The sequence below is a fragment of the Lysobacter sp. ISL-50 genome (assembly GCF_018612875.1).
GTDB lineage: Bacteria > Pseudomonadota > Gammaproteobacteria > Xanthomonadales > Xanthomonadaceae > Lysobacter.
In genome coordinates this window covers 58139-115603 of the sequence record NZ_JAGGRI010000013.1, presented here as the reverse complement: position 1 = coordinate 115603, position 57465 = coordinate 58139, and the positions used below count along the sequence as shown (strand labels likewise).

The 57465-nt window shown below is 67.7% G+C and carries 46 protein-coding genes and 1 pseudogene (2 of these 47 only partly in view); 19 read left to right on the top strand and 28 right to left on the bottom strand.

Annotation, left to right across the window (positions count from 1 at the left end; all coding sequences use genetic code 11):
* The 10 genes from accC to J7J50_RS08670 form a co-directional block, all read right to left on the bottom strand.
* Positions 1-1123 carry the 5' portion of an acetyl-CoA carboxylase biotin carboxylase subunit gene (gene accC, locus J7J50_RS08710; RefSeq protein WP_057941638.1) on the bottom strand. It extends 245 nt beyond the left edge of the window, so only the first 1123 of its 1368 coding nucleotides appear in the window; its start codon is at positions 1121-1123; its stop codon lies beyond the left edge, outside the window.
* A 63-nt stretch (positions 1124-1186) separates the two neighbouring features.
* Complete coding sequence (locus tag J7J50_RS08705; protein ID WP_215055699.1) at positions 1187-1570, bottom strand: four helix bundle protein; 384 nt, start codon at positions 1568-1570, stop codon at positions 1187-1189.
* 32 nt (positions 1571-1602) lie between these two features.
* Positions 1603-2082: an acetyl-CoA carboxylase biotin carboxyl carrier protein gene (gene accB, locus J7J50_RS08700; RefSeq protein WP_215055698.1), complete on the bottom strand. Its 480-nt coding sequence runs from the start codon at positions 2080-2082 to the stop codon at positions 1603-1605.
* A gap of 64 nt (positions 2083-2146) precedes the next feature.
* The gene (gene aroQ, locus J7J50_RS08695; RefSeq protein WP_057941641.1) at positions 2147-2587 is read right to left on the bottom strand and encodes a type II 3-dehydroquinate dehydratase; all 441 of its coding nucleotides are present in this window, start codon (positions 2585-2587) and stop codon (positions 2147-2149) included.
* 317 nt (positions 2588-2904) lie between these two features.
* Positions 2905-3504 (bottom strand): TlpA disulfide reductase family protein, encoded by a 600-nt coding sequence (locus J7J50_RS08690; RefSeq protein WP_343222460.1) that lies wholly within the window; start codon positions 3502-3504, stop codon positions 2905-2907.
* A 9-nt stretch (positions 3505-3513) separates the two neighbouring features.
* On the bottom strand, positions 3514-6087 hold the full coding sequence (dsbD, locus tag J7J50_RS08685; protein WP_215055697.1) for a protein-disulfide reductase DsbD: 2574 nt from the start codon (positions 6085-6087) through the stop codon (positions 3514-3516).
* Entirely contained in the window at positions 6084-6413 is a 330-nt protein-coding gene (gene cutA / locus J7J50_RS08680) for a divalent-cation tolerance protein CutA (RefSeq protein ID WP_215055696.1), read from the bottom strand. Before cutA ends, dsbD begins: the two co-directional genes overlap by 4 nt.
* 98 nt (positions 6414-6511) lie before the next feature.
* On the bottom strand, positions 6512-6634 hold the full coding sequence (locus J7J50_RS25110; RefSeq protein ID WP_285222269.1) for a hypothetical protein: 123 nt from the start codon (positions 6632-6634) through the stop codon (positions 6512-6514).
* Positions 6635-6667: 33 nt separating this feature from the next.
* Positions 6668-7333, bottom strand: coding sequence for an SH3 domain-containing protein (locus J7J50_RS08675; protein ID WP_215055695.1), 666 nt, complete (start codon positions 7331-7333; stop codon positions 6668-6670).
* A gap of 45 nt (positions 7334-7378) precedes the next feature.
* Complete coding sequence (locus tag J7J50_RS08670; protein WP_215055694.1) at positions 7379-7558, bottom strand: hypothetical protein; 180 nt, start codon at positions 7556-7558, stop codon at positions 7379-7381.
* A gap of 217 nt (positions 7559-7775) precedes the next feature.
* Here J7J50_RS08670 and J7J50_RS08665 point away from each other — a divergent pair, with 217 nt between their 5' ends.
* Positions 7776-9116 carry an AcvB/VirJ family lysyl-phosphatidylglycerol hydrolase gene (locus J7J50_RS08665; RefSeq protein WP_251043997.1) on the top strand — a complete coding sequence of 447 codons (1341 nt, stop codon included), beginning with the start codon at positions 7776-7778 and terminating at the stop codon, positions 9114-9116.
* A 50-nt stretch (positions 9117-9166) separates the two neighbouring features.
* On the opposite strand, the pseudogene mprF reads toward J7J50_RS08665, so the two are convergent.
* A pseudogene (gene mprF / locus J7J50_RS08660) lies at positions 9167-11746 on the bottom strand (bifunctional lysylphosphatidylglycerol flippase/synthetase MprF); the annotation flags it as partial.
* Positions 11747-12010: 264 nt separating this feature from the next.
* A complete protein-coding gene (locus tag J7J50_RS08655; RefSeq protein ID WP_215055691.1) occupies positions 12011-12952 on the bottom strand; it encodes a LysR family transcriptional regulator in 942 nt (313 codons plus the stop codon).
* Between the two features lie 103 nt (positions 12953-13055).
* On the opposite strand from J7J50_RS08655, the gene J7J50_RS08650 reads away from it, so the two are divergent.
* Positions 13056-14066 (top strand): NAD(P)-dependent alcohol dehydrogenase, encoded by a 1011-nt coding sequence (locus J7J50_RS08650; protein WP_215055690.1) that lies wholly within the window; start codon positions 13056-13058, stop codon positions 14064-14066.
* Positions 14067-14261: 195 nt separating this feature from the next.
* On the opposite strand, the gene J7J50_RS08645 is transcribed toward J7J50_RS08650, so the two are convergent.
* The 3 genes from J7J50_RS08645 to J7J50_RS08635 all read right to left on the bottom strand — a co-directional run bounded on the left by J7J50_RS08645 (position 14262) and on the right by J7J50_RS08635 (position 17614).
* Positions 14262-16064, bottom strand: coding sequence for an endonuclease (locus tag J7J50_RS08645; protein ID WP_251043995.1), 1803 nt, complete (start codon positions 16062-16064; stop codon positions 14262-14264).
* Positions 16065-16437: 373 nt separating this feature from the next.
* Positions 16438-16851, bottom strand: coding sequence for a helix-turn-helix domain-containing protein (locus J7J50_RS08640; protein WP_057941649.1), 414 nt, complete (start codon positions 16849-16851; stop codon positions 16438-16440).
* A 388-nt stretch (positions 16852-17239) separates the two neighbouring features.
* Positions 17240-17614, bottom strand: coding sequence for a cupin domain-containing protein (locus J7J50_RS08635; protein ID WP_057941650.1), 375 nt, complete (start codon positions 17612-17614; stop codon positions 17240-17242).
* 110 nt (positions 17615-17724) lie between these two features.
* Between J7J50_RS08635 and J7J50_RS08630 the strand changes: the two genes are divergently transcribed.
* From J7J50_RS08630 to J7J50_RS08610, 5 genes are all read left to right on the top strand, one after another.
* On the top strand, positions 17725-18222 hold the full coding sequence (locus tag J7J50_RS08630; RefSeq protein WP_215055689.1) for a GNAT family N-acetyltransferase: 498 nt from the start codon (positions 17725-17727) through the stop codon (positions 18220-18222).
* 16 nt (positions 18223-18238) lie between these two features.
* Complete coding sequence (locus J7J50_RS08625) at positions 18239-18709, top strand: helix-turn-helix transcriptional regulator (RefSeq protein ID WP_215055688.1); 471 nt, start codon at positions 18239-18241, stop codon at positions 18707-18709.
* A gap of 314 nt (positions 18710-19023) precedes the next feature.
* Positions 19024-19311 (top strand): co-chaperone GroES, encoded by a 288-nt coding sequence (locus J7J50_RS08620; RefSeq protein WP_057941652.1) that lies wholly within the window; start codon positions 19024-19026, stop codon positions 19309-19311.
* A 132-nt stretch (positions 19312-19443) separates the two neighbouring features.
* Positions 19444-21084 (top strand): chaperonin GroEL, encoded by a 1641-nt coding sequence (gene groL / locus J7J50_RS08615; protein WP_215055687.1) that lies wholly within the window; start codon positions 19444-19446, stop codon positions 21082-21084.
* Positions 21085-21368: 284 nt separating this feature from the next.
* Positions 21369-23366, top strand: a complete 1998-nt coding sequence (locus tag J7J50_RS08610) for an alpha/beta fold hydrolase (RefSeq protein ID WP_215055686.1) — start codon at positions 21369-21371, stop codon at positions 23364-23366.
* Between the two features lie 161 nt (positions 23367-23527).
* Here the strand turns inward: J7J50_RS08610 and J7J50_RS08605 are convergent, their stop codons facing one another.
* From J7J50_RS08605 to J7J50_RS08595, 3 genes are all read right to left on the bottom strand, one after another.
* Positions 23528-25564 (bottom strand): multicopper oxidase family protein, encoded by a 2037-nt coding sequence (locus tag J7J50_RS08605; protein ID WP_215055685.1) that lies wholly within the window; start codon positions 25562-25564, stop codon positions 23528-23530.
* A 425-nt stretch (positions 25565-25989) separates the two neighbouring features.
* The gene (locus J7J50_RS08600) at positions 25990-27363 is read right to left on the bottom strand and encodes an XVIPCD domain-containing protein (RefSeq protein WP_215055684.1); all 1374 of its coding nucleotides are present in this window, start codon (positions 27361-27363) and stop codon (positions 25990-25992) included.
* Positions 27364-27394: 31 nt separating this feature from the next.
* Positions 27395-27895: a hypothetical protein gene (locus J7J50_RS08595; protein ID WP_215055683.1), complete on the bottom strand. Its 501-nt coding sequence runs from the start codon at positions 27893-27895 to the stop codon at positions 27395-27397.
* Positions 27896-28911: 1016 nt separating this feature from the next.
* On the opposite strand from J7J50_RS08595, the gene glnE reads away from it, so the two are divergent.
* Positions 28912-31758, top strand: coding sequence for a bifunctional [glutamate--ammonia ligase]-adenylyl-L-tyrosine phosphorylase/[glutamate--ammonia-ligase] adenylyltransferase (gene glnE / locus J7J50_RS08590; RefSeq protein WP_215055682.1), 2847 nt, complete (start codon positions 28912-28914; stop codon positions 31756-31758).
* A gap of 813 nt (positions 31759-32571) precedes the next feature.
* Positions 32572-32982 (top strand): immunity 22 family protein, encoded by a 411-nt coding sequence (locus J7J50_RS08585; RefSeq protein ID WP_215055681.1) that lies wholly within the window; start codon positions 32572-32574, stop codon positions 32980-32982.
* A 44-nt stretch (positions 32983-33026) separates the two neighbouring features.
* Here the strand turns inward: J7J50_RS08585 and J7J50_RS08580 are convergent, their stop codons facing one another.
* Positions 33027-33974 (bottom strand): mitochondrial fission ELM1 family protein, encoded by a 948-nt coding sequence (locus tag J7J50_RS08580; RefSeq protein ID WP_215055755.1) that lies wholly within the window; start codon positions 33972-33974, stop codon positions 33027-33029.
* A gap of 144 nt (positions 33975-34118) precedes the next feature.
* Between J7J50_RS08580 and J7J50_RS08575 the strand changes: the two genes are divergently transcribed.
* The 6 genes from J7J50_RS08575 (at position 34119) to J7J50_RS08550 (ending at position 39178) form a co-directional block, all read left to right on the top strand.
* Positions 34119-34706 carry a malonic semialdehyde reductase gene (locus J7J50_RS08575; RefSeq protein ID WP_215055680.1) on the top strand — a complete coding sequence of 196 codons (588 nt, stop codon included), beginning with the start codon at positions 34119-34121 and terminating at the stop codon, positions 34704-34706.
* A 144-nt stretch (positions 34707-34850) separates the two neighbouring features.
* On the top strand, positions 34851-35429 hold the full coding sequence (locus J7J50_RS08570; protein ID WP_215055679.1) for a YceI family protein: 579 nt from the start codon (positions 34851-34853) through the stop codon (positions 35427-35429).
* A gap of 37 nt (positions 35430-35466) precedes the next feature.
* Positions 35467-36180, top strand: a complete 714-nt coding sequence (locus J7J50_RS08565; protein WP_215055678.1) for a pirin family protein — start codon at positions 35467-35469, stop codon at positions 36178-36180.
* A 263-nt stretch (positions 36181-36443) separates the two neighbouring features.
* Positions 36444-36647 (top strand): zinc-finger domain-containing protein, encoded by a 204-nt coding sequence (locus J7J50_RS08560; RefSeq protein WP_057941667.1) that lies wholly within the window; start codon positions 36444-36446, stop codon positions 36645-36647.
* 10 nt (positions 36648-36657) lie between these two features.
* Positions 36658-37800: a glycosyltransferase family 4 protein gene (locus J7J50_RS08555; RefSeq protein ID WP_215055677.1), complete on the top strand. Its 1143-nt coding sequence runs from the start codon at positions 36658-36660 to the stop codon at positions 37798-37800.
* A complete protein-coding gene (locus tag J7J50_RS08550) occupies positions 37766-39178 on the top strand; it encodes an O-antigen ligase (protein WP_251043993.1) in 1413 nt (470 codons plus the stop codon). The genes J7J50_RS08555 and J7J50_RS08550 overlap by 35 nt, the downstream gene beginning before the upstream one ends.
* A 36-nt stretch (positions 39179-39214) precedes the next feature.
* Here J7J50_RS08550 and lpxL read toward each other — a convergent pair whose 3' ends face one another.
* Entirely contained in the window at positions 39215-40141 is a 927-nt protein-coding gene (lpxL, locus tag J7J50_RS08545; protein ID WP_215055676.1) for an LpxL/LpxP family Kdo(2)-lipid IV(A) lauroyl/palmitoleoyl acyltransferase, read from the bottom strand.
* 142 nt (positions 40142-40283) lie between these two features.
* Here lpxL and waaA point away from each other — a divergent pair, with 142 nt between their 5' ends.
* A complete protein-coding gene (gene waaA / locus J7J50_RS08540) occupies positions 40284-41582 on the top strand; it encodes a lipid IV(A) 3-deoxy-D-manno-octulosonic acid transferase (protein ID WP_215055675.1) in 1299 nt (432 codons plus the stop codon).
* 297 nt (positions 41583-41879) lie between these two features.
* On the opposite strand, the gene J7J50_RS08535 is transcribed toward waaA, so the two are convergent.
* The 3 genes from J7J50_RS08535 to J7J50_RS08525 all read right to left on the bottom strand — a co-directional run bounded on the left by J7J50_RS08535 (position 41880) and on the right by J7J50_RS08525 (position 44887).
* Positions 41880-43298 carry a TolC family outer membrane protein gene (locus J7J50_RS08535; protein ID WP_215055674.1) on the bottom strand — a complete coding sequence of 473 codons (1419 nt, stop codon included), beginning with the start codon at positions 43296-43298 and terminating at the stop codon, positions 41880-41882.
* Positions 43299-43386: 88 nt separating this feature from the next.
* Positions 43387-44052, bottom strand: coding sequence for a protein-L-isoaspartate O-methyltransferase (locus J7J50_RS08530; protein WP_215055753.1), 666 nt, complete (start codon positions 44050-44052; stop codon positions 43387-43389).
* A gap of 172 nt (positions 44053-44224) precedes the next feature.
* Positions 44225-44887, bottom strand: a complete 663-nt coding sequence (locus J7J50_RS08525; protein ID WP_215055673.1) for a TetR/AcrR family transcriptional regulator — start codon at positions 44885-44887, stop codon at positions 44225-44227.
* 522 nt (positions 44888-45409) lie between these two features.
* On the opposite strand from J7J50_RS08525, the gene J7J50_RS08520 reads away from it, so the two are divergent.
* From J7J50_RS08520 to J7J50_RS08510, 3 genes are all read left to right on the top strand, one after another.
* A complete protein-coding gene (locus tag J7J50_RS08520; protein ID WP_343222458.1) occupies positions 45410-46477 on the top strand; it encodes an efflux RND transporter periplasmic adaptor subunit in 1068 nt (355 codons plus the stop codon).
* Between the two features lie 115 nt (positions 46478-46592).
* A complete protein-coding gene (locus J7J50_RS08515) occupies positions 46593-49769 on the top strand; it encodes an efflux RND transporter permease subunit (protein ID WP_285222268.1) in 3177 nt (1058 codons plus the stop codon).
* 225 nt (positions 49770-49994) lie between these two features.
* Positions 49995-51416, top strand: a complete 1422-nt coding sequence (locus J7J50_RS08510) for a sialate O-acetylesterase (protein WP_215055671.1) — start codon at positions 49995-49997, stop codon at positions 51414-51416.
* A gap of 84 nt (positions 51417-51500) precedes the next feature.
* Here the strand turns inward: J7J50_RS08510 and glpK are convergent, their stop codons facing one another.
* The 5 genes from glpK to leuD all read right to left on the bottom strand — a co-directional run.
* Positions 51501-53006 carry a glycerol kinase GlpK gene (glpK, locus tag J7J50_RS08505; RefSeq protein WP_215055670.1) on the bottom strand — a complete coding sequence of 502 codons (1506 nt, stop codon included), beginning with the start codon at positions 53004-53006 and terminating at the stop codon, positions 51501-51503.
* A 132-nt stretch (positions 53007-53138) separates the two neighbouring features.
* Positions 53139-53858: an MIP/aquaporin family protein gene (locus tag J7J50_RS08500; RefSeq protein WP_215055669.1), complete on the bottom strand. Its 720-nt coding sequence runs from the start codon at positions 53856-53858 to the stop codon at positions 53139-53141.
* A 257-nt stretch (positions 53859-54115) separates the two neighbouring features.
* Positions 54116-55639, bottom strand: coding sequence for a glycerol-3-phosphate dehydrogenase (gene glpD, locus J7J50_RS08495; RefSeq protein WP_215055668.1), 1524 nt, complete (start codon positions 55637-55639; stop codon positions 54116-54118).
* 472 nt (positions 55640-56111) lie between these two features.
* Complete coding sequence (leuB, locus tag J7J50_RS08490; protein ID WP_215055667.1) at positions 56112-57200, bottom strand: 3-isopropylmalate dehydrogenase; 1089 nt, start codon at positions 57198-57200, stop codon at positions 56112-56114.
* Positions 57190-57465, bottom strand: the final stretch of a protein-coding gene (gene leuD / locus J7J50_RS08485) for a 3-isopropylmalate dehydratase small subunit (RefSeq protein WP_215055666.1). Its footprint extends 369 nt past the window's final position; only the last 276 of its 645 coding nucleotides appear in the window; the start codon falls outside the window, past its right edge; it ends in the stop codon at positions 57190-57192. The genes leuB and leuD overlap by 11 nt, the downstream gene beginning before the upstream one ends.

Sequence of the window (57465 nt, the reverse complement as noted above, 5' to 3'; positions counted from 1 at the left end):
AGCCTTCGTAGATATGGCTGTCGACGCGCACGCCCGGGCCGCCGGGCGCGTGGAAATGATTGATCGGGCCCGGGCAGGGCATGAAGGTTTCCGGGTCTTCGGCGTTGATGCGGCACTCGATGGCGTGGCCATCGAGCACGATGTCGCTTTGCTTGATCGACAGCTTGCGGCCGGCGGCGATCATCAACTGTTCGCGCACCAGATCGATGCCGGTCACCAGTTCGGTCACCGGATGCTCCACCTGGATGCGGGTGTTCATCTCGATGAAGTAGAACCGTCCGTCCTCGTACAGGAACTCGAACGTGCCCGCGCCGCGATAACCGATGCGGATGCAGGCTTCCACGCAGACCCGGCCGATCTCGGCGCGCTGCTCGGGCGTGATGCCCGGCGCCGGCGCTTCCTCGACGACCTTCTGGTGACGACGCTGCATCGAGCAATCGCGTTCGCCCAGATGGATGGCGTTGCCCTGGCCGTCGGCGAGCACCTGGATTTCCACGTGACGCGGGTTTTCCAGGAATTTCTCCATGTACACCATGTCGTTGCCGAACGCGGCCTTGGCTTCGGACTTGGTGGTCTGGATCGCGGCGTTGAGATGCGCTTCGGTGTGCACCACGCGCATGCCGCGACCGCCGCCGCCGCCGGCGGCCTTGACGATGATCGGGTAGCCGATTTCGCGCGCGATCTTGATGTTCGCGGCGTTGTCGTCGCCGAGCGGACCGCCGCTGCCGGGCACGCAGGGCACGCCGGCTTCCTTCATCGCGCGGATCGCCTCGACCTTGTCGCCCATCAGGCGGATGGTCTCGGCGCGCGGGCCGATGAAGATGAAGCCCGATTGCTCCACGCGCTCGGCGAAGTCGGCGTTCTCGCTGAGAAAGCCGTAGCCTGGATGGATCGCCTGGGCGTCGGTGACCTCGGCCGCGGCGATGATCGAGGCCATGTTGAGGTAGCTCTCGGACGACGGCGCCGGGCCGATGCAGACCGACTCGTCGGCCATGGCCACGTGCTTGAGATTGCGGTCCACGGTGGAATGCACCGCGACCGTGCGGATGCCCAGCGCGTGGCACGCGCGCAGGATGCGCAGCGCGATTTCGCCGCGATTGGCGATGACGACTTTATCGAGCATTTGGGTGCCAAGTTCGGGAATGGGGAATGGGGAATCGGGAATCGTAAAAGCGCATACGGTTTTTCATGACGATGCCTCGCGCTTGCTGAGTACGTTCATCAAGCCGGTGAGCTTCGCGAATACTCGATCGATCAATTCGTTGAGCGGCGGCGATGGTTCGGCGAATCCAAGGCGCACGGCGATCTGCTGCTGCGTATCCAATTCCGAAAGCGAGCCTCGGGCGATCGAAAGGAAACGCAGATATTCCTTTGTAGAGCGCCGTGCCGCGCCTTCCGCCACGTTCGACGGAACGCTGATCGCCGCCCTGCGCAGTTGTGAGGTCAGGCCGAACCGCTCGCTGTCGGGAAATCGGGCCGAGAATCGGTAAATCGTCTCCACGAGATCCATGGCGTCGCGCCAGACCTCCAGGCCCTCGTGGGGCCGCTTCGACGATTCCCGATTCCCCATTCCCCATTCCCTATTCCCGTCGCGATCGGCGATCAGCCGATCACGAACAACGGCTGATCGAACTCGATCGGCTGGCCGCTTTCGGCCATGACCTTGAGCACCGTGCCGGATACGTCGGCTTCGATCGGGTTGAACATCTTCATCGCTTCGATGATGCCCAGCGTGTCGCCGGCCTTGACCGCCTGGCCGACGGCGACGAAGGACGGCTTGTCCGGCGCCGGCGAGGTGTAGAAGGTGCCGACCATCGGCGCGCGCACGACGTGGCCGTCGGGCAGGTCGCTGATGGGCTTGGCGCTGCCGCCGGTGGCCGCTTCGGTCGGCGACTGCATCGGCATCGGCTGCGACGCGCGCGGTTGCTCGGGCTGCGGCGCGTACATCGGCTGCGCCATCGCGTAGCCGCCCTTGGGCGTGCGGGCCAGGCGGACGGATTCCTCGCCTTCCTTGATCTCGATCTCGGCGAGGTTGGATTCCTCGAGCAGGTCGATCAGTTTCTTGATTTTGCGCAGGTCCATGAAGCGGGCCTCTGGTTTGGATCTTGGGTGCGGGCCGCGCGAGGCGGTCCGGGCGAATGGGGGATCAGGGTGCCAGCCGCTTGATTGCGGCTTCGAGTGCGTAGCGGTAACTATCGGCGCCGAAGCCGCAGACCACGCCGAGGGCCAGGTCGCTGAAGTAGCTGTGGCGGCGGAAGTCTTCGCGGGTATGCGGGTTGGACAGGTGGATCTCGATGAAGGGGATCGCCACCGCCGCCAGGGCGTCGCGGATGGCCACGCTGGTGTGGGTGAAGGCGGCCGGGTTGATCAGGATCAGGGCGGTGCCGTCGCCGCGCGCGGCCTGGATGCGGTCCACCAGGACGTGCTCGGCGTTGGACTGCAGGCTCTCCAGGGCGTGCCCGGCGGCCTGCGCGCGTTCGCCCAGGCCAGCGTCGATCTGCGCCAGGGTGGTGCGGCCGTAGACCTCGGGCTCGCGCGTGCCGAGCAGATTGAGGTTGGGGCCGTGCAGGACCAGGAGCTTGGCCATCGGGACCGGGCGGTTGCCTTCAAAGGGCGGCAGTTTGCGTGATGGCCGCTCAGCTGTCCAGGAGTTGCCCGCCAAATCGGCGAAGTTGCCGCGATTTAAGCGGTTGTTTGAGTGGTGGCTCTAAATGCCGGCAGGATCGGCGCGACAGGTGAATTTTCGGTGCCCGTTCGCCACCGTTGGCGGCATGCCGCCGCGTAACTGCGAAATTCCACCGAACTCCATTCGAACACGACCGGGGGGCGGCGGGCGGGCCTGGGGCTCGTTCATGTTGCGGCCGCGGTCGCAGATCGGTGCGCGGGCCCTGTCGCGCCGAGGGATCAGTTCGCCCAGCCTTCGATCTCGCCGTCCTCGAACGGCCCGATCCGCTGTTTGACCAGCTTGCCGTCGGCGCCGATCAGCACGCTGTAGGGCAGCACGCCCTTGAGGTTGCCCAACTGCACGCCGGCATCGCGCGGGCCCGGGGTGTCGAGCAGGATCGGGTAGCCGACCGGCACGCGTTGCAGGAACGCGGCGACGTCGGCGGCGTTGTCCAGGGCGATGCCGACCACTTGCGTGCCGTCCGCGCCCTGGCCCTTGGCGTAGCGGCTGAGCTCGGGCATTTCCTTGATGCACGGCCCGCACCAGCTGGCCCAGATGTTGATCAGGATCGGGCGCCCGGCATAGGCCTGCGGCAACTGCACCGGCTGCCTGTCCAGGCCCTGCAATCGCAGCGGCGGCATCGCCGCGCCGCGCGCGGCCACGGCGAGATCGGCCGGCGGCTTGGGCGAGTCGCGCTCCATGCGTTCCTGCATTACGCGCTGGCCCAGGTCGGTGCGCATCAGCCAGCCGTTGCCGCTGACCCACTGCCCGGCGAACACGCCCAGCGCGCCCGCGGCGGCGGCGATCAGCACGATCTTCAGCGCGGAGGGAATGGCCACCGCGCCGCCTCAGCGCGCCGCTTCGCGCGCACGCGCGGCGCGTTGGGCGAACTCGGGGGCTTTTTCGAAACCGACCAGGCGCAGGTCGCGGCGTTCGGCGCCGTGGGCGAAGTACAGCGTCATCGGCGGGCCGATGATGCCCAGCCGCTTCATCAGCGCCTGATCGAGATCGTCGTTGGCGGTGACGTCGGCCTTGAGCAGGACGAAGCCGTCCAATGCCTGATGCACCTGCGGTTCGGGGAAGGTGTACTTCTCCATCTCCTTGCAGGCCACGCACCAGTCGGCATAGAAGTCGAGCATCAGCGGCCGGCCGGCGCTCTGCGCGGCGGCGATTTCGCGGTCGAGGTCTTCGCTGGACTTGATCTTGCGGAACGGCAGTTCGGCCGGATGCGCGGCCGCGCCGCCGCGCAGGCCGGCGAGCGGGCGCAGCGGGTCGGTACTGCCGGCCAGCGCGCCGACGATCTGCACCGCGCCGGTCAGGCCCAGCAGCAGCGCCGCGATCCAGCCCAGTCCTCGCACGCCGTCGCCGAACGCGCCGCGGCTGAGCGGCAGCGCGATCATCACCGCCGCGCCGATCAGCAACGCGCCCCACAGCGCCAAGGTCGCCGGGCCGGGCAGGATGCGTCCGAGCATCCAGATCGCCATGCCGACGAACACCAGCCCGAACGCGCGCTGCACGCCGACCATCCACGGCCCGCTGGTCGGCAGGCCCTTGCCGGCGGCGACGCCGAAGGCGATCAGCGGCGCACCCATGCCCATCGCCAGCGCGAACAAGGCCGCGCCGCCGAATACCGGGTCGCGGGTCTGGCCGATGTAGAGCACCGCCGCGGCCAGCGGCGGCGCCACACACGGGCCGACGATCAGCGCCGACAGCGCGCCCATGATCGCCACACCCGCCCACGAGCCGCTGCGCTGGCGATTGCTGACTTCGCCGACCAGATTGCGCAGGCGGTGCGGCAACTGCAGTTCGTACAGGCCGAAGCTCGACAGCGACAACACCAGGAACAGCAGCGCGAACAGCACGATCACCCACGGCGTCTGGAAGGCGATCTGCAGATTGGCGCCGACCAGCCCGGCGATCACGCCGGCGATGGTGAACACCACCGCGCTGGCCAGCACGTACACCAGCGACAGCGCGAACGCGCGTTTCGCGCCCAGGCCCGGGCCCTGGCCGACGATCAGGCCGGACAGGATCGGCACCATCGGCAGCACGCACGGAGTGAAGGCGAGCAACAGGCCGAAGCCGAAGAAACTCAGCAGCGCCAGGTAGCGATTGGGCCCGGCCAGGGTGGCGGCGAGCAGGCTGTCTTCGGCCTGCGGCGCGGCGGCGCCGGTGGCGGGCGTGGCCTTGGCTTCGGCGGCCGCGGTCGCGGCGGCGAGCCTGGAATTCGCGTTGGCGCCGGTTTGATCGATCGCGTTCGCCGGCGCGGGCGCGACGGGGTCGGACGCGGCGCTGGCGGCGTTGGCGCCGGCCGCGGTGGAGGCGTTGTCGCCGCTGGCCGCTTCGGTCGCGGCGATGGCCGCGGCCAGGGTCGCGGTGCTGGCGCCGGTTTTCGCGGCGTCGGCGGGAGCCGCGGCGGTGACGGTGCCGGCCGGCAGATCGACGCTGATTTTGCGGGTCATCGGCGGATAGCAGATGCCGTCGGTCTGGCAGCCCTGGAAGCCGGCGGTCAGCACGATCGTCGCCGCGTCGGCGCTGCGGCGGATCAGCGGCAGCGGCACGTCGATCTGTTCGAAGAACACGGTGACCTCGCCGAAGTGTTCGTCGCGGTGCGCGGTGCCGCGCGGCCATTGCGGCTTGCCGGCGGCGATCGCGGCGTTGTCGGTCTTCAGCGAAGTCTTGTCGCGATACAGGTAATAGCCGCGCGCCGGGGTGAAGCGCAGCAGCAGGGTGTTGCCGTCCTGGGCGATGGCTTCGAAGCCGAAGGCCTGTTCCGGCGGCAGCGGCAGCGCTTCGGTCGCGCCGACGTTGGCGTTGCCCGGCGCGCTCAGCGGCGAGGCGGCGCCGAGCAGCGGACTGGAGGCGCCGGCGCGCGCGCCGAAATTCGCCAGCGGCGCGGCCGCGGGCACCGGATCGACTGCCGCCGCGTTCGCATTCGCCGCCGTCGCGGCGATCGCCGCCGCGCCGGGCAAGGCGACGGTCAGCGTGCGCGTCTGCGGCGGATAGCACACACCGGCTTCGGCGCAGCCCTGGTATTTGATCGTCAGCGTCGTGCTGGCGCCGCGGCCCTTGCCGGGCAGCACCGCGTTGAGGTCGCTGTGATAAGTCTCGACGTCGCCGAAGAACTGGTCCTTGTGCGCCTTGCCCTTGGGCAATTGCAGCGGCTGCGCGGCGAAGCCGGCGTCGGCCTTGACCGAGATGCGATGGCGATAGAGGTAATAGCCCTTGGCGATCTTCCACGAGATCGCGATGCGATCGGGCGCGGGCGCATCGGCCTTGAGCGCGAAGGCTTCGTCCACCGGCAACAGGTCGCGCTCGTCCACCGCCAGCGCGGGCGCGGACAGCAGCAGGGCGACACCGGCGAAGGCGAGGGCGGTCAGACCGGCGCGCAGGCGCCGGCCCGGAAACGGGTGGTTGGTCATCGGTCGGGAGTCTGTTCGTTGACCCATCGCATGTAAGGCTCGGAGACGTCGCGGGGTTCGACCACGACGACCTCCGGCAGTTCATACGGATGCAGTTCGGTGAGCCGCTTGATCAGGGCGCCGTGGACGGTGACGCGGGTCTTGATCAACAGCTGGACCTCGGTCGCATGTTCGATCCGGCCCTGCCAGCGGTAGGTCGAGCGCGCGCCGGGGATGCGGGTGACGCAGGCGGCCAGGCCTTCCTCGACCAGGGCCAGGGCGATCGCGTCGGCGCTGGTCTGGTCGGGGCAGGTGCTCAGCACCAGCAGGGGCAGGGTATCGGGCATGGGCCCAGTGTAAGGGGCCGGCACCGCCGGCGAGGAACCAGTTGCACCGTTTAACGCCGGCCAGTGCGCGCAGGCGGCGTGCGCGGGCGCCGGTTTGCTCAATCGGCCGGCTGGTGTTCGCGCAGAAATTCCACGAACGCCCGCAAAGGCGCCGGCATCTGCCGCCGGCCGGGGTAATACAGATAGACGCCGGGAAACGCCGGAGTCCATTGCGGCAGCAACTGCAGCAGCCGGCCTGCGACCGGCGGCTGCGCTCAGCCGCCGTCGCAGCTGGTTTCCTGCAGCGCGCACAGATGATCGACCCAGGCGCGCACCCGGCCCGCTTCGATTCCAGCGGTCGCGGCGGGTTTGATCTGCAAGTGGGCGCGCAACTTGCTGTCGGGCGCGTACTCGACCTGCGCCCATTGCCCGGCGCAGGCGATCAGGCGGCCGTGGTCGAGGAACCCGTCGCTGTCGAAGCTCATGCCGTCTTTTCCGATCAGCACCGCCGGCGACTTGGTGTCGGGCCGTTGCCGGCCGACGCTGGCTTGCGATTTCACCGTCAGCTTGCGTCCGCTGACCCAGCCGGCGCCCTTGAACATCGGCCGCGCCGCGGCGTCGAGCAAGGCTTCGTTGTCGTGCGCGCCGGCGATGCGGAACCAGCCGTCGGCGCCCGCGGTGACCCGCACTTCGACCCTGGCGCGCAGCGGCGGATCGTCGGCGCTGAGCTTGGTTGGCGGCAAGGTGCCGAGCACGCGATGGGCGGTGCCGGGCCCGGCGCGGACGTTGAGCCCGGCCGGATCGGTCTCGTTGACGAAGGCGCCGAACGCGCACGCGGTTTGCGCGGCCGGCGCTTGCGCGCGAACGGGCGCGGCGGCGGACAGCAGCGCCGCCGTCACAGACAGTGCGAGGCTCGCGGCGATGAAATCGGTACGTGGCATATCCGATGTCCTGTGGCGGGAACGTCGCGACGAAACCCGGTGCGATCAGATGACGAGCGGATCGGCGTGCGCATGCGAGCGCAGCCGCGCGGCGTAATCGGCATCGGCGAACGACTCGCCGCGGCGGTTCGGGATCGACCTGGGCTTTCTCATGACGACCGGTTCCTCCTGGATGCCCGCTGCGCGCGAACGACGGCGCCGCTCGATGGTGTTGCCGCGCGCCAAGGATCGGGCAATCCCGGGCGGGCGTCCACCGCTCGCGCGGATGCGAAGGCGGTGGATGCGTTTTCTCCACCGCGGCGCGGGTATAAGGTGACGCATCCAGGAGAACCCCATGCTCGCTTCGCCCCGACTTTTTTCTGCCGCTTTGGCGGCGTGCCTGTGCGCCGTTGGTCCGCCGGCGTTCGCGTCCGAGCCGGCCGCTGCCGCGGCATCGCCGCGGTTGAGCAGCGAAATCAGCCACGGCCGCTTCGTGCGCACGCCGGTGCGGTTGCCGGCGGGCGAGGTCAAGCGCTTCGTGCTGTGGTTCGCCGACGGCCTGGATCTGGCGCGGCGCAAGGCGCGCATCGAGGCGCTGGTCGCCGACGGCGCGATGGTCGCCACCGTCGATGTCGTCGCGCTCGAAACCTTGCTGCGCAAGGACGGCGGCGCGTGCAATTTCTCCTCCGGCGATGTCGAGAATTTCTCGCGCTACGTGCAGGCTTATTACCGTTTGTCGACCTATCACTTGCCGCTGTTGCTCGGCGACGGCGAAGGCGCGGCGCTGGCGTATGCGATCGCCGCGCAGGGCAACGCCAGCCTGTTCGCCGGCGCGGTGTCGGTCGATTTCTGCCCGGTCCTGCGCTTGCCGCGCGCGCTGTGCGCGAACGGCGCGCTGAAGCTGCGGGCCGAGGCCGGGCTCGCGCATCTGCAGGCCGCGCCCTTGCAGGTGCCGTGGCTGGCGGCGGCGCCGCGCGCGCGGGAAAAAAGCTGCAAGAGCGATGAGGTGAACGCCTTCGTCAAGGCGATCGCGCAGGCGCGCATGTTCGCGCGCGCCGGGCAGGACGACGCCACGCCCGGCCTGCGCGCTGCGCTGATCTCGCTGGGCGCGCAACGTCACGCCAGCCTGCCGCCGCCGCCGGCCGATCTGAAGGGCTTGCCGATCACCGAAGTCGCCGCGGCCCAGGGCGGCAACGCCGACACCTTCGCCATCTTCGTTTCCGGCGACGGCGGTTGGGCCGATTTCGACAAGAGCGTCGCCGCGCGCCTGAGCAAGGCCGGGGTGCCGGTGATCGGCCTGGATTCGCTGCGTTATTTCTGGACGCCGCGCACGCCGCAGAGTTTCGCCGTCGATATCGACCGCATCGCGCGCTACTACGGCGCGCAGTGGAAACGCGAGAACGTGCTGCTGATCGGCTTCTCGCAAGGCGCCGACGTGCTGCCGGGCGCGTACAACCAACTGCCGCCGGCGACGCGCGCGGTGGTGCGTTCGACCACGCTGATCTCGGCCGGACAGAACGCCGAGTACGAATTCCATCTGTCCAACTGGATCGGCAACAGCGGCAAGGGCCTGCCGATCGCGCCGCAGGTCGCGCGCATGCCGCCGAGCCGGGTGCTGTGCATCTACGGCAGCGACGACGGCGATGCGCTATGCCCGAAGTTGCCCAAGGGCGCGGCGCTGATCGAGAAAATGCCCGGCGACCACCACCTCGGCGGCGACTACGACGGCGTGGCGGCGCGCGTGCTGTCGGCGTCGGGGATTTCCACCGGCACGGCCGCGGCCGGCGCCACCGTCGCGCCCTGAGCCGGTGGTGCGCTGTCGGGGAAGCGCGCGGTGCCGCGTTCGTGTTCGTCGTGGCGGCGCGGGTCCAGCGAGATCAGCCGGGTCACGTCGAGCAAGGCCGACGGCAGATGCATGCCGCCGGGCGCGGCCAGATAACGCGGGCGCCAGACCGGATCGAACTTGGCCTTGAACCGGCGCAGGCCGACGAAGCCGTAGAAGCGTTCGCCGTGGCGCGCGATCAGATTGGCGAAGCGGTTCCAGCGTCCGGCCAAGCGATGCTGCGCCAGTCCGGATAAGGGCGCCATGCCCAGGCAGAAACGCTCATAGCCGTGTTCGCGTCCCCACATCAGCAGTTCGGCGAACATGAAATCCATCGCGCCCTTCGGCGCGTCGCTGGCGTGGCGCATCAGGTCCACCGACAGCTCGCGACCGTTGGTCGCGGTCCACAGATTGGCGAAGGCGACCACGCGGTTTTCGTGCTCGACCAGGGCGATCGGCAGGCGCTTGAGGTAATCGGGATCGAAACTGCCGAGCGAGAAGCCTTTTTCGTCGCCGGATTTTTGTTCGAGCCACTCGTCCGAAATTTCTTCCAGTGCCGGCAGCAGCGCTTCGACTTCCTCCACCGGGGCGATGCGGAAACTCAGGCCGGAGCGCTTGCCGCGATTCCAGGCCTGGCGCAGGTCGGCGCGGGTTGGCCCCTGCAGGCTGAAATCGGTCAGCGGCACCAGCGCTTCTTCGCCGAGTTTGACCAGGGTCAGGCCGAGGTCGAGGTAGGTCTGCCAATGCTGTTCGCCGACCTGGTAGAACACCGGGCGCACGCCAAGCCGGTCGGCTTCCTCGCGGAAACGCCAGATCAGCGCGCGCGCCGCGTCCGGCGGGCCGACCGGATCGCCCATCGAAATCAGCGAGCCGCCGTAGCGCTGCATCATCACGAAGCCGCGTTGTTCCGGATCGAGCAGCAGCGCCTTGTCGCCGGTCAGCGCCAGATGCGCCTGACTGTCGTCGGCGCCGGCCAGGATCGGCCGGATCAGCGCGAGCTGAGCTTCGTCCGCGTTCGGCAGCGGCGCGCGCGCGGCGTGCATCATGCGCGCCAGCCCGAAGGCGATCACGGTGACGCTGACCAGCAGCATCGCGCGCAAGGCCCGCGGCGCGTTGCCGGAGACCAGGAATTCCCACCACAACTCGTTGCGGTATTCGACGTGGCTGTAGGCGAAGAACATCAGCCACACCGCGGCGATCAGCACCAGGCCCAGATTGCGCAGCCAGCGCCACGACCAAGCTTCGTCGAGCAAGGCGCCCTGACGATAGAACTCGCGCCGCGCCGCCCACAACGCCACCGCCACCAACGGCGGCGCCAGCGCCAGCAGCCAGTGGCCGCCGCGCAGCCACGACGGCAGCGGCAGCAGCACGCACACGCCCAGGGCCAGCGCCCAGGCGGCGTGGCTGCGGCGCTGCAGGCCTTGCCCGATCAGCAGCAGGCCGACGCCGCCGAGACTGGCGAGCAATTGCGAGGTTTCGATCAGCGACAAGGGCGCGGCGGCCAGCCGATGCCGCGGCTTGGGCAGGGTGCCGTCGATGATCAGCGCGGCGCCGAGCACGAACGCGGCCAGCGCGATCACGTGCGGCAGCCAGGGCCGGATCGCCAGCCACGCGGTGCGCAAGGCGCTGGCGCGGCGCGCGACCGGTCCGCGCGCCGAGCCGAACAGACCCAGCAAAGTCGCCAGCGCCAGCGGCGCGGCGTAGTAGGTGATGCGGTACGCCACCGCCGCCGCCAGCAGGCTGGCCGGCGCCACGCCCGGCAGCAGCTTGAGCAGGCTCCATTCGAACACGCCGATGCCGGCCGGCACGCTCGACACCAACCCCGCCAGCACCGCCACCAGATACAGGCCGACGAAACCGATGAAGCCGGTGCCCGAGGCGGCCGGGATGTCCGGCGCCAGCAGCACGTACAAGGCGCCGCCGGCCAGGGCCAGTTCGACCACGCTCAGCGCGGTCACGCTGAGCACGGTGCGGCGGTCGGGCAGCCACAGCGCGTGTTCGCGCAATCGCAGCGTGCGGCCTTCGCGGCCGACCGCGAACAGCAGGCCGAGAAAGGCGATGGCGACGGCCGCGCCGATCGCGCGGATCGCGTCTTCGCTCAGCGGCAGCAGCAACGCCGCCGGCGCGGGTTCGAACATCAGCGCGCAGGCCAGCAGCACCCAGGCGCCGAACACGAAGCCCAGCGTGCTCATCAGCACCACTTGGCCGATGTCGGCCAGGGACAACCCGGCCGCGCCGTAGCCGCGCAGCCGCACCGCGCCGCCGGTGAGGGCGGCGAAGCCGAGGGTATGGCCGACCGCGTTGGCCAGGAACGCGGTGACGATCAGCCGCAGCGGTTTGACCTTGCTGGCGTTGCGGCGCAGGCCGACCGCGTCGAATCCGACCAGGCAGGCGTAGCTGGCCAGGCTCAGCGCGAACGCCAGGCCGATGCGGGCGGCGTCGATCTGCTGGAAGGCGTGGCGGATCGAGCGATAGCCCTGTTCGGTGAATTCGCCGGCGAGCGCGTGCAGGGCCAGCGCCAGGATCGCCAGGCTGGCGATCAACGACGCGACGCGGCGCCAGGGCGAGGCGGGGCGTTCGGTGGAGGAGCTTGAAGGGGGCTGGGTAGTCATCGTTGCGGGGGTGGGTATCGGTAAAGCTTTCAGCAAATGGTGCGAAAACGGAATGAGGGGGCAGTGTGAGGGGAACTGGGAGTTGCGGTACGCGGGTTAAGAGCAAATCCCCCCCTGGCCCCTTTTTCAAAGGGGAATCGATCTGGTGGGGGCGTCGGTTTGCCGGGTGGGTTAGCGCGCGAACCATTGCCCCCTTTGAAAAAGGGGGCGAGCGCCCGGTGCCGCCACGAAGTCGAAGCGAACCCACCGCGCGGGGGATTCGCTCTACCCGCCGCGACTCACCTCATCCCCCGCAATCACCCGATCCCACACCGCCGGCCGGCCAATCGTCTCTTCAAGAAAATCGATAAACGCCTCGACCTTCCGCGGCCGATACTCGCGCCCCGGATACACCGCATAGATCCCGATCGGCAGCAGACTCCAATCCGGCATCACCTCGACCAGTTCCCCCGACGCCAACTCATGCGCGACCGCGAACGTCGCCGTCTGCAGAATCCCGCCGCCGCGCACCGCCGCATCGACCAGCGGCACGCCGTAGTTGGCCTTCAGCCGCCCGCGCACCGGCACCCGCAGCGGTTCGCGATCGCGCTGGAATTCCCAGGTCGGGGTGTCGCGGAACAAGGTGTAGTGCAGGCAGTCGTGGTCGATCAGCTCGGCCGGCGCGGCCGGGGCGCCGCGCCGATGCAGATAGTCGGGCGAGGCGACCAGGATGCGCCGGGTCTCGGCGATCCGCCGCGCCACCAGGCGCGAATCGCTGAGCGCGCCGATCCGGATCGCGGCGTCGAAGCCGGCGCCGATCAGATCGACGAAACGGTCGTCGAACTGCACGTCCAGCGAGATCCCCGGATAGCGATCGAGAAACGCCGGCAGATGCGGGATCACGTACAGCCGGCCGAAATTCATCGGCACCGACACCCGCAGCTCGCCGCGCGGCTGCGCCGACAAGTCGTGGACGCGTTCGCCCGCGGCCAGGATCTGCGCCAGCGCCGGCGCGACCTCGGCGTAATAGTGGCGGCCCGATTCGGTCAGGCTCAGGCGCCGGGTCGAGCGATTGAGCAGCTTGGCGCCCAGGCGCGCTTCCAGGGTGTTGAGCCGGCGCGTGATCGCGCCCGGCGTCACCTGCAGCTGCCGGGCCGCGGCGGTGAAACTGCCGTGCTGGAGGATGGCCTCGAAGGCCTCGAGTTCGGAGTACAGGCCGCCGATCATTATTGAGACACTCTCAATGATGAGTTGTCTGGCTGATCCTATATCAACGGATGACTCAACAATAGCCTGTGCATCCCGACCCCACGCTCCCAGGAACCCCGTCATGGATGCCTTCCAACTCCAAGGCCACAGCCTCGACAGCCTGCGCCGCCTCGACCTGCCCGAACCCCAGCCCGGCCCCGGCCAGGTGCGGGTCCGGGTCGCCGCCGCCTCGATCAACTACCGCGACTACGCCCTGGCCACCGGCCGCTACCAACCTGAGCTGCCGCGCCCGTTCGTGCCGCTGTCCGACGGCGTCGGCCGGATCGACGCGCTCGGCGCGGGCGTGGCCGACTTCGCCGTCGGCGAACGGGTGATCGGCCACTACACCACCGCCTGGCGCGAAGGCCCGTTCAAGTCCGAGAACCACCTGAGCAAGCTCGGCGGCCCGCTCGACGGCTGGCTGGCGCGCTCGATCGTGCTGCCGGCCGACGCGATCGCGCGCGCGCCGCGGTTTCTCGACGACGCCGAGGCCTCGACCTTGCCGGTGTCCGGTCTCACCGCCTGGACCGCGCTGCGCAAACTGCAGTTGCAGCCCGGCGCGAAGCTGCTGGTGCAGGGCACCGGCAGCGTCTCGCTGATGGCGCTGCAACTGGCCGCCGCGCGCGGCGTGGAGGTGATCGCGACCACCGGCGATGCGGGCAAGGCCGAACTGTTGCGCTCGCTCGGCGCGCGCGCCGTCGTCGACTACAGGCAGCGCGCGGATTTGTCCGCGGCGGTGCGCGAACTCACCGGCGGACGCGGCGTGGACGGCATCGTCGATGTCGTGGGCGGGCAGCAATTCCTGCAGTTGTTGCAGGCCGCGGCCGACAACGCCCACATCGCGGTGATCGGGTTTCTGCAGAGCATGAACGTGGACGGCAATGTGATCGGCCCGATCATGGCGCGCCAGCTCAACATCCACGGCGTCAGCGTCGGCAGCTTGCAGGATTTGCGCGCGTACCTGGACGAGGTCGAAGCCCATCGCATCCGTCCGGTCGTGGGCGCGCGGTTTTCGTTCGAAGACGGGGCGCGGGCGATCGCGTCGATCGCGGAGGAGCGGCAGGTGGGCAAACCGGTGGTGATTTTCGATTGAGCGGAAGTCTTTCGAGGTCTCTTGTAGGAGGGGCTTCAGCCCCGATGCTCTTCGCTCAGACCTTGTCTAAGTTCACAGCGATCTGAAACAAAAGCATCGGGGCTGAAGCCCCTCCTACAAAGACCTCGAAGTCTCTGCAAAAAACGAAGGCCCGCGATCGCGGGCCTTCGTCGTATCGCAATGAACCGCGGGCGCTTACGGAATCAGCTGGCAGCTCGCCGGCTTGGCCGAGTTGAACAGCGAGGCCGTCGCCCATTCCGGATGATCGATGAACGGGTTGCGGTTGCCCTGGAAGCTGTAGATCACTTCGTTGCGCGCCTTCTCGGCGGCATCCGGCGGATCGGCCTGATGCCACGACAACAGCGTGGTCAGCAAACCCATGTACGCCGGCGACGAGGAGGTGATGACGATCTTGCTGCGGTCGTCGGTCAGTTCCAGATCCGGCTCGCTCTGGCCGTTGTTCGGATCGGTGCCGCCTTCGTAGCGGATCGCCATGTACAGCACCGCGCGCGCCATGTCGCCGCGGCGCTTGCCCCAGACCTGGAACGAGCCGCTGTTGCCGTCGGGCGTCTTGAACCAGTTGGAGTTGCCCGGATACACGCCGCTGCCGCCGCCGCTGCCGTTGTTGACTTCGGTGACGCGCTCGCCGCAGCCGCTGGACAGCGAGCAATCGGCGAAGGGCTTGTTGCCGCGATCGGCGTTGTAGCCGGCGTCGGTCAGATACAGCATGTGGGTATCGGTGTACGGCGCGTACGGCAGGCCGAGGTTGCCGGTCGCCGTGCCGAAGCCGAGCGAGTTCGGCCAGGTGTGTTCGCGGTTGTACTTCACCCCGCTGCCGCTGCCCGCGCGGTCGGTGATCTTGACGAAGCTGCGGTTCTTGTACGCATCGAGGATGCGGCCGGCGTTGTTCGGATCTTCGTCGGCGATTTCCAGGATCGACCAGGTGTTGGTGGTGCCGCCGCTGTACGGATAGACCGTGTGGCCCTTGATGGTCTCGTGCAGCGAGCAACGCAGCTGGCTGGCGCTGCTGGTGTTGACGTGCGAGTAGTAGCCCGTCGGCGCGCCGCCGCCGCTGGCGACGTTGAAGTTGACCACCGTGTTCGCGGCCGGCGTGGCGCCGCCGGCATCGGTGACCTTGCTCGCCACGACGGTGAAGGTGCAGGCCTCGCCGGCGTGCAGCGCGGTGCCGGTGGAGGCGGTGATGGCGGTGCCGCTGGACGGATAGGTCAGGGCGACCGCGCCGGAGGTCGCGCACTGCAGCGTCAGCGCGCCGCTGGCCAGCGTCACCGCTTCGCTGAAGTTCGCCGCCAGATCGCCGGCGGCCGGGAAGCTGGTCGAGCCGTTGGACGGCGTGGTCGAACTCACGCTCGGCGGCGTGTTCGGCGCGCTGCCGGTGAAGGTCTGGCCGTTGTTGCAGGCGCCGAAGGTCTGGGTCGCCGAGCTCTGCCAGGTGAACTGCGAATACGCGCTGCCGTTGCCGGACAACTGCAGCGAGGTGCCGGCCGCGGCCGAACCGGATTCCGACACCGGCAGATTGGTGCTGGTCTTGCCCGAGGCCGGGCCGTTGCTGGCGGTGATTCCGCCTTCGTAGCTCAGGAACTGCACCACCGCGCCGCTGCCATCGACCAGGGCGAAGCCGTCGTTGGAGCCATTCTGGATGCCGTTGGTGGGATAGCTCAGCGTGGCGATGCGCACGCTGCCGCCGCAGGTCACCACGCTGCCGGCCGGGACCAGATCGTTGTCGTAGCTGGTCGCCGACGACGGCGTGCTGCCGTTGTAGAGATAGACGCGGTAATTGCTGAGCGTTTCGCCGGCCGTGGCGACGACCTCGATGCGCTCGCCGACATCGCCCGATGAGGTGGCGTCGTCGTAATGGAATTCGTTGATGAACACGGCGGCCGGGGCCATCGTCGGCAACAGCGCGGCGATGGCGAGCGTGAGAGCGCCGGTGCGGCGCGCGGACATGAGAGTGGAACAGCCAGCAACGGACTTGGGCATCGATACGGCTCCTTTTGAGTGGCATCGCGCTCGGTCGCCGTGCGGCGAACCGCCGGCGCGATTCGGGCGCCCTCCCCAGGGCGCGTCGGTCGAGTCTAGTCGGGCTTTGTGACAGCGTCGGCCCGGGGAGCGGCGACGGCATCGCGAAACAGCGACGGGGGTCGCGCTTGGCCACATGGACTGTGCCAGCAGGGCGGCGCCTTTAAGCTTTTGTGGGAGGGAGCTTTAGCCCCGATGCTCTTCGTTGTGGGAGGGAGCTTTAGCCCCGATGCTCTTTTTTCAGATCGCTGCAAGCGGAACGAAGAGCATCGGGGCTAAAGCTCCCTCCCACAAAAGCTCTCCCACAAAAGCCCTTTTGCAAAAGCTTCTTCCCTCAAGCCGCCCCGCGCGCCTTGCCGCCGCTGCTGCGCGGCCGCCCGGTACGCAACTCCGCCAATTGCTCGGCGACCTCCACCAACGGCGCCCTCGACCGGGTCGGCGCCTCGCGGAACGCGGCGATCAGCCGCAGTTCCAAGGGATCGTCGATCAACAGCGCATCGGCGGCGGCGACCGAATCCATCGCCGTGTCCTGCGACAGGCTCATCTTGCCGCGGCCGGTGGCCAGCCACTCGAACTGGACGCCCGTCACCATCGCCACTTCGCGCAGATGGGAGACGCTGGGGAACTTGCCCTGGGCCGATTCCCAGTGCCCGACCGCGCTGCGCTGGACGCCGACCGCCGCGCCCAGCGCAGCTTGCGACAGACCGGCGTGGCGACGGGCGAGACGTATGCGCTGCTGCGGCGTCATGTGACAGTTTTGGGCAGTTTTTAGGGAGTTTTTCCGCTACTGCTACCGATATTCACCCGGTGAGCAATAGACACAAGACCTAGTGCGTTTTCGCTAGCGTTGCGTGCCGGTGCAATCAATAAATACAACAGCTTAGCCGTTCGAACAAGTGTAAGAGCCAGCAAAAGTAGCCAAAAACACGACCCGGTGGTGTAGCAACCGTGATGAGGACTTCGGAATATGGCACCTCGCCGATACGGACTTCGGCAAGACACGAGGTCGGTTCGGGGGACGGGCGCAGGATCGCGCCATGCGCAGGACGGCCATCTCCGCACCAAAGAGCGCGTTCCACGGGACGCGCTCTTTCTTTTTGTGGCGCCGAATCGCGGCCGCGGCCGATGCGCCGGGATCAGCCCAGCGGCCGCAACTGCTCCTGCAGCGATCGCGTCTTGTCGGTGACCACGTCGCCGGTGTGCTGCGTGGTCTTGCGCTCGATCAACAGCAGATGGCATTCCTCGTCGGCGATCGGGTTGTGCCGCACGCCCTTAGGCACGACGAACATCTCGCCCGCGCCCAGCTCGACGCTGCGCTCTTCCATCTCGATCACCAGCCGGCCCTTGAGCACGTAGAACAACTCGTCCTCGTCGGCGTGGCTGTGCCAGGCCAGGGTGCCGTGCACGCGCGCGACCTTGATGTAGGCCTCGTCCACCTCGGCCACCACCCGCGGCGACCACAGTTCGGTGAGCGATGCGGCGATTTCGGCGGGGGAGGTGACGGACGACATGGTCGGGTCCTGGCGAAGGCGGGGATCGGCAGTCTAGTACGCGCGCGGCCGGCATCGCGGTTGGCGCGGGCGTGGATTATCGTGAGGCCGGATCTCTACGGAACGCCCGCATGTCTTCGCCCCCCTCCAACGCGCGCGCCCTGCCGCCGCCGCGCCCGGCGCGCAGCGACGAAGCCGCGCGCCTGTGGGCGCTGCGCACGCGGGCGGTACGCGCGACCTGCATCAGCCATTACGACGCCGCGACCGTCGCGGCGTGGTCGGCTTCGCCGTTGCCGGATTCCTACGCGCGCATGATCGCCGCCGGCGGCGCGGTGCTGATCGAGGACGACGGCGAATTGCTCGGCTACGGCATCGTCGATCTGGACGGCGCCGAGGTCGAGGCGATGTTCGTCGATCCCGCGCACGGCGGCCGCGGCCTGGGCGCGCGGCTGATGGGCGAGATCGACGCGATCGCCCGCGCCCACGGCCTGCCGGCGTTGACGGTGGCGTCTTCGCTCAATGCCGTGGCGTTTTATCAGGCGATGGGATTCCAGGCGATCGGCGAAGACGCATACGCGCATCCCAGCGGAGTGAGTCTGGCCTGTGTGCGGATGCACAAACGCTTGTAGCTCGCCGGTGTCGGCGATGCGGCCAGCCTCACGCCATCGAATCGATCCACTCGCGCCACCGCGCATCGCGAATTTCCAGCACCTCGAACAAACCCACGGCGCGCAAGGCCGGCAAGGCGTCGCGGATGTGCTGTTCGGCTTGCGCGCGCAACGATGCGGCGGCGCGCGGATCGCTCAAGGTGCGCGCATTGGCCAGGGACTGATCGACGACCCGGCCGACCCGCGCGGCCTGGGCGAGTGGGCCGAGCACGCGCATCTGTCCGGGCGCAGCCTGAGCCGCCGCTTCAGCGCCGAAACCGGCTACAGCCTGCCGCAGTGGCGGCAACGCGCGCGGCTGATGCGCGCGCTGGAGCGGCTAGCCGCCGGCGAAGCGGTGACCGCGGTCGCGCTGGACCTGGGCTACGACAGCGTCAGCGCTTTCATCGCCATGTTCCGGCGCCATCTGGGCGCGACGCCGACTCAATACCTCAAGTCCCTGCACGACTGAGGCGAACCGGCCGGGGCGTGCGCCGCCCGAGGCCTGAACCCGATCCGCGGCGGCCGCCCTGTCATCCCGATTTCGCCTGGCGATGGGAGCCTGTCGGCGTCCGGCGCCGATCCTGGGGCCGGAACCGGTCCGGTCCCGGGCGGGCGGCGCGAAGGATTTATTCGCCCGCCCCCTTGAAAGCCCGCCGGCGCCCCTCATTAAGCGTGCAGTCCCGGCTTGCCGGGCGCTTTTGTCCCCGCCGTTGGCACTCGACGGGGGCGACTGCTAAAATTACCGTTCTTTCTCCACCCATTCAGTCACTTACAGAGGTCGCCATGAATCTCAAGCCGCTTTATGACCGCGTTGTGGTCAAGCCGATCGAAGCCGACGAAGTCTCCGCCGGCGGCATCATCATCCCCGACGCCGCCAAGGAAAAGTCCACCAAGGGCGAGATCGTCGCCGTTGGCGAAGGCAAGGCCCTGGACAACGGCAGCGTGCGCGCGCCGAAGCTCAAGGTCGGCGACAAGGTCATCTACGGCCAGTACTCGGGCAGCTCCTACAAGCAGGACGGCGTCGAATACAAGATCCTCAAGGAAGACGACGTTCTCGCGATCGTCGGCTGAGCGAGCCGGGAATCGGGAATGGGGAATCGGGAATCGTCAAAGCGCTTGCGCTGACGTTCCCGCCCATGCCGATTCCACCGCTTCTGCTCTTTCCATTCCCGATTCCCCATTCCCAATTCCCGGAGTTTCACCATGGCTGCCAAAGAAATTCGTTTCGGTGAGGACGCACGCGCCAAGATGGTGCGCGGCGTAAATATTCTCGCCAATGCCGTCAAGGCCACCCTCGGCCCGAAGGGCCGTAACGTCGTGCTCGAAAAGAGCTTCGGCGCGCCGACGATCACCAAGGACGGCGTGTCCGTCGCGAAGGAGATCGAACTGGCGGACAAGTTCGAGAACATGGGCGCGCAGATGGTCAAGGAAGTCGCTTCCAAGACCTCCGACAACGCCGGCGACGGCACCACCACCGCGACCGTGCTGGCCCAGGCGCTGATCCGCGAAGGCATGAAGGCGGTCGCCGCCGGCATGAACCCGATGGACCTCAAGCGCGGCATCGACAAGGCCGTGGTCGAAGCGGTGGCCGAGCTGAAGAAGCTGTCCAAGCCGTCGTCCACCAGCAAGGAAATCGCCCAGGTCGGCGCGATCTCCGCCAACTCCGACGCCGACATCGGCGACCTGATCGCCCAGGCGATGGACAAGGTCGGCAAGGAAGGCGTGATCACCGTTGAAGACGGTTCGGGCCTGGAGAACGAGCTCGACGTCGTCGAGGGCATGCAGTTCGACCGCGGCTACCTGTCGCCGTACTTCATCAACAACCAGCAGTCGATGTCGGCCGAACTGGACGACCCCTACGTGCTGCTGTACGACAAGAAGATCTCCAACGTCCGCGACCTGCTGCCCGTGCTGGAAGGCGTGGCCAAGGCCGGCAAGCCGCTGCTGATCGTCGCGGAAGAAGTCGAAGGCGAAGCGCTGGCGACCCTGGTGGTCAACACCATCCGCGGCATCGTCAAGGTCTGCGCCGTCAAGGCTCCGGGCTTCGGCGACCGTCGCAAGGCGATGCTGGAAGACATGGCCGTCCTCACCGGCGGCACCGTGATCTCGGAAGAAGTCGGTCTGCAGCTCGAGAAGGCTACGATCAAGGATCTGGGCCGCGCGAAGAAGGTGCAGGTCTCCAAGGAGAACACCACCATCATCGACGGCGCCGGCGACGGCGATTCGATCCAGGCCCGCATCAAGCAGATCAAGGCGCAGATCGAAGAGACCTCGTCGGACTACGATCGCGAGAAGCTGCAAGAGCGCGTGGCCAAGCTGGCCGGCGGCGTTGCGGTGATCAAGGTCGGCGCTTCGACCGAAATCGAAATGAAGGAAAAGAAGGCTCGCGTCGAAGACGCGCTGCACGCCACCCGCGCTGCCGTGGAAGAAGGCATCGTCCCGGGCGGCGGCGTCGCGCTGCTGCGCGCCAAGGCGGCCATCGCCGGCCTGAAGGGCGCCAACGAAGACCAGAACCACGGCATCCAGATCGCCCTGCGCGCGATGGAAGCCCCGCTGCGCGAAATCGTCACCAACGCCGGCGAAGAGCCGTCGGTCATCCTGAACAAGGTCCAGGAAGGCGCCGGCGCGTTCGGTTACAACGCCGCCAACGGCGAATACGGCGACATGCTCGAGTTCGGCATCCTGGACCCGACCAAGGTCACCCGCACCGCGCTGCAGAACGCGGCTTCGATCGCCGGCCTGATGATCACGACCGAAGCGATGGTCGCCGAGCTGCCGAAGAAGGACGAGCCGGCGATGCCGGGCGGCGGCGGCATGGGCGGCATGGGCGGTATGGATTTCTGATCCACCGATCGCCGTGAAGCAACACCAGGAACCCCGCCGAAAGGCGGGGTTCTTTTTTGCCCGGACCCTCGTGAGGGGGCTTTTGCAGGAAAGGCTTTTTGCAGAAGGGGGTTTATGGGAGGGCTTTTGTGGGAGGGGCTTCAGCCCCGACGCTTTTCCTTCAGATCGCCGCATCGGATCGGAAAGCACCGGGGCTGAAGCCCCTCCCACAAAAGCGTCCCCATCGATTTACTCCGCCCCGCCCGCGCTCGACAATGCGCTCGCCCCCGACGAAGACTTCCCGCATGCGCGTATCCGTACTGCTTCTGCCCTGTCTGCTGATCGCGCTGACCAGCGGCTGCGCCGTGGTCAAGGTCAAGGAGCGCGGCTTCGGCGAGATCGCCGCCGAGCGCAATCTCGATGCGCTCAACGGCGGCAAGCTGAGCACCTCGGCGGCCACCGCGCTCGGCTCGGCCGGGCTCGACCCGGACCAGTGCGCGAAGGACGCCGCGCCGTGCATCCAGCAACTGCGCGCGCTCGCGCCGATCGAAGACTGGCTGGCGACCGCGTCGGAACTGCAGTTGCTGCGCATGAACGCCGCGCCGGCGACGCTGAGCAAGGCGGCCGAAAGCGCGGGCTGGTCCAGGCGCAAGGCCGCGGCCACCGGGTCGGGCGATGCCGGTCTCGCCCCGGCCTCGGCCGAGGTCGCCGCGCAAGTCGCCAGCGACGAGCGCACCCGCGCGGCGATCGAGACCGCGCGCTATGCCTACGCCTATCTGTTCCTGACCCCGCGCACGCCCGAGCAGCGCGTGTTCGAAGCGCGCCAGGAGCGCGTGCTGCAGTACTACAACCGCGCGGTCGATGTGGTCGCGCAATCGGCGTTCGAAGCCAGCCGCGGCCAGGTCGGGGCGACGCCGCTGCACGTCGGCGGCATGAACCTGGGGATCGGCCTGCACGGCTACGAAGCCTCCGAGATCGGCAAGCAACCCGAGGCCCTGCTCGCCTCCGACAGCCTGGGGTTCGACAATCTGCGCGCGGTGTATCGGCGCGATGGATTCGGCACCGGACTGGTCGCGGTGTTTCCGCGGCGTTCGCCGCAGGCCCCCGACGCCGAGGACGTTCCCTACCGCGATACCCGCTATCTGCCGGTGACCGCGACCCTGCGCTTCGCCGGCGACGGCCTCGACGGCGTGCTGGCCAGCCGCGAGGCCAGCATGGACATCTACAACCCGTATCGCATCGACAGCGAGACCATCGGCGGGCGCAAGGTGCCGCTGGCGGCGAACTACTCGGCGGCCTACGGCGTGTGGCTGGCGCGTTCGGAACTGGCGCGGCTGAGCCTGTCGAGCCTGCTGCGGCCCAAGCAGGCGCGCAGCTTCCAGCCGCGCATCTATCTCAACCAGCCTTACGATCCGGACAAACGCGTGATCGTGCTGGTGCACGGACTGGCCAGCAGCCCGGAGGCCTGGGTCAACCTGGCCAACGAAATCCTCGGCGACGAAACCCTGCGCAAGCGCTATCAGCTGTGGCAGGTGTTCTATCCGACCAACATGGGCATCCTGTCCAATCGTCTGGCGATCGACTCGGCCCTGAGCAAGACGTTCGAACACTACGACCCGGAAGGCGACGACGTCGCCAGCCACGACGCGGTGCTGGTCGGACACAGCATGGGCGGGGTGATCGCGCGGCTGCTGGTCAGCGACAGCGGCGAGCACGTGATGGACGAAACCCTGCGCTCCTTCGACCCGGCCGCCGCCCAGCGCCTGGGCCAGGAGCCGCTGGTGCGCGCGTTGACCGTGTTCCGGCCGATGCCGCAGTTCGGCCGCGCCGTGTTCCTGGCCTCGCCGCATCGCGGCGCGGTGGTCAGCGACGCCTGGCCGCTGCGCATGGTGCGCAAACTGATCCGCCTGCCGTTCGACGTGCTGCGCGATACCGCCGAATTGATCCAGCGCACCCAGGTCAACCAGGACGAATTGCAGAAGCTGGGTTTCCGCAAAGGCCGCCCGCCGACCGGGCCGGACGATCTGAGTCCGAATTCGTTGTTCATGCGCAGCACCGAAGACCTGCCGATCGAATCGGGTCTGCCGTATCACACCATCGTCGGCCAGCGCGACACCAAGCTGCCGCTGCTGCAGTCCAGCGACGGCGCGGTGCCGTACCGCAGCGCCCATCTGGACGGCGCACTGTCGGAGAAGGTGATCGTGTCCGGCCACAGCGTGCAGGAGACGCCGCAGGCGATTTTGGAGCTGCGGCGGATTCTTCGGGTGGATATGGCGGATTACGAGAAGCGCGGGAAGCGCTGAGGCGCGGTCCGTGGCGATGACGCAGGTCGCCTTCGTCGCTTGCGAGATGCTCCCTCTCCCGCGAGCGGGAGAGGGGCTCCATCATTGCTCAACCAGCGTATGCGTTCACAGCTCGCACCTCGCTCTCGCATCGCCGCTACCGCGGCGATGCGTTGCCACCATCAATGATGGCTGCTAGCCGAAATACCGCCACCCTTGCCGTCAGGCACCAGCACGCGCACGTTCTGCATCATGCCTTGGTCCTCGTGATCGAGGATGTGGCAATGCAGGACGTACTCGCCGATGTAGCGCTCGTAACGGGTGCGCACCAGCAGGTGATAGCCCTTCTTGACGAACAAGGTGTCTTTCCACGTGCCCTGCAGGTTGGCGTACTGCGGATCGACCAGCTTGCCTTTGTCGTCCACGTCGCCGGTCACGCTGACTTCCTTGCCCTTGTCGTCGAGGATGCTGACGATCTGGAACGGGTTGACGTGGATGTGGAAGGGATGGCCGCCCACCAGCGAAGTCAGGCGCCACTCTTCGACGTTGCCCAGGATCAGGTCGCGCGCCGCGGCAGGATCGTAAGGCTTGCCATCGACCATGTAGACGGTGCGCTTCTTGCCGTCCTCGACCACGTCCTCGATGTTGAACACCACGTCCTGGCCCTTGCCGTTGATCTCGCCTTTTTCGATGGTCCGGTGCGGGATGAAGTCGTCCAGGCGCAGGTGATCGCGCAAGCCGGCGACGACGCGTTCGCGCACGCTGGCGGGCATCTGCTGCTGCGCCGATGCCACCAGTTTTTCGGTCACGAACGCTTCCACGTCGTCGACCTTCGCCGCGCCGCCGACCTCGGCGATGCCGAGCAACTGCCGGTCTTCCGGGGCGTTGGTGATGCTGGCGCTGGCGGGCGCGGCGGCGTCGAGCACGCAGTACTTGGCGGCCTTGGGAAACACCACCAGCGCGTCGCTGCGGTAGCCGGGCTGCAGCACGTTCTCGGTCTTGACGATGGTCTTGGCGTGGGTGAGGCCGTCGCTGGCGACTTCGAACTGCTTGAGCGGCGCGCCGGTGCAGTGCTGGGTCACCCAGTTGTCCAGGGCCGCGCCGGACAGGCCGGCGATGCTGGCCGAGGCGGCATCGACTTCGCGCAATTGCAGATTGACGGTATCGCGCACGCCGGCGTGAAGCAGGCGCCAGCGCTCGACGCGGCCGGCGACCAGGCCGTTGAAGGTCGGCAGCACGGTGCCGTTGATGCTGGTGTGGCGGCCGGATTTCTGCCACACGCCGAAGCCGAATTGATCGTCGTAGTTGTCGATCTGGCCGGTGTCGTTTTCGCCGCAGGTCCAGAAGCCGTTCTTGTCGGTCTTGATCTTGCCGTCGGTGCCGCGGCAGGCGTAGGCGACCTGCTGGAACATCAGCAACCGTTCCGGCATCGCCGCGCCGGTCTCATCGCGCAGCAGCGTATCGACATCGCCGGTGCGGTCGCTGCCGGGCAGGCGATCGCCGCGCACCAGCAACGCGCCGGCCATGCCGCTGGACACCTGCAGCGCGGTGGAGCCGTGCAGATGCGGGTGATACCAGAACGTGCCGGCGGGATGGTCGGCGGGCAGGTTGTATTCGTACTCGAACTTGACGCCCGGGCGCAGCGTCAGCAGCACGTTGTCGCTGTTGCCGGTGGGGCTGACCCACAGGCCGTGCGAGTGCAGGTTGGTCGAGTTGAAACAGTGCGGAATGTTGATGTTGGCCGGGTGGCAGTCGGGCTGCGGCGGCAATTGATTGTGGAGGCGGATGCGCACGGTCTCGCCCGGCGAGGTGACGATGGTCGGAGCGACGAAGGGCACGTCCGGATCGGTGCCTGGGCTCTGGTACGAGCGCAGTTTCACTTTGTCGTAGCGCTGGCTGTTGGGATTCCAGATCTTCGATTCGGTAAAGGCGATGCGCAGATCGAGCTTGGCCTCGTGCGTGTCCAGCGGCTTGGCGCCGGCCGGGGTCAGGCTCAGCAGCGGCTTGACGTCCTGCGAGCGCAGCATGCGCGCCAGCACCGGCTGCTCTAGCGCGCGCGGCGCCAGTCTGGCCGCGGCGGCGGACTTGCTCGCATCCTGCGCGGACAGCGCGAACGGCGCGGCCGCGAACAGGCAGGCGACGGCCGCGGCGGCCGCGAGCGGAGTGCGCGCAAGACGAAGCCGCGTACCGGCGGCGGAGAAGGAATGAATGCGTTCCATGCTGGGCTCCTGATGGAATGAGTGAAGTGCGGGAACGGCGCTGGGTTCGACTGCCTGCGAATTGCGGACGCCCACGGGCGCGCCGCGCCGTCGTTTACGGCTGCGTTGCTGCGAGATCGGTCATGGCCCCTGTTGCCCGTCGCGGGCGGCCGCGGTTTCGCGAACTCATCGCGCGCGGCCGCTCTTCGACGGTGCTGCGTGCTGCCGGTCCGTCCGCGCCGGGGGACGATGGTTCCCGGATCGAGAGCCCAGCCGCGTCACCCGGCGATGCCGGACCTGCAGTGAGAACGGCGTCTCGCAGGGCGAGTCGGCGCGCTCGCTTGATCAACGGCGAAAGCCGGCGCGACAGGACACCGCGCACGACCGAACCCCCGCGTTGTTGCGGGGGGGATCGCGCCGGGATTGAGCGGCTATCGCAGAATTGTTTACTGCTGGATCGTCTTCGCCGCCTGCTGCGCGTTTTGCGCCGGTGCGTCGGCCGTGGCCGATTCGAGCTGACGCAACGAATCTTCGAGCGGCGGCGCCTGCTGCCGCGACACGCTCACGCGAGTGTGCGAGGGGCTGTCGAGTTCGCCCTTGACCAGGAACACGGTCTTGCCGATTTCCTTCGTCGCCGGGTCCACGCTCAACACCACGTGATCGGGCGGGCCCATGCCGGCGCTCTTGCTCTGCACCGCCAGCGCCGCGGCGACGCGGTCGGCGTCGCGCTCGGACAGCGGGCTGCCGTGGCGGGCGAACTCGGCCTGGACCTTGTCGCGGATGCCTTGCAACAACGGATCGTGGCCATGCGCCGGAGCGTCGTGGGTCGGCGCGATCGGATCGCGCACCGGCCGGTGCGTGTCCTTGGTGTGGTGGAAATTCGCCGCGGTCGGCGGCGTGGTGCTGGTGTCGAAGTAAGGCTGCTTGGTCGCCGCGCCCAGGTCCAGGCCGTTGGTCTCCATGATTTCACGATTGAGATGCAGCGAATTCATGTTGATGTGCACCTGCGGCTTGCCGCCGTCGGCGGTGCGGCCGTGCGCCTGTTCCCATTGGCTGATCATCGGCAGATAGATCGCGCCGTGATAGTTGGGATAGTCGGAATTGCCGCCGTAGCCCAGGCCGGTGCTGGCCGGCGGCAGATCGTAGTAGTACTTGGCCATGCCGGCGGTGTTGGCCGGATTGACCGCGATGGTGAGGTCGGCTGCGAGCGTGAGCCCGGGCTTGGCGGCGTAGGCGAAGTTGGGCGCGGTGCCGGTGCGGGCGATGAAATCCGAGGCGCGGCCGGGCTGCATGTTGTAGACATCGCCCAGGGTCGCGGTGGGCTTGGCTTCCTTCGCCGCGCTGACCAGCGCGTTCCAGCCGGCGATGTTGGCGGTGGATTCGTTGACGCGGTCGCCTTCGATCACCTTGTTCAACAGCGGCGTGTAGTCGTGCACGGCGGCCGGATTCTTCGCTAGCGCCTGCGCGTCGGTGTAGAAGGTCGAGCGCACCGCGTCGCGCGCGGCGCGGTTGAAGCCGTGCTGCACTTCGTGGCCCAGCACGAAGGTGATCTCGCCCTTGTTGAAGCCCGCGTCCAGGCCGGCGACCGGCAGGGACATGCTCTGGGTGCCGCCGTTGTAGGCGCCGCCCATGTTCGGATCGGTCAGCGCCTTGAACGATTTCAGATGGCCGGCGGCGACCGCGCCGTTCAACTGATCGGTGAGCGCGGGCGAGCCCTTGATGGTGTCGGTGAGGTTCTTCACCGCGTTGGCGCTGACGCCGGGTTGCTTGCCGAAATCGTCGAGCAGCTTCTGCAGATCGGCGCTGATGGGTTTGGACATGGCGGCCTCCTGGCCTGATCGAGCGCGGCGCTTATTCGACGGTGATGGTCTTCACGCACTGATGGCCGATTTTTTCCGGCGACTCGTTGGATTCGCCTTCGACGAACACGCGCAGGGTCACCGGGCCGCGGAAATTCCAATAGCTGATGCGGCCGTGCTCGGCGCGCACCAGGCTGTCCTGAAAGCCCATGCGCTTGAGTTCGCGCGCGTAGTCGTCGAAGTCCATGCCGCACACCGGCGTCATCGGCGCGGCCGGGTCGCCGTTGCGGGCGAAATCGAAAGTCAGCTGGTTCCGGGATTCGCCGAGCACGGGGCCGACGAACAGGTTGTAGGACCAGTTCGCGTCGATGCGCGCGCCGGTGCCGAACGAGCCGTCGCCGTTGGCGGCGCGCTGCATGCTCAGGCCGGTGTGCTGTTGCAGGTGTTCGAGGGTGAGGTCGGCGTTGGAGCGCAGGCTGCCGATCAGTTTCAGCACGCGCCGGCTGACGTCCTCGCCGGTCAGCGGGCTCGGGGTTTGAGGAGCGGCGGTCATGGTGGCCTCCTGGCCGGATCGGTTCTGGGAACAAGCAGGCAGTGCGCAAAGCAGGGCGCAGACCGACAGGATGCCGCCATACGGCGGTCGCTGCCATGCGCGGTCGGGGGCGCGCGATGCGGGGTGGGGCATGGAACTGATCCTTGCGCTGTCGATCGTGTCGGAACCGGGTGCGGCGCGGCGCCGGCTAGCCAAGTAACGACAGTCACGGCCGGGCGAGGCCAATCCGGCCGCCCGAAGGCGTTGCGGAACCGAAGCGCTTGGCGCAAATGGTCACCCCCTTTCCCTATTCAGTTTTCTCGCCCGCGGTCGCCTCGATCCGTGCAGGGTCACAGCGCGGATTTCGATGGCATCGGTAACACCCTTGGCGTTATTAGCTTTTGGCATAAGCCGCCGGGGGTGGTTGCGAGCGTTTCAAATGAACCGGCAAGTTCTGTTTTGCAGTGCAGCGTGCAAAGGGGATAACGGTTCCTTCACGATCGCCCCGCATCCCGACGTGGGGGAGGGAGCAAAGCCCGCTACCGGTTCTACCGGAAGCGGGCTTTTTTATTTTCAGGCTTGGGCGATTGATTTCGGGGCTTCGCAAGTCCCGTATGCCGCTGCGCGGCGCGCAGTCGAAGCGACGGTAAGAGTCCGTTCAAGCCTCTGCTCAGGGTGTGGAGCCTCTGCGTTTTTTGCTCGTCATTCCCGCGAAGGCGGGAATCCAGAGACTTCAAACGTTCTCGCACGAAAGGCACTGGATTCCCGCCTTCGCGGGAATGACGGTCTTGAGGGATGACGCTAAAGGCTCGGGATGTTCGGCTCCGCCGAAGTAAAGCGGAACCCGCCTTCGCGGGAATGACGAACCTGCTTTTTCCAACGGCCCCAAGAGCGGCGCGAGCCGGGGCTGCGGCATAGCAGTTACGTCGAAAGTTTCGCTGCAGCTCGGTCATCACGGCCGCAGCTCGCGTAGTCACTACACCGCCGCCGCATCAGCGCGCCACCGACGACAAGCACCGACATGCGATCATCCGCGCATGTCCGTATCCGCGCCCTCGAATCCTTCCGCCGATCCCGGCGCGCTCGAATCCGCGCTGGCCGAACGCGCCATCATGCGGCTGCGCGCGGCCTCGCCGCAGGCGCAGGCCGCGCTCGATGAGCCGTCCCTGCGCGCGCGGCTCGTGCGCGTCGCCGTGGTCAGCGATTTCGCCATCGACACCCTGGTGCGCCAACCCGAAGTGTTGCTGGCGCTCGCCGCGGACGACGGCGCAACGCCCGCGCCGCCGCCGATCCTCGACACCGAACACCGCAGCGATTGGGGCACGCGCCTGCGCCGTTACCGCAGCGCCGGTTCGACGCGACTGATCTGGCGCGATGTGCTGGGCCTGGACAGCGTCGAGGACACGCTCGAAGGCAGCACGCACCTGGCCGAGGTCTGCCTGCAGACCGCGCTGCATGCGCTGGAGAACGAATTCGAACAGCGCCACGGCGCGGTGCGCAGCGCCGACGGCGAGCGCGTGCGGCTGGTCGTGTTCGGCCTGGGCAAGCTCGGCGGCGCCGAACTCAACTTCAGCTCCGACGTCGATCTGGTCTACGCCTACGAACACGACGGCAGCACTCAATTCGACGGCCGCGATCCGGCGCGCGCGCTCGACGCGGAAACCTATTTCGCCAAGCTCGGTCAGCAACTGGCGCACCTGCTCGATGAAATCACCGCGGAAGGCTTCTGCCATCGCGTCGATCTGCGCCTGCGCCCGTACGGCAACGCCGGCCGGGTGGCGTGGTCGTTCGCGGCGATGGAGCAGTACTTCCAGCGCGAAGGCCGCGATTGGGAACGCTACGCCTGGCAGAAGGCGCGGCCGGTGGCCGGCGACATCGACGCCGGCGAGCGGTTCCTGGAAGCCTTGCGTCCGTTCGTGTATCGCCGTTATCTGGATTTCGGCGCGCTCGACGGCTTGCGTTCGATGAAGGCGGCGATCAGCGCCGAGGTCGCGCGCAAGGAACTGGCCGACGACATCAAGCGCGGGCCCGGCGGGATTCGCGAGATCGAATTCCTGGTCCAGGCCCTGCAGCTGATTCGCGGCGGCCGCGAGGCCGAACTGCGTGGCAGGCGGTTACTGCCGGCGTTGCGCGAACTGGTCGCGCAACGGCAGATCGGCGAAGAAGCCGGCGAGCATCTGGCCGACGATTACCGCTATCTGCGCCAGTTGGAAAACCGCCTGCAGATGCTGCGCGACGCGCAGACCCACGCCTTGCCCGGCGGCGACGCCGATCGCGCGCGCATCGCCAGCGGCCTGGCGTATGCCGACTGGGCAGCGCTGCGGGTCGAACTCGAACGCCGCCGCGAACGCATCACCGCCGAATTCGAAGCCCTGCTCGCGCCACGCCGCCGCCGCGCCGCGCCCGATGCACTGACCGCGTACTGGCGCGCGCTGCCCGAAGCCGGCGACGCCGACACGCTGGCCGACGCCGGCTTCGAAGCGGCCGCCGATGCCGACGCCGCGCTGCGCGATTTCGCCCGCAGTCCCGGCGTGCGCGGCCTGTCCGATGCGGTGCGCGCGCGCCTGGACCGGGTGTTGCCGGCGCTGCTGCAGGGCGCGGCGGCCTCGTCGCAGCCGATGCTCGCGCTCAAGCGTCTGCTCGCCTTGCTGCACAACGTCTTGCGGCGCAGCGCCTATCTGGCCTTGCTGGACGAACAACCGGCGGCGTTGTCGCGGTTGATCGAAGTGGTCTCGCGCAGCGCGTTGCTGGCCGAGCGCCTGGCCTCGCATCCGTTGCTGCTGGATGAATTGCTCGATGCGCGCGTGGTCGGCCCCTTGCCCGATCGCGAGGAATTGCTGGCGGCCTGCGCCGAACTCGACGGCGGCGACGATACCGAGGCCAGCCTGCAGGCGCTCAACGAGGTGCGCCAATCGCTGAGCTTCCGCATCGCGATGGCCTTGCGCGACGGCCGCCAGTCGGCCGAAGACAGCGCGCGCCAGTTGGCGTGGCTGGCCGACGGCGTGGTCGTGCGGGTGTTGGCGATGGCCGAGCAGGAAGTCGCCGCCGCGCACGGACGGGTGCCGGATGCGCGCTTCGCCGTGCTCGGCTACGGCAGCCTGGGCGGCGAGGAACTGGGCTTCGGGTCCGATCTGGATCTGGTGTTCCTGTACGACGCGCCCGCGGTCGAAGGCGGTGCGGCGTCCGACGGCGCGCGGCCGCTGGACGCGCCGCGCTGGTTCGCGCGGCTGGCGCAGAAGATCGTCGCCTTGCTCGGCGCGGTGACCGCGGCCGGGCGTTTGTTCGATGTCGACGTGCGGCTGCGGCCGGACGGCGCGAAGGGCTTGCTGGTGTCGTCGCTGGCGAGCTTCAGCGAGTACCAGTACGAACGCGCCTGGACTTGGGAACATCAGGCCCTGGTGCGTGCGCGTTTCGTCGCCGGAGACGCCGACCTGCGCGGGAAGTTCGACGCCGTGCGCGCGCGCACTCTGGCGCGGATGCGCGACGCCGTCAAACTGCGCGGCGATGTCGCGGCCATGCGCGCGCGCATGCAGGCCGAACTCGATCGCAGCGACGCGGCTTACTTCGACCTCAAGCAGGGCGAGGGCGGTCTGGTCGATCTGGAATTTCTGTTGCAGTACCTGGTGCTGCGCGATTCGGCGCAGGCGCCGGCGTTGCTGTCGCCGCGCGACACGCCCGGCCTGATCGCCGCTGCGCGCGATGCGGCGGCGCTGCCGGACGCGCAGGCCGATGCGCTGGGCCGGGCGCATTCGGCGCTGTTGGCGGCGGGGCTGGAATGCACGCTGGACCGGCGGCCGCGGCGGGTGGTCGAGACCGAGGCGATCGCCACGGCGCGCAGCGCGATTCTGGCGGCGATGCGCGAGCATGGGTTGCGGCCGGCCTAGTTGGCGCTCTTGTGGGAGGGGCTTCAGCCCCGATGCTGTTCGGTCCGGTCCGGCGATCTGAAAGAAGAGCATCGGGGCTGAAGCCCCTCCTACAAAAGAATCCGCGGCGGCGAAAGAATCGGGTGAGTTTTTTTCCTGGGCCGCGCTTGTTCCAGCAAGACTGCGCGTGCTCTTGTGGGAGGGGCTTCAGCCCCGATGCTGTTCGATCCGGTCCGGCGATCTGAAAGAAGAGCATCGGGGCTGAAGCCCCTCCTACAAAAGAATTCGCGGCGGCGAAAGAATCGGGTGAGTTTTTTCCTGGGCCGCGTTTGTTCCAGCAAGATTGCGCATGCTCTTGTGGGAGGGGCTTCAGCCCCGATGCTGTTCGGTCCGGTCCGGCGATCTGAAAGAAAAGCATCGGGGCTGAAGCCCCTCCTACAAAAGAATTCGCGGCGGCGAAAGAATCGGGTGAGTTTTTTTCCTGGGCCGCGCTTGTTCCAGCAAGACTGCGCACGCTCTTGTGGGAGGGGCTTCAGCCCCGATGCTGTTCGATCCGGTCCGGCGATCTGAAAGAAGAGCATCGGGGCTGAAGCCCCTCCTACAAAAGAATTCGCGGCGGCGAAAGAATCGGGTGAGTTTTTTCCTGGGCCGCGCTTGTTTCAGCAAGACTGCGCATGCTCTTGTGGGAGGGGCTTCAGCCCCGATGCTGTTCGGTCCGGTCCGGCGATCTGAAAGAAGAGCATCGGGGCTGAAGCCCCTCCTACAAAAGAATCCGTGGCGACGCAAAAATATCGAGCGGACGGTGTCGGCTCACTTGGAGCGCAGGTAATCGCAATGATCGACGACACCACCCGCGGCAAGATATCGGTCTGGATGGGCACCTCCACCCAGACGCTGGAAGAATTCAATCGCTACACCGACGGCATGGAAGAGCCAGACTCCGGTTGCCCGGCGCATCGCGATTTCGGCTGCGGTTTCATCGATTCGGATTTCTTCATCGCCTACGGCACGGCCGGCAACAAGATCGTTCCGGTCGAGGAGTTGGTGATGGAGGTGGACACCTACTCGGCCGACACCGATCGCCTGATCGTCGCGCGCTGCCATGAGCTGGGCGTTCACGAAGGCAACTCGCTGTACTTCTACGACCACTGCACCTTCCACGAGGAACAGCCCGGGCGGCTCTACAACCAGTTGCGCTTCATCGGCACCTTCGACAACGCGAAGCCCAACCGAAGCCAGCGATAAACGCGAAAATAATTACGCGAAACACCGCAAGCGCTTGCGCAACTTCAATCCTCCAACCCCAACCTCTGCCGCACCTCCAACGCCACCCGCGCCGTCTCGCGCAGCGGCGTCACCGGATACGGCAACAGTTGCGGGTCGAACGCGCGCACCCGGCCCAGGCTGAGCAGGCTGTCGAGGAAACGGCGCGGCCGTCCGTCCACGCGCTCGATCCCGAAGGCGAACACCGGCACGCGGGTGGCGGCGGCTTCGGACAGCATGTTGACCGAATCGGCGGTGCAGACGATGCGGTCGGCCCAGCCGAGCAGGCCGGGGTAGGGGTTGGTGCCTTCGCCGGGTTCGTACCACGACACCCGCGGCAATCGCGCCAGCCGTTCGCGCAGGCGCGCGCGGATCGGCGCGGGGGTGCGGCGCGAGGTGGTCGCCAGCAGGCTGCCGCCTTCGCGTTCCAGCAGCGCCTGCAAGCGCTCGGCGAGCGCGTCGAAGGCGGCCTGATCGAAGTGGGCGTGCGCGCTCGACCCGCCCAGCAGCAACGCGGTGCGCGGGCCGGGCAGGGCGCCGAAGGCGGGGAAGGTCTTGCGCGCGCCGGCCAGCCACAGGTCATCGACCGGGTGCAGGCTGCCGAGCAGGGTGACGACGTTGGCGCCGCGCAGGCCGTCGTGTTCCGGCGCGATCACCAGATCCCAGTGGCGGGGGGCGATGCGCGGATCGAGGATCTGCACGCTGCGGCAGGCCTCGCTGCGCAGCAGCCGGGTCGCCAGCGCCGCCTGCCGGCCGCAGCCGATCGCCAGCCGCGGGCGGGCGCCGAGCGCGCGGACGAAATCCGGGCCGAACGCGTTCAAGGCGCCGGGCAGCCGGCGCGGCGAGGCCCAGCGCCACGGCGCGCGCGCGCTCAGGAACCAATCGGTCGCCGCACGCCCCAGGGCCAGCGCCAGTGCGCTGGCTTGGCGCTGATTGCCGGCATGGCCGTCGGTCAACAGCCAGGTTTCAGCAATGGAGTCAGTCTTCGCAGAAAAGCCGTTTCGTTGCACGGGTGCAGGTAATCCGTTCCGGGAGTGACGGTCTTGCGGTCGGATCGAGACTCTACACTTCCGTCTCCCGATCACCTTGCCAAGCTTGGCAGCCCCATGGAGAAGACGATGTCCAAGGCCTTGAACGACGAAGCGCTCGATCAACTGTTCCGCACTGCCCGTACCCACAACGTCCTGGGCGGCGAGATCAGCGACGAGACGCTGCGTCAGCTCTACGACCTGGCGAAGTGGGGCCCGACCAGCGCCAACGGCTCGCCGGCGCGGTTCGTGTTCGTGAAGTCGCAGCAGGCCAAGCAGAAGCTGGCGCCGGCCCTGTCGGCGGGCAATCTGGCCAAGACCCTGGCCGCGCCGGTCACCGCGATCGTCGCGCACGATCTGGATTTCTACGAAAAGCTGCCCTACCTGTTCCCGCACGACGACGCGCGCAGCTGGTTCGCCGGCAACGAGGCCTCGATCAACATCACCTCCTTCCGCAACGGCAGCCTGCAGGGCGCCTACCTGATCCTGGCCGCGCGCGCGCTGGGCCTGGACACCGGCCCGATGTCGGGTTTCGACAACGCCAAGGTCGATGAAGCCTTCTTCGCCGGCACCAAGATCAAGTCGAACTTCCTGATCAACCTGGGCGCCGGCGATCACGCCCAGTTGTTCCCGCGCTCGCCGCGCCTGCCGTTCGACGAGGCCGCGCGCATCGACTGAGGCGTGCGCGCCCGCACGTTTTCCGGCGCGGACGAATCAGACCCGCGCCGGCTTGCGCCATAGTGGTTTCGCATTGTTCCAAGCACGAACTCCAAGCACGAACCCGCGATCCAACCGTTGATTCCCTTTCCGAGGAGCTCCACCATGAAGCGCATCCTGCTCGCCGCCGCCCTGGGCCTGGCTTTCGCCGGCACCGCCAGCGCCGCCGCCCTGACCTACAAGATCGACCCGAACCACACCGACGTGGTGGCCAGCTGGAGCCACTTCGGCTTCTCCAACCCGATCGCGCATTTCGGCAAGGTAGACGGCACCATCACCTACGATCCGGCCAAGCCGGCCGCGTCCAAGGTCGAAGTGACCATTCCGCTGGACGGCCTGGATTCGCACGTGGGCGATTTCGACGAGCACCTCAAGAGCGCGGATTTCTTCGACGCCGCCAAGTTCCCGACCATCACCTTCAAGAGCACCAAGGTCGAAGCGGCCGGCGACAAGAAGCTGAAGGTCACCGGCGATCTGACCGTGCACGGCGTGACCAAGCCGGCGGTGCTGGAGGTGAACATCAACAAGATCGGCGAGCAGCCGATGGCCAAGCGCGCCGCCGCCGGCTTCGACGCCAGCACCACGCTCAAGCGCAGCGAATTCGGCATCGGCAAGTACGCGCCCAACGTCAGCGACGAGGTCAAGATCCGCATCACCACCGAAGCGATCGTGCCCAAGCCCTGAGCCGCGCGATCGGTTTGATCGGTAAACTGTCGCGCGCATGATCATCCAACGCCCATCCATCGCCCGCGGCCGCGTCCAGGCCGGTTGGCTCGACAGCCGCCACACGTTTTCCTTCGGCGGTTATTACGATCCGGGCTGGATGGGCTTCGGTTGCCTGCGCGTGATCAACGAAGACCGCGTCGATCCCGGCGCGGGCTTCGCTTCGCACCGCCATGCCAACATGGAAATCCTGAGCTACGTGCTCAGCGGCGCGCTGGCGCACCAGGACAGCAGCGGCGGAGGCGGCACCATCGGCGCCGGCGAATTGCAGTGGATGAGCGCCGGCCACGGCGTGGAGCACAGCGAATTCAATGCATCGGCGAGCGAGCCGGTGCATTTCCTGCAGATCTGGGTGCAGCCCGACCGGCTCAACGCGCAGCCGGCGTATGCGCAGCCGGCGGCGGTCGAGGGCGGCGACGGCGAGTTCGTGCTGCGCGCGTCGCGCGACGGGGTTCATGGCGGTGTGCCGATTCGCCAGGACCTCACGTTGCATTCGCTGGCGCTGGGCAAGGGCACACGGGCGGAGCGTTCGCTGGATTCGCGGCGGATGTATTGGCTGCAGGTCGCGCAAGGGCGCATCGATGCCAACGGGCAGGTGCTGGACGCGGGCGATGCGCTGGGGTTCGTGGAGGAGTCCGCGCCGTTGGTCTTGACCGGGCTGGGCGATTCGGCGGCCGATGTGCTTTGGTTCGATTTGCCGGCTGCGGGTTGACTGAGAGCAAGAGCGAAATCCCCCCTGCCCCCCTTTTTCAAAGGGGGGAACGGCAAAGGCGGGAACGGGAGTCGGTAGCTGGTTGCGCTCGTCATCGAGGCAGCACCCCATGAACACAGCGACTGTTCCCCCCTTTGAAAAAGGGGGGGAGGGGGATTTCGCTCTTGCCCCACCCGCCCAAATCCACCCATTAGCCCCCCGACACCCGGCCCACCCCCGCGCGCTGTTAAACTGCCCGCCCGCGTCGCCACCCGTCGTCCCCCATGACCACCGCAGCCAACGCCCATCCCACCCAGGCCAACGCCGACCAGCGCTACACCGTCACCCTCGCTGATCTGCCGCTGAGCTGCCCGCTGCCGTCGATGGCGCTGTGGAACTCGCATCCGCGCGTGTACCTGCCGATCGAGGCCGAGCGCGAATGCCTGTGCCCGTACTGCGGCGCGCACTTCACCCTGATCGACGCCTGACGCGCACGCCATGTCATCGCCGGAGCCGACGAACACCCGCCGGCTGACGGTCATGCAATTGCTGCCAGCGCTGGAATCGGGCGGCGTCGAACGGTCCACCCTGGAAGTCGCCGACGCGCTGGTGCGCGGCGGCCATCGCGCCATCGTGGTCTCGGCCGGCGGCCGGCTGGTGCCGAAACTGCTGGCCAGCGGCGCGGAACACATCGAATTGCCGATCGGACGCAAATCGCCGTCCACCTTGCTGCACGCGTTCAAGCTGCGCCGCTTATGGACCGATCTGAGCGTCGATCTGGTCCATGCGCGCTCGCGCCTGCCGGCCTGGATCGGCCTGCTGGCCTGGCGCGGCATGAGCGAACAGGCGCGGCCGCACCTGGTCACCACCGTGCACGGGCTGAATTCGCCCTCGCGCTACAGCGCGGTGATGACCCGCGGCGAGCGCGTGATCTGCGTCTCGCGCACCGTGCGCGACTACGTGCTCCAACACTATCCCGACACCGAGCCGGACAAACTGCGGATCATCCCGCGCGGCATCGACACGCTCGCGTTCCCGCGCGCGCCGTGGCCCGATCGCGACGCGCGCGCGTGGGCGGCGGCGCAGCATCCGGCGTTGGCCGGCGAGGGCCCGCTGCTGCTGCTGCCCGGCCGCGGCACGCGCCTGAAAGGCCACGCCGACGGCCTGCAACTGTTGGCCGACCTGCGCGCCGGCGGCCGCGATGCGCGGCTGTGGCTGCCGGGCGCGCGCGAAAGCGGGCGTGAGGCGTACATCGGCGAAATGGAACAACTCGCGCAACACCTCGGCGTCGCCGACGCGGTGGCCTTCACCGCGCCGACCGACGCGATCGCGCGCGCCTACGCCGCCAGCGATCTGGTCGTGCAGCTGTCGCGCAAACCCGAGGCCTTCGGCCGCACCGTGGTCGAAGCGCTGGCCTGCGGGCGGCCGGTGCTGGGCTGGAATCACGGCGGCGTCGGCGAACTGCTGGCGCGGCTGCAGCCACGCGGCGCGGTCGAGCCCTTCGATGCGCAGGCCGCGCAAAGCGCGGCTTGCGAATTGCTAACGCAAGCGCCCGCGGCAGTGGATACGATGGCGTTTTCCCTGCGGGCGATGCAGGAGGCCACGCTTGCCGTATATGCCGAACTCATCGACGCCCACTGACCCCACCGGCCCGGCCGCCGCCGAGCCGATCGGTCTGCCGCCGTCCACCGCGCACGCGCCGCCGGAACCGCCGCCGGCGATCGTCGGCTGGCGCTGGGCGCCGGTGTGGGTGCTGGCCTACGTCGCCTTGCTGTTCGCGCCGGGCATCGCCGAGACCGCGCTGAGCCTGGGCGCGATCACCATGCTGGTGAAGCTGGTGCTGGCGCGCTTCAACACCGGCGCGCGCCTGCTCAGCGATCCGGCCTGGGCGCTGACCAGCGTGCTGTTCGCCGCCTACTGGCTGCCCGAACTGATTTCGGCGATCGACGCGGTCGATCCGGGCCGCGCCTTGCGCGAGGCGGCGGTCGACCTGCGTTATCTGCCGTTCCTGTGGCTGGTCGCGGCCGCGGTCGCGTCGAAAGAAGGACGGCGCACCACCTTCGGCGGGCTGGCCATCATCCTCTCGATCTGGACCGCGGACGCGCTGCTGCAAGGTATCAGCGGCACCAGCCCGCTGTTCTTCCTGATCGATTCGCTCAAGCACGCGCTCAACGGCCACGCCACTTGCAGCGAGGCCGAGATCGCCAGCGTCGACCGGCTCGGCGGCATCCTGGGGCCATGCAATCTCAAGCTCGGCCAGGTGATCGCGAGCTTCTCGCCGTTCGTGCTGTACGCGGCCGCGCGCCGCTACGGCGTGGGCGGCTGGCTGGTGGCGAGCGCGGCGGTCGGAATCGTGGTGGTGCTGGCCGGTTCGCGCGCGTCGTGGATCACCTTCGCCCTGGTGCTGCTGCTGTCTGGCTGGCGCCTGCTGGGCTGGAAGCGGCTGTCGGCGTTGTTCGCCTCGGGCCTGCTGGCGCTGGTGGTGCTGAACTTCACCTCGACCCAGGTGCACGACCGCCTGCAGCGCACCTCGCATATCGTCAGCACCGATCTGATCGGCGTGGACACCGCGCTGTCGGGACGCACGCGGATCTGGCGCGCGGCGCTGTGCATGGTCGCCGAACATCCCATCAACGGCGTGGGCGCGCGCGGTTTCCGCGAAGCCTTCCCGGCCTGCGATCCGCAGCCGGGCGTGGTCACCTCCTGGGGTTACGGCCCGGCCTTGCACGCGCATCAGCTGATACTGGAAGTGCTCAGCGAAACCGGCGCGTTCGGCCTGCTGATGTGGCTGGCCGGCGCGGCCCTGGCCTGGCGCGCGTGGACTTTCGCCGACGGCGCGGCGCGCGAACGCGCGCGGCCGGCGATGCTGGCCTTGCTGGTGACGGTGTTTCCGTTCAACACCCACCTGGCCTTCTATTCGACCTTCTGGGGCGGGCTGACCTTGCTGCTCGCGGCCTTGTACGCCGGCAGTTTGCTGGCGCAGCCGCCGCTGGACGGCACCCGCATCGACAGCCGCTAAGCGCGACACGCGGCGCGAGCGCGCTCGCTTGCCGCCTCAGGGCTGGCGCTTGTACGGCGAGACCATCCCCGGCGGGCGGCGCTTGAAGCGGCGGTGGATCCACAGGTACTGGCTCGGCGCCTGCCGCACCATGCTCTCGATCTGGGCGTTGACGCGGCCGCTGTCGTGGGTAGCGTCGCTGGACGGGAACTCCGCCAGCGGCGCGCCGACGCGCAGGATGTAGTCGGCGCCTTCGCGGCGATGGAAGAACGGCACCACCGCGCAGCCGCTGAGCCGCGCGAACTGATGAGTGGCGGTGATCGTCGCCGCCGGCACGCCGAAGAACGGCGCGAACACGGTGTCCTTGCCGCGCATGTCCTGATCGGGCGCGTACCACAGGAAACCGCCCTGCTTGAGGTGGCGCATCGCCGGGCGGATTTCTTCGTTGGTGAACATCGCCGCCGCATAGCGCAGGCGGCCGCGCTTGACCGCCCATTCCATCACCGGATTGCGGTGCTTGCGGTACATGCCGGCCAGCGGCAGGTGATCGCACATCAGCCGGCCGCACATCTCCAGGGTCATGAAATGGCCGGAGATCATCAGCACGCCGCGCCCGGCCGCGCGCACCTCGTCGAGCAGCTCCAGGCCTTCGATCCGCACCGTGCGCCGCATCGGCGCGACCTCGCCCCACCAGGCGCGGGCGAATTCGAAGAAGCCCACGCCCAGGTCGCGGAAGCTCTCGCGCAGCAGTTGTTCGCGCTCGGCTTCGGTCTTTTCCGGGAAGCACAGCTTCAGGTTGATCCGCGCCGCGCGCCGGCGTTCGCTCGCCGCGCGCAGCGCGAAGGCGCCGATCCAGCCGCCGATCAGGCGCTGCAGCGCCCACGGCAGGCGCGCGCCGGCGCACATGCCGGCCAGCGCCAGCCACATCGGCCACAGGCGCGGCGACAGCAGGGAAGGACGCGGAGGCAGGGCGGGTTCGGCCATGCCGATAGTTTATGCGGTGAGCGCGTGAATGGCCGCGTGGGCGGGATCGAAAGGGACGTGGATCGGCATGGCATCGGTGTTCCGGTCTCGTTCCACACCGTCTCCACCTGCGAATCACCGCCGCAGCCCTTATCCTTACCGCATGCGGAAGGATTTGATCGAGCGCCTGTTGCGCGGCCTGTATTCGGTCGCGCTGTATCTGTTGGCGCCGGTCACGGTGTATCACCTGATCTGGCGCGGTTTTCGCCAGCCGGCGTACTTCCAGCGCTGGCTGGAGCGCTATGCGATCTACCGCGGCCCGGCACAGACGCGCACTTTGTGGCTGCACGCGGTCTCGGTCGGCGAGGTCAACGCCGCCATTCCGCTGGTCAACGCCTTGCGCCGCGGCCGCCCGGACCTGCGCCTGCTGGTCACCACGATCACCCCGACGGGGTCCGATCGCGCGCGCTCGGCCTGGGGCGACTCGGTCGAGCACGTCTATCTGCCCTACGATCTGCCCGGCGCGGTCGGCCGCTTCCTGCGCCATCACAAGCCGTGCGCGGCGCTGATCATGGAAACCGAGTTGTGGCCGAACCTGTTGTTCGGCTGCCGCGATCGCGGCATTCCGGCCTACATCCTCAACGCGCGGCTGTCGGAGCGCTCGCTGCGCGGTTACCGCGCGCTGGCGCCGCTGGTGAGCCGCGCGCTGCGCACGGTGCGCGCGGTCGCGGCGCAGTCGCGCGCCGACGGCGAGCGTTTCATCCAGCTCGGCGCGAGCCCGGAGCAGGTGATCCAGACCGGCAATCTGAAGTTCGACGTCAGCGTGCCCGATGCGCTGGAGGAGTTCGCCCTGGAATGCCACCGGCATACCGGCGAGCGGCCGGTGTGGATCGCCGCGAGCACGCACGAGGACGAAGAAGCCGCGACCGTGGCCATGCACCGGCGCCTGCGCGAGCGTTTCCCCGGCCTGCTGCTGTTGTGGGCGCCGCGCCATCCCGAGCGTTTCCGGGTGGTGGCCGAGAACGCGCGCAGCGCCGGCTGGCAGGTGTCCACGCGTTCGCGCGCGCGCTGGCCGCAGCCGGGCGACGATGTATTCGTGATCGACACGCTGGGCGAGCTGATGAGTTTCTACGCCTGCGCCGATGTCGCTTTCGTCGGCGGCAGCTTGCAGGCGATCGGCGGGCACAATCTGCTCGAGCCGGCGGCGACGGGCACGCCGATCGTCACCGGGCCGCATCTGCACAACTTCGTCGAGATCGCGCAGCGGCTGGAAGACGCCGGCGCCTTGCGCATCGGCCAGGACGCCGAGGCGGTGGAGGCGGCGGTCGAGCGCTTGCTCGCCGATCCGATCGAGCGTGCGCAGATGATCGATGCCGGCCGCGCGCTGGTCGAACTGGGCCGTGGCGCGTTGGCGCGGACGATGGCGTTGTTGCAGCCGTCGTTGCCGGCTCGGGAGTTGTAACAACAACAGGACGTCTACATGCGCCTGCATGCATCTGCATGCATCTGCATGAAGCCCAAGTTGTTCCCCCCTTTGAAAAAGGGGGGCAGGGGGGATTCGCTGTTGCTGTTTCGGGAAAGCGCCAAAAGCGAATCCCCCCTACCCCCCTTTTTCAAAGGGGGGAACAGCTGGGGTGTGTATTCAAGGGGGGCAACGCAAGTGGGGCGGGAGCCCGCAGCGCAGCTGCCCGGACAAAGAAAAACCGCCGGACAAGCCGGCGGTTTTTTTATCTCGCAAATCGCGCCTGTCGCTACGCGATCACTGCACCGTAGCCGGCGGCGGCGCTAGATTGGTGGCGGCGTCGGCGGTCAGCAAGCGGTTGATGTCCTGCACATCGGCGACGTCCAGCGAACCGGCCGATTGCTCCAGCAGCAGGCGGTTCTGCAGGAAGTTGTACTTGGACTGCGCATAGGCCTGCTGCGCCTGCAGCAAGGTGCGCTGGTTGTTCAACACATCCAGCACGGTGCGGGTGCCGACTTCCAGGCCGACCTGCGAAGCGTCGTACGCGGCCTGCGCCGAAACCACGGCCAGACGGCGCGCTTCGACTTCGCTGATGCCGGCGACCAGGACCTGATACGCGTTGCGGGTGTTGCGCACCAGCAAACGCTTCTGCCGTTCAAACTCGTCCTGCGCGGAGTCGCGGCGGGCCAGCGCCTGACGCACGCCCGACTGCACCGCGCCGCCGGAGTACAGCGGCACCGACAAGGTCAGGCCGACGCTCGGGCCGCGGCTGCCGCTGCTGCGATTGTCTTCGGTGATGCCCTGGGCGGTGGTGTCGCCCCAGGTCGCGCTGTCGCCGTAGCTGGCGCCCAGGCTCAGGGTCGGCCAGTGCCCGGCGCGCGCGGTTTCCACGTTGATCTCGGACGAACGCACCGCCAGTTCCTGCGCGCGCAGCGAGGGATTGTTCTGGATCGCGTTGTTGACCCAGGTGTCCATGTTCTGCGCTTCGGGCAGGGCCGGCTTGAAGTCCGCCGGCAACGCCTTGAGCGAACGCACCGGCTGTCCGGTGATCTGGCTCAGCGCCTGATACGAGTCTTCGACCGTGTTGCGGCTGATGATGGTGCGCGCGCGCGCATCGTCGTACTGGGCGCGCGCTTCGTGCACGTCGGTGATCGGCGCCAGGCCGACTTCCAGACGCTTGGAGGTGTAGTCGAACTGCTTCTGCAGCGCGGTTTCCGCCGCTTCCGCCGCGGCCAGGTTCTCCAGCGCGACCAGCACGTTGAAGTAGGTCTGCGAGGTGCGCGTGATCAGCTCCTGGTTGGCCGACTCCAGGGTGAAATCGCTGGCCTCGCTGAGCGCGTTCTGGCTCTGCAGGCCCTTGATCGCCGCGCGGTTGTAGATCATCTGGCTCGCGTTGAGCGAGTAGTTGCGCTGCGTGCTGTTGCTTTCGATATTGGTGCCGAACGGCAGGCTGGGCAGGGTGGGATCGCTGCTGGCGCCGCTGCTCTTGCCGAAGGTGCGGCTGCGGGTCAGCCGGGCTTCGCCGCTCAGCGACGGCAACAACTGCGCGCGCGCCTGGATGCGGTTTTCCCGCGTGTCCAACCGGCTGGATTCGGCCTGCGACAGCACCGGATCGCCCTGGCGCGCCGCCTCGTAGGTCTGCAACAGGTCCTCGGCCGACGCGATGGCCGGCAGCAGGGTTAGAGCCAGGGCAAGAACGAGCGGACGGCGGATCATGCGGCTTCCTTGGACTTGCTTGTTTTTGAGAACCCGCATGCTGGCACGCGGGCTCTTACGAAGGGCTGACGGATAACTGACAGGTCGGTCAGAACTCGAAGGCGGGCGCGGGCGCGGCGCCTTGGAGATACGGCAAATCGGTTTCGAACAACGACTGGATGCGCGAAGCGTTGACTTCGTTGCGCTCGCCGCCGGTCAGCAGCACGCCTTCCATCGCCGGCGAGCGGCCGCGGACCACGAACAGGCGGCCGCCCGGCTGCAGCCACTGCAGCCACTGCGGCGGAATCTGCGACACCGCGCCGGTCACGCAGATCGCGTTGAAACGGCGGTCGGTGCTGTAGTTCAGCGCGTCGGCCTCGATGACCTGGGCGTTGAGGACGGACTGGGCGGCCAGGCGCTCGCGCGCGGTCGCGGCCAGATCGGGATGGATTTCCAGGCTGACCACTTCGCGCGCCAGGCGGCCCAGGCAGGCGGTCAGGTAACCGCTGCCGGTGCCGATCTCCAGCACGTCGTCGGTCGGATCGACCGCCAGCGACTGCAGGGTCCGGCCTTCCATCACCGGCTTCATCATGAATTCGCCATGCGCCAGCGGCAGCGACAGGTCGGTGTAGGCCAGGTTGCGGTGCGCGTCGGCCACGAAGGCTTCGCGCGGCAATTGCGCCAGTACATCGAGCACGCGCGGGTCGAGCACGTCCCAGGGCCGAACTTGTTGTTCGACCATCAGTTCACGTGACTTGGCGTAATCGATCGTAATCATCGGGGGGTCTTCATCGTGCGCGGGAACCGCGAATTCTACCGGGACCGCGCTTGCCCGGCAGAAAAAGAATTAACCACGGGACCGGCGGGGCTTAGTGCCGAAAGTCACCAGAACTCCTGGCACCGTGCCTACTTAGCTCATTCCGACGCGTTGCCAGGGCCCGGCAAAGTCAGGCCTCGCGGCGGGCGTAGGCGCGCAGGAACATGGTTACCGACGCCTCGATATGCGCCTTCAATTCGCTCTTGCCGGTGCTGCCGCAGCCGAACATCAGCAGCGCGTGCGGCTCGCCCTTGACCAGGGCGAAGAACTGGTTGGCGGCGCGCAACGCGTCCTCGACCTCCAGTTCGCCGGTTTCGGCCCGACGTTGCAGCAAATCCGCGAACTCGGTGTGCAGCCGTTGCGGACCGGCGTCCCAGAACATCTTCGACAGCGGCGAGTCGGCCATCTGCGGGGAGCACAGCAGGCGGTGGATCTGGATCGCCTCGGGCGTGCTGATCAACTCGTAGAAGGCGGTGGCGATCTCGATCAGGCGCTCGCGCAGCGGGGTCGCCAGGGCCGGTTCGAACAACGGCGAGGGCAGGTGCTGCTCGCAATAGGCCTTCACCGCGGCGCCGAACAAGGTCTCTTTGTCGCCGAAATGGCTGTAAACGGTGAGTTTGGAGACGCCGGCCTCGGTCGCGATCTGATCCATGCTCACGCCGTCGAAGCCTTCGATCAGGAACAGCCGCTTGGCCGCTTCGAGGATGGCGTTGCGCTTGCCCAGGTCTTTGGGGCGGCCGGGGCCGGGAGGCTTGGGGGGCGCGGCGGGGTGGGTGGGGCGGGGGGTGGACATGGATTGGGGCTGGAGGCTCTGGTCGGTAGGGCTGGGGGCGGTGGCTCGCTGGCGTGGCGGGTAGGGCGTTTTTTACGTGGTGTCGATGGGTTGGCGCGATGTGGTGGGGCGTTCTTTACGCGGCGTCGATGGGCTGGCGCGGCAAGGTGGGGTGTTCTCTGCGCAATTTCGATGGGCTGGCGCTACGGCTTTAAGTGGCTTCGATGGGCTGGCGCGGCGTACTTGGGTGTTCTTTACGTGGCTTCGATGGGCTGACGCGGCACCGTTGGGTGTTTTTACGCAATTTCGATGGACTGGCGCATTGGGGGGCGGGTTCTACGCGGGCCGGTAGCGGGTTGAACTTTGATAGGAAACAATACTGGACTGCGTGGTTCGTTATTTATACAGTACCGCCAAGTACATTAATTCGCGATGAGGCCATCTGCAATGCGCAGCCGGATTTTTTCCGCCTCCACCCCAGTTTCGCACGGCGCTCCGGCACCGCCCGGCGGTCGCCGCCGCGGCTTCGCAACCGGCGCGGCCGTGCTGGCGGCGGCGCTGAGTCTGGCCCTGGCCGCCTGCGGCGACGGCAAGCCCGCCGCCGAAGCGGTGCGGCCGGTGCTGGTGAGCCGGCCGACCGGTGCGGTCAACGCGGTCTCGGCCTATGCCGGCGAGGTCCGCGCCCGCGAAGAAAGCCCGCTGTCGTTCCGGGTCGGCGGCAAGCTGATCGAGCGCAAGGTCGATGTCGGCGCCCACGTCGCCGCCGGGCAGGTGCTGGCGGTGCTCGATCCGGGCGACCTGGAGGCGCAAAGCCGCGCCGCGCAGGCGCAGTTCGCCGCGGCCGAGGCCGAATACGCCCGCGCCCGTGCCGACCAGGTGCGGTTCGCGCAGTTGGGCAAGGACCAACTCGTCAGCCGTTCGACGCTGGACGCACAGGACGCCGCGGCCAAGGCCGCGCAAGCCCAGCTCAATTCGGCGCGCGCCAATCTGGACGTCGCCCGCAATCAATCGGCCTACACCCAGTTGCGCGCGCCGGCCGAAGGCGTGATCGCCTCGCGCAGCGCCGAAGCCGGGCAGGTGGTCGCGGCCGGCCAGCAGGTGTTCGCGCTGGCCGCCGACGGCGCGCGCGAAGTCGCCTTCGCCGTGCCCGAGGGCGCGATCGCGACCTTCAAGCCGGGCCAGCAGGTGCTGGTGGAACTGTGGTCGATCCCGGGCAAGCGCTGGCCGGCGCGCGTGCGCGAAGTCTCGCCCGCGGCCGATCCGGCCTCGCGCACTTATGCCGCGCGGGTCAGCGTCGATGCCCCGGCCGGAACGCTGGAACTGGGCCAGAGCGCGCGCATCTATCAGCCCGACGCGGCCGCCTCCGGCCTGAGCGTGCCGCTCGCCGCGGTGCAGCGCACCGGCAACGGCACCGCGGTGTTCGTCGCCGATCTGGCCAGCGCCACGGTGAAGCTCAAACCCATCGTCGCCGGACCCTTCGGTCAAGACCGCGTACCTGTCGTTAAGGGCCTGAGCGCGGCCGACTGGGTCGTATCCGCCGGCGGCCACCTGTTGCGCGACGGTCAGAAAGTGCTCGCGGTGGACCGCGATAACCATCCGGTCGAGAAGTGATCGCGATGCGTGCCGCCGATCGTGGCGCGCGTTGGCGGCTTCGGGTTTTTTAGGCGTTTTTTAGGCTTTCGTGCCCTCACCCCTGCCCTCTCCCGCTTTGCGGGAGAGGGGGATAATGAAGTGGGTTTACTTTATGCGCTTCAACCTTTCCGAATGGGCTTTGCGTCATCGCAGCCTGATCGTCTACGCGATGCTGGTGCTCGCGCTGGCCGGCGCGATGTCGTACCTGCGCCTGGGCCGCAGCGAAGATCCGGCCTTCACCTTCAAGGTAATGGTGGTGCGCACGCTGTGGCCGGGCGCGACCGCGGAGGAAGTCTCGCGCCAGGTCACCGAGCGGATCGAGAAGAAGCTCATGGAGACCGGCGAGTACGAGTTCATCCGCTCGTATTCGCGCGCCGGCGAATCGCAGGTGATCTTCGCCGCGCGCGACTCGATGCGCTCCAAGGAAATCCAGCCGCTGTGGTATCAGGTGCGCAAGAAGATCGGCGACATCCGCCCGACCTTGCCCAGCGACGCGATCGGCCCGTTCTTCAACGACGAATTCGGCGACACCTTCGGCAACATCTACGCGCTGACCGGCGACGGCTTCGACTACGCCGTGCTCAAGGACTACGCCGAACGCGTCCAACTCGCCCTGCAAAGCCAGCAGGACGTGGGCAAGATCGAACTGTTCGGCGTGCAGGACGAAAAAATCTGGGTCGAGCTGTCCAACGTCAAGCTCTCCACCCTGGGCATTCCGGCGCAGGCGGTGCAGGACGCGTTGAACCAGCAGAACGCGCTGGTCGCGGCCGGCTTCTTCGAAACGCCGTCCAGCCGCGTGCCGATCCGCGTCGGCGGCCAGTTCACTTCGGTCGATCAGATCAAGCAATTCCCGATCCGCGTCGGCGATCGCACCTTCCGCCTGGGCGATGTGGCCGAGGTGCGGCGCGGCTTCTCCGATCCGCCGCAGCCGCGCATGCGCTTCATGGGCGAGGACGCGATCGGCATCGGCGTGTCGATGAAGCAGGGCGGCGACATCCTCAAGCTCGGCAAGACCCTGGAAAGCGAATTCGCCAACTTGCAGAAAACCCTGCCGGCGGGCATGCAACTGCGCAAGGTCGCCGATCAGCCGGCGGCGGTGGAAGAGTCGGTCGGCGAGTTCGTCCGCGTGTTGGCCGAAGCGGTGGCGATCGTGCTGCTGGTGAGTTTCTTCTCGCTGGGCCTGCGCACCGGGCTGGTCGTCGCGCTTTCGATTCCGCTCGTGCTGGCGATGACCTTCGCGGCGATGGATTTCTTCGGCGTCGGCCTGCACAAGATTTCGCTGGGCGCGCTGGTGCTGGCGCTGGGCCTGTTGGTGGACGACGCGATCATCGCCGTGGAGATGATGGCGATCAAGATGGAGCAGGGCTTCGACCGCCTGCGCGCGGCCGCCTTCGCCTGGGACAGCACCGCCTTCCCGATGCTCACCGGCACCTTGATCACCGCGGCCGGCTTCCTGCCGATCGCGACCGCGGCGTCGGGCACCGGCGAATACACGCGTTCCCTGTTCCAGGTGGTGACCATCGCCTTGTGCGTGTCGTGGATCGCGGCGGTGGCGTTCATCCCCTTCCTCGGCGACAAGCTGTTGCCCGATCACGGCCACGCCGCCGCGCCCAAGCCCGGATCGTTGGCCGCGCGCTGGCACGATGCGCGCAGCAGTCTCGCCAGGCGCATTCCGTTGCTGTCGAGCGTGATCGCGCCGAAGGACCCGGTGGACCATGCCCACGATCCGTACGAATCCAAGTTCTATGTGCGCTTCCGCGGCTGGGTGACCTGGTGCGTGCGCCGGCGCTGGCTGGTGATCGGCATCACCGTCGCGGCCTTCGTCGGCTCGATCGTCCTGTTCCGCTTCGTGCCGCAGCAGTTCTTCCCCGACTCGGTGCGTCCGGAACTGATGGTCGACATGGAACTGGCCGAAGGCTCGTCGCTGCGCCAGACCACCGAGCAGGCCCAGCGCCTTGAAGCCCTGCTCAAGACGCGCAAGGACCTGGCCAACTACGTGGCCTATGTCGGCACCGGTTCGCCGCGCTTCTATCTGCCGCTGGATCAGCAACTGCCGGCCGCCAACTTCGCCCAGTTCGTGCTGATGCCCAAGGACTTGCAGGCGCGCGAAACGCTGCGCAGCTGGATCATCAAGGACGTGGTGCCGCGTTTCCCGGAACTGCAGTTGCGCGTGACGCGCCTGGAGAACGGCCCGCCGGTCGGTTATCCGGTGCAGTTCCGCGTGTCGGGCGAACACATCGACGAGGTGCGCAAGATCGCCTACAAGGCGCGCGAGCGGATCCGCGCCAATGCCCACGTGGCCAACGTCAACCTGGACTGGGACGAGCCGAGCAAGGTCGTGCGGCTGCAGGTCGATCAGGAGCGCGCGCGCGCGCTGGGCATCAGTTCCGCGCAGTTGTCGCAGTTCCTGTCCAGCTCGCTGTCGGGCTCGCACATCAGCACCTATCGCGAAAGCAACGAGCTGATCGAAATGCTGTTGCGCGGCCCGCAGGAAGAGCGCGTGCAGTTGGACATGCTCGGCAATCTGGCGGTGCCGACCAGCAGCGGGCGCAGCGTGCCGCTGACCCAGATCGCGACTCTGGAGTACGGTTTCGAAGAGGGCATCATCTGGCATCGCGACCGCCTGCCGACCATCACCGTGCGCGCGGACATCTACGACGGCACCCAGCCGGCGTCGGTGATGGCGCAGATTTCGCCGACGCTCGACGGACTGCGTTCGCAACTGCCGTACGGTTATTCGATCGAAGTCGGCGGCAGCGTCGAGGACTCCGAGCGCGGGCAGAAGTCGATCAACGCCGGCGTGCCGCTGTTCCTGTTCGCGGTGTTCACCTTGCTGATGCTGCAGCTGCGCAGCTTCTCGCGCAGCTTCATGGTGCTGCTGACCGCGCCGCTGGGCCTGATCGGCGTGACCTTGTTCCTGCTGATCTTCCGCGTGCCGTTCGGCTTCGTCGCCATGCTGGGCACGATCGCGCTGGCCGGCATGATCATGCGCAACTCGGTGATCCTGGTCGATCAGATCGAACAGGATCGCGGCGAAGGGCACGAGCCGTGGAAAGCGATCGTCGATGCGACGGTGCGGCGATTCCGCCCGATCGTGCTGACCGCGCTGGCGGCGATCCTGGCGATGATTCCGCTGTCGCGCAGCGCGTTCTTCGGGCCGATGGCGGTGGCGATCATGGGCGGCTTGCTGGTGGCGACGGCGCTGACCTTGTTGTTCCTGCCGGCGTTGTATGCGGCGTGGTTCAAGGTCAAGGTGCCGGACGAGGCTTGAGTTCTGCTTTTGTGCCCCTGTCCGTTTCGCGGGAGAGGGGCTGAGCGGATGCGTCGATGTGGGTGCAACGGCGCCACCGGTAGATCCGACCCCGGGGTTTTAGACCAAGGTCGTGTCCGGATTCGGTCCGGCCGCGTTGCGACAATGCGATCAGGCAGATGAGTACGACCGCACGTCCGCCGGGCGAGGCGGTTGTCCCTTTCATCTACTTATCGAGACCATCGCATGAACATGCCGTCGCAAGGCATCCGCATCGCCTGCACCCTGGCCGCGGCCTTGGCCGCATCGCCCGCGCCTGCCGCCGAGGTCGCCGTCGTCAACCCCAGCTTCGAGCAGGACAGCTTCGCGGGCGAATTCACGGTGACCAACGCCGTCAGCGGTTGGCGGGCGCTCGGCGAAAGCGGGCAGCGCGGCTTGCTGGCACCGGAAACGCCTGGAATACAGACCTTCTATTCCGGCGCGACGCCGGGTGTCGACGGAAACAACATCGAGTTCCACTGGAATGGCCAAAGCGGCATCGAACAGGTGCTGACCGAGCGCTTGCAGGCCAATACCCGCTATACGCTGACTGTCGCCAGCGGCACGCGCAACGGCGGCGCTGGTGCGTTCGGACGCTACGACATCCGCTTGACGACGCAGACCGGCAAGCCGGTGGTCAGTTGGTCGGGCGCGAGCCGCAATCTCGCCGCGCCGGGCGCGTTCGCCGACACCGGCCGCGACTTCGAGACCGGCGCGAATCCGCCGGGCCTGGGCGAGCGCCTGCGCATTGAGTTGCGCGGAAGTCCGCTTGCCAACACCTATGTCGATCTGGACAACGTGCGGCTGACGGCGACGCCCGTCGCGGCCCGTCCGGCGGCCATGCCGATCGATGTGTTCATCGTGTCCGGGCAATCCAATTCGCAAGGTTGGGGCGCGAACTCGGCGCGACTGAGCGCGGCCAATCGCCACTATGCCGACGCTCCGGACCCGCGCGCCTTGCTGGGCTATCGCCAGCACCTGCTGGGCGATGCCCTCGCCAGTATCGGATCGATGGCGCAACTGGACACGCAAGGCTCCGGTTTCCACGGAAATTATGATGGATTCGGACCCGAGCTTGCGTTGGGCAGCGACTACGCGGTGGGCAGCGACAAACCGGTCGCGATCATCAAGTACGCGGTCGGCATGGCGGGGCTGGCGCAGAACTTCGTGAAGACCGGGGCCAGCGCCACCCCGCTGTATCCGACGCTGATCCAGCACATCCACGCGATGCTCGCCGAGCTGCGCGGCCAGGGTTATGCGCCCACGTTGCGGGCGATGTTCTGGCTGCAGGGGGAAAGCGATGCGCTGTTCGGCACGGGCTCGGGCTACGGCGCGAACCTGAGCCGATTCATGGCCGATGTCCGCGCCGATGTGCAGGCGCCGCAGCTGCGGTTCTATCTGACCCAGATCAATCCCAACATGCCCTCATTCGCCGCTCCCGCCGCCCGGACCGGAATGCAGCAGGTCAACGACGGCATGGTGCAGGCGGCTGACGCCGATCCGCAACGGGTGTTCTATGTCCGCACGGACGATATCGGCGCGGGCTTCGCCGACGACACCCACTACAGCGCGGACCAGACCATCGATATCGGCCGCAGGTGGGCCGCGCGTTACCTGTCCGGCCCCTGATGCCGCCGCGGTGGGGCGAGCGCGGCGGTGCATGACGCTGCGCTCGCCGGCGCGATGCGGGTCGATCGCGCCGATCGGGAACTCTCAGGCATGCTCGACGCTGAACGCCAAGGTCGCTTCGATCGCGCGCTTCCATCCCGCGTACAACTTCTCGCGCTCGGCTTCGAGCATCTGCGGCTCGAAGCTGCGCTCGACCTGCCACTGCTGCGCGATCTGTTCGCGGCTTTCCCAGAATCCGACCGCCAGTCCGGCCAGATACGCCGCGCCCAGCGCCGTGGTTTCGTTCACCCGCGGGCGGTTGAGCGGCACGTTGAGAATATCGGCCTGGAACTGCGCGGTGAAATCGTTCGCGATCGCGCCGCCGTCGGCGCGCAGGGCCTTGAGCTCGATCCCGGAATCGGCCTGCATCGCGCTGAGCACGTCGCGGGTCTGATACGCCAGCGATTCCAGCACCGCGCGGATGAAATGCTCCTTGCTGGTCCCGCGGGTCAGCCCGAACATCGCTCCGCGCACATCGCTGCGCCAGTACGGCGCGCCCAGGCCGACGAAGGCCGGGACGAAGTACACGCCTTCGGTCGAACGCGCGCGTTCGGCGTAGGCCTGCGAATCGCCGGCCTTGCCGAGCATGCGCAAGCCGTCGCGCAGCCACTGCACCGCTGAACCTGCGACGAAGATGCTGCCTTCCAGGGCGTATTCGACCTTGCCGTCGATGCCCCAGGCGATGGTGGTGAGCAGGCCGTTGTCGGAACGCACCGCTTTCTCGCCGGTGTTCATCAGCAGGAAGCAGCCGGTGCCGTAGGTGTTCTTGGCCATGCCGGCTTCGAAACAGGCCTGACCGAACAGCGCCGCCTGCTGATCGCCGGCGACGCCGCAGATCGGCACCGAGTTATTGAAGAAATGGCGTGCGCCGGTGTGCGCATAGACCTCGCTGCTGGAACGCACTTCCGGCAGCATCGACGCCGGCACGCCGAGCATCTCCAGCAGCTCCGGGCACCACCGGCGCTTGTGGATGTCGTACATCAGCGTGCGCGAGGCGTTGCTGTAGTCGGTGACGTGGGTCTTGTCTTCGGACAGGTTCCAGATCAGCCAGGTGTCGATGGTGCCGAACAGCAGATCGCCGCGCTCGGCCTTTTCGCGCGCGCCTTCGACGTTGTCGAGAATCCACTTGACCTTGGTCCCGGAGAAATACGCGTCGATCAGCAGGCCGGTGCGCTCGCGCACCATCGGCTCAAAGCCGTCGGCCTTGAGCTGGTCGCAGATCGCCGCGGTCTGGCGCGATTGCCAGACGATGGCGTTGTGGATCGCCTGACCGGTGTGGCGATCCCACACCACCGTGGTTTCGCGCTGGTTGGTGATGCCGATTCCGGCGATCTGCGAGGCGCTGATCTGCGCCTTGGTCATCACCTCGATCGCGGTGGTCTGCACGCTGGCGAGGATCTCGCGCGGATCGTGTTCGACCCAGCCCGGTCGCGGGAAGATCTGTTCGAACTCGCGCTGCGCCACGCCGACCACCGCGCCGTCGCGATCGAACAACATCGCCCGCGAGCTGGTGGTGCCTTGGTCGATGGCGAGGATGTAGGACTTGTCCATGGCGGGAAGGGGTTTAGGAGTGAGTGGAGAGGAGTGAGGAGTGAGTAAGAGCGCTGGCGGGGAGCTTGGGGGGAGAGTAGCAGCAGCGAGTCTGGACGCTTCTACTCACTCCTCGCTCCTCTCCACTCACTCCTAGCCGTAAGCCGCTTGGAACGCGAACGCGCCCAGCAGCGCGCCGATGATCGGCGCGACCACCGGCACCCAGGCATAGGCCCAGTCCGAGCCGCCCTTGCCGACGATCGGCAGCAGTGCGTGGGCGATGCGCGGGCCGAGATCGCGCGCGGGATTGATCGCGTAGCCGGTGGGGCCGCCGAGCGACATGCCGATCACGACGACCAGCAGGCCGACGCCGAGCGGGCCCATGCCGGGCGCGAGCGTGTTGGCGCCGATGGCCAATGCGCCGAAGGTCAGGGCGAAGGTGCCGATGACTTCGGTCAACACGTTGGCCTTGGTGTCGCGGATCGCCGGAGCGGTGCAGAAGATCGCCAGCTTGAGCGCGGGATCGTCGCTGACCCGCCAGTGCGCCAGATACGTCAGCCACACCAGGGTCGCGCCGGCGAAGGCGCCGGCGATCTGTGCCAGCACGAAGCCGGGCACGACGGCCCACGACAGTTTGCCGATCGAGGCCAGCGCGATGGTCAGCGCGGGATTCATGATCGCGCCGCTGGTCGGGCCGGCGATGTAGATGCCGATCAACACCGCCAGGCCCCAGGCCGCGGTGATCACGCCCCAGCCGGCGCCCTGGGCCTTGGATTGGTTGAGCAGCGCACCGGCGACCACGCCGTTGCCGAGCAGGATCAGCATGCCGGTGGCGATGAACTCGCTGAGGTATTGCGACATCGGTGTGGCCATTGCGGTGGGTCTCCCTGGTGCTTGTTGGTGCTTTTTTAGTTTTTGGTCATGCTCGGTGTCGCTTCTTTCTGGAACTTTTGTTGCAACGCTAATAAGAACTACCGCGCCTCTTTCAAATCGTCATTCCCGCGAGGGCGGGAATTCAGAGACTTCAGCGCCATCCTTCGGGAATCCAGCGACTTCAAGCGTTCTCGCACGAAAGGCCCTGGATTCCCGCGTTCGCGGGAATGACGAGCGAAAGCGATAGCGCACAACCCTCAAACCTCGACATCCGCGCCCTCCAGCCTCATAGCGACATATTCCTGCAACCGACGCTGCCCCTGCGCATCGATCCGCAACCCCAGCTTCGAGCGCCGCCACAAAATATCCTCGGCCGTCCGCGCCCATTCGAAGTCGATCAGATAATCCACTTCGGCCGCATACAGATCCGAACCGAACCGTTCGCCAAGTTCTTCCAGATGCGAGCAACTCTCCACGATCCGCAGCGCGCGGCTGCCATAGTTGCGGCACAGGCGCAGCGCCAGCGCGTCGGGCAGCCACGGCCGGCGCAGGCTGAAATCCTCGTGGAACGCCTCGAAATCCGCATCCGGAAGATCGCCGCCGGGCAGCGGCGCGCCGCCTGTCCAGGCCGGACGCGGCGCGACGAACAAGGGCGAGAGCGTGTCGCAGGCTTCTTCCGCGAGCTTGCGCGAGGTGGTGAGCTTGCCGCCGAACACGTTGAGCAGCGGCGCGCCCTGGCGATCGAGGGTGAGCAGGTAATCGCGGGTGATTTCCGAGGCCTGGTCGCTGTCGTCGTCGAGCAACGGCCGCACGCCGCTGTAGGTCCAGACCACCTGGTCGGGGCGGATGGCCTGTTTGAAATAACGCGAGGCGGCCTCGCACAGGTATTGGATTTCGGCCTGGTCGATGCGCGGCGACGACGGGTCTTCGCGGTAATCGACGTCGGTGGTGCCGATCAGGGTGTAGTCGTGTTCGTAGGGAATCGCGAACACGATGCGGCGATCGGGCTGTTGGAAGATGTACGCATGGTCGTGATCGAACAGCTTGGGCACGACGATATGGCTGCCCTTGATCAGGCGCAGCGTGTGGTTGTGCGGGACGTGCGCGACCTCATCGAGAAAACGCGCCGCCCACGGGCCGGTGGCGTTGACAAGGGCGCGTGCACGCAGCGTGCGCAGCGCGCCGTCGGCGCCGCGCAGTTGCACCTGCCAGTCGCGCTCGCCGCGCGTCGCCGACACGCAGGCGGTGCGGGTGAGCACGGTGGCGCCGCGCTCGCTGGCGTCCATGGCGTTGAGCACGCACAGGCGCGCGTCCTGCACCCAGGCGTCGGAATAGACGAAGCCGCGGACGAAATCGTCCTGCAGCGGCCGCCCGGCGATGTGCTTGCGCAGGTTGACCGAGCGCGACCCCGGCAGCCCGCGTCCGCGCCGGCCGCCGAGGCGGTCGTACAGGAACAGGCCGATGCGGATCATCCAGGCCGGGCGCAGATGCGGCTGGTGCGGCAGCACGAAGCGCAGCGGCCAGATGATGTGCGGCGCCATGCGCAGCAGGCGCTTGCGCTCGGCCAGGGCCTTGCCGACCAGGGCGAACTCGAATTGTTCGAGGTAGCGCAGGCCGCCGTGAATGAGCTTGGTGCTGGCGCTGGAGGTATGCGAGGCGATGTCGTCGCGCTCGCACAGCAGCACGGACAGTCCGCGCCCGGCCGCGTCGCGCGCGATCGCCGCGCCGTTGATGCCGCCGCCGACGATCAGCAGGTCGGCCGTGGGTACTTGCTCGGTCATGCGCTCCGCGTCTGGCTGCGGGCCGCGCGTCGCCGACCCAGGTTGCTTCAGGATGATGGCATAGCGTTACCGGGCGATTGTTGCCTGGGTTCACATCAATGATGGGTGAGGGGTGGCGGCCGGGTCGGCAAAGCGCGGGCAAAAAAATCCCGACGCGTGGGGCGTCGGGAAGGGGTACAGACTTACTGGAGATTCGTTGCCGAGCCCTTCTCCCGCGTGCGGCCGGAAGGAGTCGGTGTCGAGCCCTTCTCCCGCGTGCGGGAGAAGGTGCCCGCAGGGCGGATGAGGGTGCGCGGGCTCAGGTTGTGCTTGTCTGCGCTGCGGCCCTCACCCCCACCCACCCCGGCTCAAACGCTGCGCGTTTGGGCGTTCGATGGCGCGCGAGCCAATGGCTCGCAAGCAGCGCCCCCCACCCCGCAAGCGGGAGAAGGAGCAGAACGGGAACGAAAATGGAGGCGCAGACGCAGACGAATCAATCCCGCAACTCCGCAACCTGGCAAGGCAACTCCAACCGGGCCAGCACCGCCGCGGTCACCGCCGCCGTCGTCGCCGCTTCGCCGGCCGGGGCCAGGTCGGCGGTGAGCACGCCGGCGTCCAGGACCGCGGACACCGCCTGTTCGATGCACTCGGCTTCCGCGTTCAAGCCCAGCGAGTAGCGCAGCAGCAGCGCCGCGCTCAGGATGGTGCCGCAGGGGTTGGCGATGCCGCGGCCGGCGATGTCGGGCGCGGAGCCGTGAATGGGTTCGTACAGGCCGACCTTGCCTTCGCCCAGCGAGGCCGACGGCAGCAGGCCCAGCGAGCCGGCCAGCATCGAGGCCTCGTCGGTGAGGATGTCGCCGAACATGTTCTCGGTGACGATCACATCGAACGCGCGCGGCTTGGCGATCAGGTGCATGGCCATCGAATCGACCAGCTGATGCTCCAAGGTCACGTCGGGAAATTCCTCGCGCGCCACCCGCGTGGCGACTTCGCGCCACAGCCGCGAGGTCTCCAGCACATTGGCCTTGTCCACCGAAACCACATGCTGGCGGCGGCCGCGCGCGAGTTCGCAGGCGCGCCGCACGACGCGCTCGATCTCGGCCACGCTGTACTCGCACAGGTCGCTGGCGGCGGTTTCGCTGCGCTGCTTCTGGCCGAAGTAGATGCCGCCGGTGAGCTCGCGCACCACGATCATGTCCACGCCCGAGAGCAGATGCGGCTTGATCGGCGATGCGCCCAAAGTCGCCGCATGCGGCTGCACCGGGCGCAGGTTCGCGTACAGGCCCAGGCCCTTGCGCAGGGCCAGCAGGCCTTGTTCGGGGCGGACCTTGGCCTTGGGATCGGACCACTTCGGCCCGCCGACCGCGCCCAGCAGCACCGCGTCGGTGCGCTGGCAGGCCTCCAGCGTCGCCGCCGGCAGCGGCTCGCCGGTGGCGTCGATCGCGGCGCCGCCGATCAGATGCTCGTGCAGGGTGAATTGATGACCGTAACGGCGGGCGACCGCGCGCAGCACTTCGACCGCGGCGTGGGTGACTTCCGGACCGATGCCGTCGCCTTTCAGCACGACGATGTCAGCGCGCATGGTGTTGCTCCTGTTGATTGTCGATCGCCGCGTCGCGGCGTTGTTCGAATTGGTGGATGGCGTCGATCTGGCGCAGCAGATAACCCAGCTGATCGACGCCTTCGATCAGGCAGGTCTGGGCGAAGGCGTCGAGCGGAAACTGCACGCCGCGCCCGTCGGGCAAATGCAGGGTGCGGGTGCGCACGTCCACGCGCAGCTCGATGCCGGGTTGTTCCAGCAACTCGTCCAGCAGCTCCTGTGCGACCACGATCGGCAGCAGGCCGTT

What these genes read in the sequence shown, in the direction of transcription:
- groL (WP_215055687.1), top strand. Translation starts at nt 19,444, where the DNA reads ATGGCTGCCAAAGAAATTCGTTTCGGTGAGGACGCACGCGCCAAGATG.
- J7J50_RS08620 (WP_057941652.1), top strand. Translation starts at nt 19,024, where the DNA reads ATGAATCTCAAGCCGCTTTATGACCGCGTTGTGGTCAAGCCGATCGAA.
- glpK (WP_215055670.1), bottom strand. Translation starts at nt 53,006, where the DNA reads ATGGACAAGTCCTACATCCTCGCCATCGACCAAGGCACCACCAGCTCG.
- glnE (WP_215055682.1), top strand. Translation starts at nt 28,912, where the DNA reads ATGTCCGTATCCGCGCCCTCGAATCCTTCCGCCGATCCCGGCGCGCTC.
- J7J50_RS08565 (WP_215055678.1), top strand. Translation starts at nt 35,467, where the DNA reads ATGATCATCCAACGCCCATCCATCGCCCGCGGCCGCGTCCAGGCCGGT.
- J7J50_RS08570 (WP_215055679.1), top strand. Translation starts at nt 34,851, where the DNA reads ATGAAGCGCATCCTGCTCGCCGCCGCCCTGGGCCTGGCTTTCGCCGGC.
- J7J50_RS08510 (WP_215055671.1), top strand. Translation starts at nt 49,995, where the DNA reads ATGAACATGCCGTCGCAAGGCATCCGCATCGCCTGCACCCTGGCCGCG.
- J7J50_RS08625 (WP_215055688.1), top strand. Translation starts at nt 18,239, where the DNA reads ATGCGGCCAGCCTCACGCCATCGAATCGATCCACTCGCGCCACCGCGC.
- J7J50_RS08705 (WP_215055699.1), bottom strand. Translation starts at nt 1,570, where the DNA reads ATGGGGAATCGGGAATCGTCGAAGCGGCCCCACGAGGGCCTGGAGGTC.
- J7J50_RS08515 (WP_285222268.1), top strand. Translation starts at nt 46,593, where the DNA reads ATGAAGTGGGTTTACTTTATGCGCTTCAACCTTTCCGAATGGGCTTTG.
- waaA (WP_215055675.1), top strand. Translation starts at nt 40,284, where the DNA reads ATGCGGAAGGATTTGATCGAGCGCCTGTTGCGCGGCCTGTATTCGGTC.
- J7J50_RS08610 (WP_215055686.1), top strand. Translation starts at nt 21,369, where the DNA reads ATGCGCGTATCCGTACTGCTTCTGCCCTGTCTGCTGATCGCGCTGACC.
- J7J50_RS08595 (WP_215055683.1), bottom strand. Translation starts at nt 27,895, where the DNA reads ATGACCGCCGCTCCTCAAACCCCGAGCCCGCTGACCGGCGAGGACGTC.
- J7J50_RS08555 (WP_215055677.1), top strand. Translation starts at nt 36,658, where the DNA reads ATGTCATCGCCGGAGCCGACGAACACCCGCCGGCTGACGGTCATGCAA.
- J7J50_RS08645 (WP_251043995.1), bottom strand. Translation starts at nt 16,064, where the DNA reads ATGCCCAAGTCCGTTGCTGGCTGTTCCACTCTCATGTCCGCGCGCCGC.
- J7J50_RS08535 (WP_215055674.1), bottom strand. Translation starts at nt 43,298, where the DNA reads ATGATCCGCCGTCCGCTCGTTCTTGCCCTGGCTCTAACCCTGCTGCCG.
- cutA (WP_215055696.1), bottom strand. Translation starts at nt 6,413, where the DNA reads ATGCCCGATACCCTGCCCCTGCTGGTGCTGAGCACCTGCCCCGACCAG.
- J7J50_RS08600 (WP_215055684.1), bottom strand. Translation starts at nt 27,363, where the DNA reads ATGTCCAAACCCATCAGCGCCGATCTGCAGAAGCTGCTCGACGATTTC.
- accB (WP_215055698.1), bottom strand. Translation starts at nt 2,082, where the DNA reads ATGGACCTGCGCAAAATCAAGAAACTGATCGACCTGCTCGAGGAATCC.
- J7J50_RS08635 (WP_057941650.1), bottom strand. Translation starts at nt 17,614, where the DNA reads ATGTCGTCCGTCACCTCCCCCGCCGAAATCGCCGCATCGCTCACCGAA.
- J7J50_RS08655 (WP_215055691.1), bottom strand. Translation starts at nt 12,952, where the DNA reads ATGATCGGCGGCCTGTACTCCGAACTCGAGGCCTTCGAGGCCATCCTC.
- J7J50_RS08675 (WP_215055695.1), bottom strand. Translation starts at nt 7,333, where the DNA reads ATGCCACGTACCGATTTCATCGCCGCGAGCCTCGCACTGTCTGTGACG.
- J7J50_RS08560 (WP_057941667.1), top strand. Translation starts at nt 36,444, where the DNA reads ATGACCACCGCAGCCAACGCCCATCCCACCCAGGCCAACGCCGACCAG.
- J7J50_RS08640 (WP_057941649.1), bottom strand. Translation starts at nt 16,851, where the DNA reads ATGACGCCGCAGCAGCGCATACGTCTCGCCCGTCGCCACGCCGGTCTG.
- J7J50_RS08650 (WP_215055690.1), top strand. Translation starts at nt 13,056, where the DNA reads ATGGATGCCTTCCAACTCCAAGGCCACAGCCTCGACAGCCTGCGCCGC.
- leuB (WP_215055667.1), bottom strand. Translation starts at nt 57,200, where the DNA reads ATGCGCGCTGACATCGTCGTGCTGAAAGGCGACGGCATCGGTCCGGAA.
- aroQ (WP_057941641.1), bottom strand. Translation starts at nt 2,587, where the DNA reads ATGGCCAAGCTCCTGGTCCTGCACGGCCCCAACCTCAATCTGCTCGGC.
- J7J50_RS08500 (WP_215055669.1), bottom strand. Translation starts at nt 53,858, where the DNA reads ATGGCCACACCGATGTCGCAATACCTCAGCGAGTTCATCGCCACCGGC.
- J7J50_RS08575 (WP_215055680.1), top strand. Translation starts at nt 34,119, where the DNA reads ATGTCCAAGGCCTTGAACGACGAAGCGCTCGATCAACTGTTCCGCACT.
- J7J50_RS08525 (WP_215055673.1), bottom strand. Translation starts at nt 44,887, where the DNA reads ATGTCCACCCCCCGCCCCACCCACCCCGCCGCGCCCCCCAAGCCTCCC.
- glpD (WP_215055668.1), bottom strand. Translation starts at nt 55,639, where the DNA reads ATGACCGAGCAAGTACCCACGGCCGACCTGCTGATCGTCGGCGGCGGC.
- lpxL (WP_215055676.1), bottom strand. Translation starts at nt 40,141, where the DNA reads ATGGCCGAACCCGCCCTGCCTCCGCGTCCTTCCCTGCTGTCGCCGCGC.
- J7J50_RS08605 (WP_215055685.1), bottom strand. Translation starts at nt 25,564, where the DNA reads ATGGAACGCATTCATTCCTTCTCCGCCGCCGGTACGCGGCTTCGTCTT.
- J7J50_RS08630 (WP_215055689.1), top strand. Translation starts at nt 17,725, where the DNA reads ATGTCTTCGCCCCCCTCCAACGCGCGCGCCCTGCCGCCGCCGCGCCCG.
- dsbD (WP_215055697.1), bottom strand. Translation starts at nt 6,087, where the DNA reads ATGACCAACCACCCGTTTCCGGGCCGGCGCCTGCGCGCCGGTCTGACC.
- J7J50_RS08585 (WP_215055681.1), top strand. Translation starts at nt 32,572, where the DNA reads ATGATCGACGACACCACCCGCGGCAAGATATCGGTCTGGATGGGCACC.